At 38.5% G+C, this 52,533-nt stretch carries 37 protein-coding genes and 2 tRNA genes; 26 read left to right on the top strand and 13 right to left on the bottom strand.

Features of this window, described 5'->3' with window-relative positions:
* Both I6E24_RS02855 and I6E24_RS02850 read left to right on the top strand, forming a co-directional pair.
* A partial coding sequence (locus I6E24_RS02855; protein WP_235326061.1) for an IS110 family RNA-guided transposase occupies window positions 1-685 on the top strand: 685 nt, incomplete at its 5' end.
* 402 nt (window positions 686-1,087) lie between these two features.
* Window positions 1,088-3,100 (top strand): RagB/SusD family nutrient uptake outer membrane protein, encoded by a 2,013-nt coding sequence (locus I6E24_RS02850; RefSeq protein ID WP_235326059.1) that lies wholly within the window; start codon window positions 1,088-1,090, stop codon window positions 3,098-3,100.
* A 253-nt stretch (window positions 3,101-3,353) separates the two neighbouring features.
* On the opposite strand, the gene I6E24_RS02845 is transcribed toward I6E24_RS02850, so the two are convergent.
* A complete protein-coding gene (locus I6E24_RS02845; protein WP_235326058.1) occupies window positions 3,354-4,541 on the bottom strand; it encodes an ROK family protein in 1,188 nt (395 codons plus the stop codon).
* A gap of 277 nt (window positions 4,542-4,818) precedes the next feature.
* Here I6E24_RS02845 and I6E24_RS02840 point away from each other — a divergent pair, with 277 nt between their 5' ends.
* The 14 genes from I6E24_RS02840 (at window position 4,819) to I6E24_RS02775 (ending at window position 30,132) form a co-directional block, all read left to right on the top strand.
* A complete protein-coding gene (locus I6E24_RS02840; RefSeq protein ID WP_235326056.1) occupies window positions 4,819-5,736 on the top strand; it encodes a dihydrodipicolinate synthase family protein in 918 nt (305 codons plus the stop codon).
* Between the two features lie 11 nt (window positions 5,737-5,747).
* Window positions 5,748-6,926, top strand: a complete 1,179-nt coding sequence (locus I6E24_RS02835; RefSeq protein WP_235326055.1) for an AGE family epimerase/isomerase — start codon at window positions 5,748-5,750, stop codon at window positions 6,924-6,926.
* A 26-nt stretch (window positions 6,927-6,952) separates the two neighbouring features.
* The gene (locus I6E24_RS02830; RefSeq protein WP_235326053.1) at window positions 6,953-8,194 is read left to right on the top strand and encodes an MFS transporter; all 1,242 of its coding nucleotides are present in this window, start codon (window positions 6,953-6,955) and stop codon (window positions 8,192-8,194) included.
* A 38-nt stretch (window positions 8,195-8,232) separates the two neighbouring features.
* The gene (locus I6E24_RS02825; RefSeq protein WP_235326052.1) at window positions 8,233-8,679 is read left to right on the top strand and encodes a YhcH/YjgK/YiaL family protein; all 447 of its coding nucleotides are present in this window, start codon (window positions 8,233-8,235) and stop codon (window positions 8,677-8,679) included.
* 14 nt (window positions 8,680-8,693) lie between these two features.
* Window positions 8,694-10,319, top strand: coding sequence for a sialidase family protein (locus I6E24_RS02820; protein WP_235326050.1), 1,626 nt, complete (start codon window positions 8,694-8,696; stop codon window positions 10,317-10,319).
* A gap of 51 nt (window positions 10,320-10,370) precedes the next feature.
* Window positions 10,371-13,733 (top strand): SusC/RagA family TonB-linked outer membrane protein, encoded by a 3,363-nt coding sequence (locus tag I6E24_RS02815; RefSeq protein ID WP_235326049.1) that lies wholly within the window; start codon window positions 10,371-10,373, stop codon window positions 13,731-13,733.
* A gap of 18 nt (window positions 13,734-13,751) precedes the next feature.
* Complete coding sequence (locus tag I6E24_RS02810) at window positions 13,752-15,362, top strand: RagB/SusD family nutrient uptake outer membrane protein (protein ID WP_235326047.1); 1,611 nt, start codon at window positions 13,752-13,754, stop codon at window positions 15,360-15,362.
* Window positions 15,363-15,629: 267 nt separating this feature from the next.
* Complete coding sequence (locus tag I6E24_RS02805; protein ID WP_394800351.1) at window positions 15,630-17,645, top strand: family 20 glycosylhydrolase; 2,016 nt, start codon at window positions 15,630-15,632, stop codon at window positions 17,643-17,645.
* Between the two features lie 5 nt (window positions 17,646-17,650).
* Window positions 17,651-18,310, top strand: coding sequence for a GDSL-type esterase/lipase family protein (locus I6E24_RS02800; RefSeq protein ID WP_235326046.1), 660 nt, complete (start codon window positions 17,651-17,653; stop codon window positions 18,308-18,310).
* Between the two features lie 56 nt (window positions 18,311-18,366).
* Entirely contained in the window at window positions 18,367-21,390 is a 3,024-nt protein-coding gene (locus tag I6E24_RS02795) for a cyclically-permuted mutarotase family protein (protein WP_455577808.1), read from the top strand.
* Between the two features lie 46 nt (window positions 21,391-21,436).
* The gene (locus tag I6E24_RS02790; protein ID WP_235326043.1) at window positions 21,437-22,249 is read left to right on the top strand and encodes an MBL fold metallo-hydrolase; all 813 of its coding nucleotides are present in this window, start codon (window positions 21,437-21,439) and stop codon (window positions 22,247-22,249) included.
* Between the two features lie 285 nt (window positions 22,250-22,534).
* Window positions 22,535-24,502: a family 20 glycosylhydrolase gene (locus I6E24_RS02785; protein ID WP_235326042.1), complete on the top strand. Its 1,968-nt coding sequence runs from the start codon at window positions 22,535-22,537 to the stop codon at window positions 24,500-24,502.
* Between the two features lie 55 nt (window positions 24,503-24,557).
* Window positions 24,558-28,412 carry a TIM-barrel domain-containing protein gene (locus I6E24_RS02780; RefSeq protein ID WP_235326040.1) on the top strand — a complete coding sequence of 1,285 codons (3,855 nt, stop codon included), beginning with the start codon at window positions 24,558-24,560 and terminating at the stop codon, window positions 28,410-28,412.
* Window positions 28,413-28,482: 70 nt separating this feature from the next.
* On the top strand, window positions 28,483-30,132 hold the full coding sequence (locus tag I6E24_RS02775) for a dipeptidyl-peptidase 3 family protein (RefSeq protein ID WP_235326038.1): 1,650 nt from the start codon (window positions 28,483-28,485) through the stop codon (window positions 30,130-30,132).
* Between the two features lie 113 nt (window positions 30,133-30,245).
* On the opposite strand, the gene I6E24_RS02770 is transcribed toward I6E24_RS02775, so the two are convergent.
* A complete protein-coding gene (locus I6E24_RS02770) occupies window positions 30,246-31,424 on the bottom strand; it encodes a phosphoribosylaminoimidazolecarboxamide formyltransferase (protein WP_235326036.1) in 1,179 nt (392 codons plus the stop codon).
* Between the two features lie 153 nt (window positions 31,425-31,577).
* Between I6E24_RS02770 and I6E24_RS02765 the strand changes: the two genes are divergently transcribed.
* Window positions 31,578-32,129, top strand: a complete 552-nt coding sequence (locus I6E24_RS02765; protein WP_235326034.1) for a beta-class carbonic anhydrase — start codon at window positions 31,578-31,580, stop codon at window positions 32,127-32,129.
* A 20-nt stretch (window positions 32,130-32,149) separates the two neighbouring features.
* Here the strand turns inward: I6E24_RS02765 and I6E24_RS02760 are convergent, their stop codons facing one another.
* A complete protein-coding gene (locus I6E24_RS02760; RefSeq protein WP_235326064.1) occupies window positions 32,150-33,214 on the bottom strand; it encodes a M20 family metallo-hydrolase in 1,065 nt (354 codons plus the stop codon).
* Window positions 33,215-33,337: 123 nt separating this feature from the next.
* Here I6E24_RS02760 and I6E24_RS02755 point away from each other — a divergent pair, with 123 nt between their 5' ends.
* The 5 genes from I6E24_RS02755 (at window position 33,338) to I6E24_RS02735 (ending at window position 37,747) form a co-directional block, all read left to right on the top strand.
* The gene (locus I6E24_RS02755; protein ID WP_235326032.1) at window positions 33,338-35,143 is read left to right on the top strand and encodes an AMP-dependent synthetase/ligase; all 1,806 of its coding nucleotides are present in this window, start codon (window positions 33,338-33,340) and stop codon (window positions 35,141-35,143) included.
* 53 nt (window positions 35,144-35,196) lie between these two features.
* Window positions 35,197-36,312: a peptide chain release factor 2 gene (gene prfB, locus I6E24_RS02750; protein ID WP_235326030.1), complete on the top strand. Its 1,116-nt coding sequence runs from the start codon at window positions 35,197-35,199 to the stop codon at window positions 36,310-36,312.
* A gap of 84 nt (window positions 36,313-36,396) precedes the next feature.
* Window positions 36,397-36,537 carry a hypothetical protein gene (locus tag I6E24_RS02745; protein ID WP_235326028.1) on the top strand — a complete coding sequence of 47 codons (141 nt, stop codon included), beginning with the start codon at window positions 36,397-36,399 and terminating at the stop codon, window positions 36,535-36,537.
* Between the two features lie 89 nt (window positions 36,538-36,626).
* Entirely contained in the window at window positions 36,627-37,100 is a 474-nt protein-coding gene (locus tag I6E24_RS02740; protein ID WP_235326026.1) for a CYTH domain-containing protein, read from the top strand.
* A 143-nt stretch (window positions 37,101-37,243) separates the two neighbouring features.
* A complete protein-coding gene (locus I6E24_RS02735; RefSeq protein WP_235326024.1) occupies window positions 37,244-37,747 on the top strand; it encodes an RNA polymerase sigma factor in 504 nt (167 codons plus the stop codon).
* A gap of 172 nt (window positions 37,748-37,919) precedes the next feature.
* Here the strand turns inward: I6E24_RS02735 and rplS are convergent, their stop codons facing one another.
* On the bottom strand, window positions 37,920-38,273 hold the full coding sequence (rplS, locus tag I6E24_RS02730; protein WP_235326022.1) for a 50S ribosomal protein L19: 354 nt from the start codon (window positions 38,271-38,273) through the stop codon (window positions 37,920-37,922).
* A 361-nt stretch (window positions 38,274-38,634) separates the two neighbouring features.
* On the opposite strand from rplS, the gene I6E24_RS02725 reads away from it, so the two are divergent.
* Window positions 38,635-41,598 (top strand): glycoside hydrolase family 3 N-terminal domain-containing protein, encoded by a 2,964-nt coding sequence (locus tag I6E24_RS02725; RefSeq protein WP_235326021.1) that lies wholly within the window; start codon window positions 38,635-38,637, stop codon window positions 41,596-41,598.
* Between the two features lie 120 nt (window positions 41,599-41,718).
* Window positions 41,719-41,886 (top strand): DUF362 domain-containing protein, encoded by a 168-nt coding sequence (locus I6E24_RS02720; protein WP_154043305.1) that lies wholly within the window; start codon window positions 41,719-41,721, stop codon window positions 41,884-41,886.
* Between the two features lie 170 nt (window positions 41,887-42,056).
* On the opposite strand, the gene I6E24_RS02715 is transcribed toward I6E24_RS02720, so the two are convergent.
* The 5 genes from I6E24_RS02715 to I6E24_RS02695 all read right to left on the bottom strand — a co-directional run bounded on the left by I6E24_RS02715 (window position 42,057) and on the right by I6E24_RS02695 (window position 47,689).
* Window positions 42,057-43,250 (bottom strand): pyridoxal phosphate-dependent aminotransferase, encoded by a 1,194-nt coding sequence (locus I6E24_RS02715; protein ID WP_235326019.1) that lies wholly within the window; start codon window positions 43,248-43,250, stop codon window positions 42,057-42,059.
* Between the two features lie 114 nt (window positions 43,251-43,364).
* On the bottom strand, window positions 43,365-44,078 hold the full coding sequence (locus I6E24_RS02710) for a Bax inhibitor-1/YccA family protein (RefSeq protein ID WP_235326017.1): 714 nt from the start codon (window positions 44,076-44,078) through the stop codon (window positions 43,365-43,367).
* A 17-nt stretch (window positions 44,079-44,095) separates the two neighbouring features.
* On the bottom strand, window positions 44,096-45,310 hold the full coding sequence (locus I6E24_RS02705; protein WP_235326015.1) for a bifunctional 3,4-dihydroxy-2-butanone-4-phosphate synthase/GTP cyclohydrolase II: 1,215 nt from the start codon (window positions 45,308-45,310) through the stop codon (window positions 44,096-44,098).
* Window positions 45,311-45,322: 12 nt separating this feature from the next.
* On the bottom strand, window positions 45,323-47,221 hold the full coding sequence (locus I6E24_RS02700) for an LptF/LptG family permease (RefSeq protein WP_235326062.1): 1,899 nt from the start codon (window positions 47,219-47,221) through the stop codon (window positions 45,323-45,325).
* Window positions 47,222-47,305: 84 nt separating this feature from the next.
* Window positions 47,306-47,689: an START-like domain-containing protein gene (locus I6E24_RS02695; protein ID WP_235326013.1), complete on the bottom strand. Its 384-nt coding sequence runs from the start codon at window positions 47,687-47,689 to the stop codon at window positions 47,306-47,308.
* Window positions 47,690-47,953: 264 nt separating this feature from the next.
* On the opposite strand from I6E24_RS02695, the gene I6E24_RS02690 reads away from it, so the two are divergent.
* Together I6E24_RS02690 and I6E24_RS02685 are read left to right on the top strand one after the other, a co-directional pair.
* Window positions 47,954-48,027: transfer RNA gene (locus I6E24_RS02690), tRNA-Met, on the top strand.
* A gap of 57 nt (window positions 48,028-48,084) precedes the next feature.
* A tRNA-Met gene (locus I6E24_RS02685) sits at window positions 48,085-48,158 on the top strand.
* 189 nt (window positions 48,159-48,347) lie between these two features.
* On the opposite strand, the gene rpmA is transcribed toward I6E24_RS02685, so the two are convergent.
* From rpmA to I6E24_RS02665, 4 genes are all read right to left on the bottom strand, one after another.
* Window positions 48,348-48,611 (bottom strand): 50S ribosomal protein L27, encoded by a 264-nt coding sequence (gene rpmA / locus I6E24_RS02680; RefSeq protein ID WP_235326011.1) that lies wholly within the window; start codon window positions 48,609-48,611, stop codon window positions 48,348-48,350.
* 20 nt (window positions 48,612-48,631) lie between these two features.
* Complete coding sequence (gene rplU, locus I6E24_RS02675; protein WP_204443597.1) at window positions 48,632-48,949, bottom strand: 50S ribosomal protein L21; 318 nt, start codon at window positions 48,947-48,949, stop codon at window positions 48,632-48,634.
* Between the two features lie 329 nt (window positions 48,950-49,278).
* Window positions 49,279-51,414 (bottom strand): peptidylprolyl isomerase, encoded by a 2,136-nt coding sequence (locus I6E24_RS02670; RefSeq protein WP_235326009.1) that lies wholly within the window; start codon window positions 51,412-51,414, stop codon window positions 49,279-49,281.
* A 96-nt stretch (window positions 51,415-51,510) separates the two neighbouring features.
* On the bottom strand, window positions 51,511-52,533 hold a 1,023-nt coding region (locus I6E24_RS02665), incomplete at its 5' end, for a hemolysin family protein (RefSeq protein WP_235326007.1).

Genomic DNA, 52,533 nt, shown 5'->3' with positions numbered 1-52,533 from the left:
GGAACTTCGTTCTTTGATAAGGATGAGAAACCTGATAGTAAAAGACAGCACCCGTGCGAAGAACCGCATCAAGTCTCTTCTTCGTTTTCATGGCGTAGAGATACCGGAAGAGTTTACCCGCTGCTCCGTTGGCTGTTGGTCCAAACGCTTCCTTTCCTGGTTACAGGCTCTTGAATTGTCTACAGAATATGGCAAGAAGACACTTGAACTTCATCTTGAGCAGTTCATCCGTCTTCGTAAGATGCTTCTGCAGGAGACACGTGCCATCCGTGAGATTTCACGTAAAGCTCCTTTTGAGAAGCCGATACGCCTTCTGACTTCTGTTCCCGGAATAGGCGTTACCACAGCTGCCACCCTGATGGTTGAGCTTGATGATATAGTGCGTTTTAAGAATGCTGACCATCTGGCTTCTTTCATCGGTCTGGTACCAATGTGCCATTCGAGCGGTGAAAGTAACGGCACAGGGGATATAACTATACGCCGACATTTTATGCTTCGGTGTCTTTTGATTGAAGCTGCATGGATTGCAATCCGTAAGGATCCTGCAATGACTGTAGCCTATACGGAATACCGTAAACGTATGAATCCTCAGAAATCAATTGTAAAGATAGCCAGACGGCTTGTAAACAGAATATACTATGTACTCAAACATGAAAAGGAATATATACCGTGTGTTGTCAAATGATACAGAATCCTATAAGGTAAAACAGCTTTCTTTTGAGGGAAATACTATCATATTTATGCGGCTTTGAAGTCCGCTCAAAAAAGTTTGTAACCCTCATTAATGGTTTGACTGATAAAGGAACTTGCAGCCCCTTATGCGGTGTCTGCTGTGGAAAGTTTGTTTTACCATAGGATTATGGTTAGGTTTTCTTAGCCATATCAGACGATATCAGTAATACAAAAAGAGAGGCGTGTGACCGCCTCCCCAAGTAGCATTACTGCGTACCGTCAGGATGCTTATTGCTGGCAGGTTGCTCCTCAGCAGAGCCTACTTCCTCTTAACATCCTGATACAAAGGTATAAAACTAAAGTTAATTATTAATGAATTATCCAACTTTGTTTGGATTTTAAATGGAAGATAATTATGAAAAGATATATTCAACTTTTTACTTTAGGAGCATTCCTGGTAGGTGGCTTGACCAGTTGTAATGACTTTTTGGACAGAGAGCCGCTTGATAAGGTAACACCGGAGAATTTCTTCTCTTCTGAGGAGGAGCTGGCGGCTTATGCTATCAACAACTATAATTTTGAGACAGTTGACGGTTCTTATGGGCTTAATTTCTTTGGAAAAGATAATGATACTGATAATCAGGTAAGTGGAGGTAATAACAGTTTTTGGGTTCCTGGAAACAAAAAAGTTCCTTCTGATGAAGGATACTGGAGTTCAAGCTCCAGTAAGCAATGGTCCTGGAGAAACATTCGCTCATGTAATTATTTCTTTGAACAGGTTTTGCCAAGGTATGAAGCTGGTTCTATTCTTGGTAATCATGATAATGTGAAGCATTATATTGGCGAGATGTATGTTATTCGTGCATATAATTATTATAAAATGCTTTTACGTTATGGTGACTTGCCTATTGTAGAAGTTCCATTGCCGGATATTCAGGAAGATCTTGTAGCTGCAAGTGAACGTCAGCCTCGAAATAAAGTGGCACGTTTCATTATAGAGGATTTAAAAAGAGCTCAAGAACTTCTGTTGGACAAATCGCCTGATGGTAAGAAAAACAGAATCAGTAAAAATGTAGCTTATCTGCTCCATGCACGTGTGGCATTGTTTGAGGCTACATGGGAAAAATATCATCGCGGTACAGCTTTTGTTCCTGGTGGAACAGGTTGGCCTGGAAAAGATTCTCAGGGATATAATGCTGATACTGAAATCAATTACTTCTTGGATGAAGCGATGAGTGCTTCTAAAGTGGTAGGTGACCAGATGGTTGATGTGTTGGCCGAAAATACAGATACACCTGAAGGTATGAATGCTTCTTTGGAATCAATTAATCCATATTATACTATGTTCTGTGATGAAGATATGAGTGGTTATGACGAAGTCTTGTTGTGGAAACAGTTCAGTGTGGAGATGAATGTCACTAATAATCTTCAGATGGAATTGGAACGTAACGGTGCCGGTTCAGGATGGACAAGAGGTATGGTTAACTCATTCCTTATGAGAAACGGTTTGCCTATATATGCTTCTGGTTCAGGTTATGATCCTAATTGGGAAGTTGAAGGTGTGAACAAAACTTTGACGGACCGTGACTCTCGTATCGTTATTTTTACAAAAAAACCTGGTGATGTCAACTATTACAATGCTGATGGAACATCAGATGTAAGTAAGATAGATTTGATTTTTGGTGATAGCCAGACTGGAACAACTACTGGTTATATTATCAAGAAAGGTAAGCATTATTCGCCAGTTATGGCTAACGACCATAGTCAGGGAACTTCAGGTGGTATCGTTTTCCGTGGTGCTGAAGCTTTGTTAATATATATGGAAGCTTCTTATGAAAAGAATGGCAATATTGATGCTACTGCTGATAAATATTGGAGGGCTTTGCGTACACGTGCAAAAGTTGATCCTGACTATAACAAGACTATAGCCGCTACAGATATGATGAAAGAAGCGGAAGGCGACTTTGGTGCTTATTCACATGGTCAGTTAATTGACGCTACATTGTATAACATTCGCCGCGAACGTCGTAATGAGTTGTGCGCAGAAGCATTGAGATGGGAAGATTTGAAACGATGGAGAGCGCTTGACCAGTTGAAGGATACACCGTTCCGTCCACAGGGTATGCTTTATTGGGGTAGTGTATATGAAGAACAAACGAAAGACAAATGTATTGTCGATCCAGCTAAGGGAAATATGTCTCCTGAATCATCTGGACCATATATCTATCCTTATGAAAAAATAACTGTTAATAATGATATCTACAATCAGGGCGGATTCAAATTTACACCGGCTCACTATCTTGAACCAATTGGTGCAGCGGTATTCCGTCAGACAGCAGCTAATGCCGATGATTTTACTTCTTCTAATGTCTACCAGAACCCTGGTTGGTCTTATGAAGCAAATACTGGTGCAATGAATGTAGAATAATTCGTATTATAGTGAATAATCGCTAAGTGGTGCTTGGCACGATTGTTGGCAATATAATATTGGAACCTGCCTTTAGTAGTTTTGATTTTGTCATACTAATTTAAATTATGAAATATGGACAAAATAGAATGCTATGGGCAGGTTTTTTGTTGGCTTTTGTTTGCATTAGTTTAATTTGAGAATGAATAAATATATTTCATTGCAAATATGAAATCGTATCTTTCTCAAGTCTTCCAATTGCTAAACTAAAGAATTATATAACCATTTCTTTAAGAAAGTTTTCTCTAGCTATAAAACATGCACCTATTGATCCGCTGTTTTCATTTAATTTAGACAGAACCATATTTGTATTCCTGTTCACAATCTTTAGTGTATATTTCTTCACAGATGATCTTAGTGGAAGAAAGAAATAGTCGCCTGTCGCAGCCAGGCTTCCACCTATAATTATCAATTCAGGATTTAAAAGGTTTATAAGGTTTGCCACATGTTTTCCAAGTTCACTTCCTATGTTTTCCACTATATCAATGCACAGCAAGTCTTCTGAATTTGTGGCCTCTATTATATCCGATAATGTTATCTTGTCATTATTGTTGAATTTTTGGGATAAAATAGAGCTTTTGCCTTTCTTCAGACTCTCCATGAGCTTTCTGTATAAAGCCGATCCGGAGACTTCTGTTTCGAGGCATCCCTTTTTCCCGCAATGGCAAAGTATTTCATTGTCATACGCATAGAAATGTCCCAATTCACCTGCAAAGCCATCTTTTCCTCTGACTGTCTCTCCATTAACTAAAAGTGCAGATCCAAGTCCCCATCCTATGTTTATGAATACTATATTTTTTTCTTTATATTTTTCTAAAAACAGTTCTCCTAAAAACATGGCTCTTGTGTCGTTTTCTATTACTATTTTAAGATTAAGTTCATATTCCAGTACTTCAGTAATAGGGTCGTCAAGAAAGCTGAAATAAGTATGACTTATTCCTTCTTCAGAATGAATCCTTCCGGGGATGTTTATTCCGATATATTTGAGTAAGGTTTTATTTATTCCCCATTCTTTAATTATATCATTTATCAGATTGCATAAATTCTTCAGACCTCTGGATGAGTTTTCAAGAACATACTTACAGGTCTTGTTTTTTTTAATATTTCCACCAAAATCCATGATGCTGAAATTGATGTAATCTTTCTTTATATCCACACCCATAAATAAACCGATGTTATTATTCACTGTATATAATGATGGTGGTCTGCCTTCATTCCGTTCACCTTTACCTGCATTGATTATATAATTGTTTTCATACAGATAAGAAATTAATTTGTTGGTAGTAGGCATACTTAAATCCATTTCCTTGGATATTAAAGGTACAGTAAGCTCTCCTCTTTCAATAAAGAACTCAAGAAGTTCTTTTGGTGTGATTTTAAATTTATTTTTACTTCTATCCATAAGTTTTTCATATTGTCTGGTACAAATATATAAAATGTTTATTAAAACGTTTTATATAAGTAGTGAAAAAAGGATATATAATGATTTTTTTTGTCCTAGTTATATAAAACGTTTTATGAAACTTCATGGTATGAGTTGGGTTTTAATCATATAAATCTGTTTTACAACATAATAAAAGCTTTTTTTATGTTTTTTCTTAATAAAAACATAATGAAATTGTTGTCGCAATCTTTTTAAATTTAACTTTGCACTAGAAATATACTTAAATTTTTATACAATGGAAAAAATTATTGGCTTAATCGATGCTCCTTTTACTCCTTTTTATGAAAACGGAGAAGTTAATCTGGAACCTATAGCTGCATATGCAGCAATGCTTGCAAAGAATGGTCTTAAGGGTGTATTTATCAACGGCTCATCCGGCGAAGGATATATGCTTACAGAAGACGAACGTATGAAACTTGCTGAAGAATGGGTACGCGTAGCACCTGAAGGTTTCAAGGTTATTGTCCATGTAGGAAGCTGCTGTGTAAAGGCCAGCAAGATGCTAGCCGAACACGCACAGAAGATTGGTGCATGGGGTATTGGCGCAATGGCTCCTCCATTCCCAAAGGTAGGCCGCATAGAAGAACTCGTAAAATACTGTGAGGAAATTGCAGCCGGTGCTCCTGATCTACCTTTCTACTATTATCATATTCCGGCATTTAACGGTGCATTCCTTCCAATGGTTGAATTGCTGAAGGCTGTAGACGGACGAATTCCTAATTTTGCAGGAATCAAATATACTTTCGAAAGTATATATGAATACAATCAGTGCAGACTGTATAAAAACGGTAAATACGACATGCTTCACGGTCAGGATGAAACTATTCTTCCTTCACTGGCTATGGGTGGTGCGCAAGGAGGAATCGGTGGAACAACCAATTACAATGGCATCAACCTTGTTGGTATAATCGACGCATGGAAGGCTGGAGATATAGAAAAGGCTCGCGAACTGCAGAACTTCTCACAGGAAGTCATCAATGTTATCTGCCATTATAGAGGTAACATCGTAGGCGGCAAGAGAATAATGAAACTTATAGGTTTGGATTTGGGTAAGAACCGTACTCCTTTCCAGAATATGACAGATGAAGAAGAAGCTCGTATGAAGGCTGAGCTTGAGGCCATCAACTTCTTTGAGCGTTGCAATAAATTTTAAATCGTACAGCTATGCCTACAGATAAATATTTTGAATATTGGGCGGAACGTTATAAAGATGATCTTACCAATAATATACTTCCTTTCTGGTTCAAATATGGACTGGACAAAGAGAACGGCGGTATATACACATGTGTTGCCAGAAACGGACAACTGATTGATACCACTAAATCTGTCTGGTTCCAGGGACGCTTCGCTTTCGTATGCGCTTATGCATATAATAATGTAGAAAAACGTCAGGAATGGCTTGACGCCGCAAAATCTACAATAGATTTCATTGAGAAACACTGTTTTGATACCGACGGCAGAATGTATTTCGAAGTTGCTGCCAATGGCACACCTTTAAGAAAAAGAAGATATGTCTTTTCTGAAAGTTTCGCGGCAATAGCAATGGCTGAATATGCCCTGGCCACAGGTAGCGAGGAATATGCCCGCAAGGCATTGAAGCTGTTCAAGGATATGAGACGCTTCATCAAGACTCCGGGTATACTGGAACCAAAATATTTGCCGACAGTACAAGCCCAAGGACATTCCATTACTATGATAATGGTGAATGTGGCCACATGTATAAAAAAAGTGATTTCCGATCCGGAACTTGATACACAGCTTGAAGAGTCAATATTTGCGCTGAAAAATTATTTCATGCATCCCGAATTCAAGGCTCTTCTTGAGATGGTGGGACCGAAGGGTGAGTTCATTGATACTATAAACGGCAGAACAATCAACCCGGGACACTGTATCGAGACGGCATGGTTCCTGTTTGATGTCGCGGCATCGCGTGGCGGTGACAAAGAACTTGTTGACATGGCTCTTACTATCCTCGACTGGTCATGGGAATGGGGATGGGACAAGCAGTATGGAGGAATCATAAACTTCAAGGACTGCAGAAATCTGCCTCCTCAGGATTATTCTCAGGATATGAAGTTCTGGTGGCCTCAGACAGAAGCAATAATAGCCTGTCTGTATGCCTACAAGATAACCGGAGATGAAAAGTATCTGAAGCGTCATAAGATGGTCAGTGACTGGACATACGCCCATTTCCCTGATAATGAATTTGGCGAATGGTACGGTTATCTGCACCGCGACGGTACAGTAGCACAACCGGCAAAAGGAAATCTCTTCAAGGGACCTTTCCATATTCCGAGAATGATGATCAAGGGATTTATGTTATGCAATGAAATAGTAAAATAGTTTAATAAAATTTAGAATCTAATATCGTGAATAAAACATCAAAGATTTATCCATGGGTGGTTGTCGCTCTTCTGTGGGGAGTTGCCCTACTTAATTATATGGATCGCCAGATGTTGAGCACAATGAAGGAAAGTATGCAGATTGATATAGTAGAACTTCAATCTGCTACCAACTTCGGCTGGCTGATGGCTATATTCCTATATATTTATGGATTTATGAGCCCTGTATCCGGTATTATAGCGGACAGACTCAACAGAAAATGGCTTATTGTAGGCAGTTTATTTGTTTGGTCAGCGGTAACGTATCTGATGGGTGTAGCAACAACCTTCAATCAGGTGTTCTGGCTCAGAGCACTTATGGGAGTAAGCGAAGCACTATATATTCCTGCCGGACTTTCACTGATTGCTGATTATCACACAGGAAAATCCCGTTCCTTGGCTGTTGGTATTCACATGACCGGTCTTTACACCGGACAGGCAGTCGGCGGTTTTGGCGCGACAGTAGCTGCCGCATATTCATGGCACACAACCTTCCATTGGTTTGGTATAATCGGTATAGTGTATGCTCTGATACTGATGCTGTTTCTGAAAGACAAGAAATCGGATGAACTTCTGGATACGGTGTCTCAAGAAAATCCGGTGCCACAGAAAGAACCTGTACTTGTCAGTCTCAAATCTCTTTTCACGAATGTGGCTTTCTGGGTTATTCTGTTGTATTTTGCGGCTCCAAGTCTCCCGGGATGGGCTACCAAGAACTGGTTGCCTACTCTGTTTGCCGAAAATCTGGATATGCCTATGTCGCAGGCAGGACCTTTGTCTACGATAACGATAGCTGTATCATCGTTCCTTGGAGTGATACTTGGCGGAATACTGTCTGATAAATGGGTTCAGAAGAATATCCGCGGACGAGTATATACCGGAGCTATAGGATTGGGATGCACAATTCCTGCTCTTCTGCTTTTGGGATTTGGCGATAATATAGTGGCAATAGTAGGTGCCGGCCTGTTCTTTGGAGTAGGTTACGGAATGTTTGACGCCAATAACATGCCTATACTATGTCAGTTCGTATCCGTAAAACAGAGAGCTACAGCATACGGAATGATGAATATGGTAGGAGTGTTTGCAGGAGCTTTCATAACAAGCCTTCTCGGACAGTGGAGTGATGGAGGTAACTTAGGTATGGGATTTGCCATGCTTGCAGTAGTGGTATTGATAGCTCTTTGTGCCCAACTTTACTTCCTTAAACCAAAAGTAGACAATCTTCAATAGGTGCTGAAATATATCGTGTAATTTAAAATAAACTACTAATGATTGTTACAAACTTAAATAATACAGAAAGAATAGAGTCTCTTCATCCTCTATTCAAGAAATTGTTTGATTATGTAAAGACTCATGACATACTTAATACTCCATGTGGACGTATAGATATTGATGGTGATAACCTCTACATAAACAATGTAAACCCAGAATGTATTCCTGCAGAGAAACAGGTGCTTGAAGTTCACCGTGACTATATAGATGTCCAGATTCTTCTGCAAGGAAAGGAAACAATAGGATGGAAAGCCCTGGAAGATTCAAAGGAAGAAGTAAAACCATACGAAAAGGAGGGTGACTGTGCCTTGTATTCGGACACTCCTACCACATGGATACATCTTGTTCCCGGTCAGTTGGCTATATTTTTCCCCGAAGATGCTCATGCACCAGTAATAGGAGAAGGGAAAATCAGGAAGATGATTGCAAAAGTAAAACTATAACTAATATTCAATTTATGAAAAAACTGTTTTTATCACTTTTATGCCTTTTGTCGATAATGTCGGTTAAAGCAGCAGATACGATTCTTGTAAAATCGCCTCAGATACCGATTCTTATAGAAAGACATGACAATGTATTGTTCTACATGCGTCTGAACGCCAATGAAACTAAGGTTTTAGACAATGTGACAGTGAATTTCGGCAAAGATGTAAATCTGAATAATATCAAGTCGCTGAAACTTTACTATAGCGGAACAGAGGCGCTACAAGACAGAGGTAAAGGAAGATTTGCTCCTGTAGAGTATATATCGAGCCATAATCCGGGTAAGACCCTTTCTGCAAATCCTTCTTATTCGGTAATGAAATCCGAAGTTACAAAAATAAAGAATACTATAGTTCTTGAAGGCAAGCAGAAACTTTTCCCGGGAGTAAACTTCTTCTGGGTAAGTCTGGAAATGAAAGAAACAGCTCCGATATCTTCAGTGCTTACTGCTTCTGTATCATCTGTAAAGGCCGATGGAAAGAATCTGCCTGTGAAGACTGTATCCGAGGATAATATTATTCGCCGCATGGGTGTTGGTGTACGTCATGCAGGAGATGACGGTTCGGCAGCTTTCCGTATACCCGGACTTGTCACTTCCAACAAAGGAACACTTCTTGGAGTATACGACGTGAGATATAACAGCAGTGTCGACCTTCAGGAACATATCGATATAGGACTTAGCCGTAGTACGGACGGTGGTCAGACTTGGGAAAAGATGCGCATACCTATGGCTTTTGGCGAATACGATGGCTTGCCATCGGCACAGAACGGTGTTGGTGACCCTTCAATCCTTGTTGATACGAAAACAAATACCATCTGGATAGTAGCCGCATGGACTCACGGCATGGGTAATCAGAGAGCATGGTGGAGTTCTCATCAGGGAATGGACTTGAACAATACCGCCCAGCTCGTAATGGTGAAGAGTACTGACGACGGCAAGACATGGTCTGAGCCAATCAACATCACTGAGCAAGTAAAACTTCCTGAATGGTATTTCTTGCTTCAAGGCCCCGGAAGAGGTATTACCATGAGCGACGGTACGTTGGTATTCCCAATCCAGTTCATCGACAAGACACGTATTCCTAATGCAGGAATAATGTACAGTAAGGACGGTGGAAAAACATGGAAAATCCATAATCATGCCAGAACAAATACCACAGAGGCTCAAGTTGCAGAAGTTGAGCCAGGTGTTCTTATGCTTAACATGCGAGACAATCGTGGCGGAAGCCGTGCTGTTTACACAACTACAGACTTAGGTAAGACTTGGAAAGAGCATGAATCATCGCGTACGGCACTTCGCGAACCGGTATGTATGGCAAGTCTTATTAGTGTGAAGGCAGAGGACAATGTTCTTGGTAAGGACATACTCATCTTCTCCAATCCAAACTCTACAAGTCAGAGGAAAGACATCACTATTAAGATAAGTCTTGACGGTGGTTATACATGGTCAGAAGATCATCAGTTGCTTCTTGATGAAGGCTACAACTGGGGATATTCATGTCTGACAATGGTAGATAAAGAAACGATAGGTATTCTTTATGAAAGCAGTGTAGCCCACATGACATTCCAGAGTGTAAAACTGAAAGATATAATTAAATAAAATAACGATGAGAAATTATTATTATTCTTTTATTAACTTAATTTAATTACAATGAGAAAAACACTAAAATCAGTAAGTATGTTGCTGTGTATCAGTGGTTTACCACTGGGGGGGGTAAATGCTGTATCCTCACCTTTAGTTAATGAAATAAAGGAATTGCAGCAGGAAAATGTATGTAAAGGTGTAGTAAAAGATGCATTAGGTGAAACTGTAATCGGAGCATCGGTAGTTGTTAAGGGAACAACCAATGGTACTATAACAGGATTTGACGGTGACTTCTCCCTAAACAATGTGAACAAAGGAGATGTTATCGAAATCTCTTTTGTCGGTTATACAACTCAAACAATCAAATGGGACGGACAGGATTTGATTGTTACACTTAAAGAAGATACTCAAACACTTGAGGAAGTAGTTGTAACTGCATACGGTGGAAAAACTCTCCGTTCAAAGATGACAAACTCTATAGCTAAGGTTGATAAAGATGTTTTAGCAAAAGGTATCCACTCAAATCCGGCACAAGCTTTATCGGGTGCAGTTTCTGGTTTACAGGTGCGTCAGACTTCTGGTGACCCAGGTGCTACGCCAACTCTAATTTTACGTGGTGGTACTAGTCTTGACGGATCTGGATCTCCACTTGTAATCGTAGATGGAGCACAACGTTCTTTAAGTGACATTAACCCTGCCGACATTGAATCTATAGAAGTGATGAAGGATGCAGGAGCGACTGCTATATATGGTGCACGTGCAGCCAATGGTGTGGTTTTGGTAACTACAAAACGTGGTAAAGAAGGAGTCAGTAGTATAGGTGTAAAGGCAAGATTTGGTTTGAATTACTTTAACAATAACTATAATTTCCTTGGTGCTGAAGACTATATTTATTGGATGCGTACAGCTCATCAGAGAGCTTCACAGGTTTATAAGGATTCCAAAGATGTTTGGAGAGGATGGAATACTATGAACAGCTTGACATCAAATCAACCTTATGGAACAGGTAATATCTATTTTAATCCTGACGGTACTGTAGCAGATGGAAATAAGGTGGTTAATGCCAATTGGAGTGTCATGAAGTATACTGATGATTTAGCATTTCTATTGAATAAAGGTTGGCAAACAATGATAGATCCTGTTTATGGTGACAAGTTGATATTTAAGGAATTTATGTTAGAAGATGTCAATGTAAACTCACCGGCATTAAGCCAGGATTATACTATTGATTTTACAGGTGGTAATGACAAAGGTAAATATTATGCATCAGTAGGTTTCAATAACTCTGAAGGTAATGCTGTAAATAACTGGTATAAGCGTTTTACTTTTACGTTTAATGGTGATTATAAAATCAAGCCATGGCTTACTTCTAACTCTTCATTCAGTTATTCACACAATACTTGGTACGGTCTGGTTGGTGGTACTGATGTACAACACTACTTCAGCCGCGTTTTTTCCGTACCTCCAACGTTCCGTGGAAAAAATGAAGATGGTGAATGGTTGATAGGTGTGCGTGGTACGCAGGATGGTAATGTATTGGCATACATGGACGCACTTAAGAGAGACAATAATACTGACAAGTTTACAATAACACAGGCATTGACGGCTCATCTTTACAAAGGTTTGGATTTAAAGTTTAGTGGAACTTGGTACTACGAAGACGAAAAACTTGAACAGTTCAACCGTGACTATATGACTGGTGTAAATTCATGGAACAGAGAAAGGTATTCATACGACTATTATGACCGTGACTTGAATCAGACTTACAATGTGATTGCAACATATAATACCAATATAAAGAGACATAGTTTGAATGCAATGTTAGGTTTCGAATACTATATTGCACAGAGGAAAGGTTTTTCAGCATCAGGTAGATACGCTCCAACAGATGAGTTCCAGGATTTGCAATATACTGATCCAAAGCAAAGAAGTGTTGATTCATGGCATAGCGAAAATCGTATCATGTCATTCTTTGGAAAGGTTGATTATGACTTTGATAGCAAATATCTTATATCTGCTGTGCTAAGACGAGATGGTTATTCACGTCTTTCATCAGATCAAAGATGGGGTATTTTCCCTGGTATATCAGCTGGTTGGGTAATTGGAAAAGAAGAATTCATGGAAGATCTGAAAGATGTTATATCATTTGCAAAACTTCGTGCCAGTTATGGAGCCAATGGTAATGTGGATACAAATTTCATCGGAAACTATACAGTTCAGGGTAGTTATGGTTCACAAGGTAAGTATATGAATAATGGTGCAACACTTATGTCAGAATTACCAAATCCAAATCTGACTTGGGAAAAGTCATATACATTTGAGTTGGGTGCTGATTTAAGTTTCTTGGCAAATAGATATAATATGAATGTAACATATTATAACCGCCGTACAAAAGATAAACTAGCATACATTACTTTGCCTTCACATTCTGGAATCAGTTCATTCTTGAGCAATAATGGTGAAATCCAAAATCAGGGAGTTGAAATCGAAATCAATGCCAAACTGCTTGAAAGTGAAGACTGGAAGTGGAATCTAGGTTTCAATATATCTTACAACAAGAATAAGGTTATTTCCTTGCCTAATAATGGCCTTCAGAACAACATGCAGAATGCATTTGAGGTGTACACAGGAAATGGAACAGAGAAAATGTGGGTTGGTGGATACCAGGAAGGACAAGAACCTGGAGCTATTTATGGTTTCTTGGCTGAAGGTATATACAAAAGTTATGATGAAATACCAGGTGATTTGATTGACATATCTTCTGGTAATAACGGTTCTTCAAATAAGAAGCTTTATGGACCGGATGCTTGGGCAAAACTGTCTGATGCTGAAAAAGCAAACGGACTTCCTATCCAACCTGGTGATATAAAATGGAAGGATGTGAATGGTGATGGCGTTATAGATAATTTTGATAAAGTCAAGCTTGGAAGTGCTGTTCCTAACTGGACTGGTGGTTTCAATACGACTTTGTCATGGAAAGGTCTGTCACTAACCGCACGTTTCGACTATGCATTAGGACACAAAATTTGGGATTCAAAGACTCCTTGGATTATGGGTAACATGCAGGGTACTTATAATACCATTGATGCGGTATTTGATACTTGGACTCCAGAAAATCCAAATGCTAAATATCCAACTTATGTGTTTGCAGACCAGTTGGGTAAACGTAATTACGCTCGTGATAACAGCAGTATGTTTGTGAAGAATGCAAGCTATCTTGCTATCCGTGAAGTTTCATTGAACTACAGTCTTCCTCAGGCATGGGTTAAGAAACTTATGATGGAAAGACTTGACTTAAATATTACAACTCAGAATTTAGGTTATATTACAGCTGCTAAGTATGTAGCTTCTCCTGAATATGGTTCAAGTGGATGGGGAGGTTATCCATTGCCTACTAATCTAGTATTTGGTTTAAATGTAACATTCTAAAATTGATAAATTAAGATTATGAAAAAAATTTTATATAGCACTATTGGCGCGTTGATGTTTTCTTTGATTGGATGTGACACGCTGGACTTAGCACCGGAAGATTACTCTGGAGCAGGAAATTATTGGAAAAATGAAGGTCAAGTAGCAACATTCATGAATGGGTTGCATGTCCATTTAAGAGGTGATTATACTTCACAGATGGTTTTGGGAGAACTGAGAGGTGGAACTATGCGTAATGGTACTTCTTCAGTTGGTACATCTTTAGATTATGCAAGTTTGATAATCAATGACTTGCGTACTACAAATACAGGTGTGTCTAACTGGAACGGATATTATAGTCGTATATTGCAAGTCAATCATTTCATTGAAGAAGTAGAAAATGCCTGTACTTTTTTGAGTGAATCAGAACGTAACACTTATTTAGGTCAAGCATACGGTTTACGAGCATACTACTACTTCATGTTGTATAGGACGTATGGTGGTGTACCGTTGGAGAAGGAAATTAAAGTGGCGGACGGAAGTATTGACGCTCCGAGTCTTTATCTTGAACGTTCTTCTGCTGAAGATATTCTTAATTTCATAAAAGATGATATTAAAAAATCAGAGGAAGGATTCGGTACAACAGAGGAATTCAATAAATATTATTGGTCCAAATATGCAACATTGTTTTTAAAAGCACAAGTATATATGTGGTCTGCCAAGGTAACAACAAATGACGATACCAAAGCTCATACCGCAACAGGTGAATCGGATTTGTTGATTGCTGAAAAAGCTTTGAACGATATTATAGGAAGTAACAAGTTCGAATTGTTGCCTGATTATGCTGATATATTTGATGTGTCTAAAAAGGATTCAAATAAAGAATCAATATTATCATTATATTTTGAGCGTACAGAAGCTACCAATTGGGGAAGTCAATTCGTAAGTAATCCATCTCTTGTTGTTGGAGTTATGTATGATACAAACGGCGATATGATAATGGAAGATGTTCTTGAATTGGGTTCGCAAGGATTGTTGAGATATGAATGGAAAGAATCATTTGTAAAATCGTTTGATGCTAATGACAAACGCCGCTCAACTATGTTCCGTGAATTTTATTCTTCTAAAGATATAGAAGACGGTACATTGTCTGGATTTGGATCAGAAATGCTTAAGTATATAGGTCATACGGATGAAGGTTTGCGTTATTTTGACAGTGATGTTATTATGATGAGATATGCTGAAGTTCTCCTTATGATGGCTGAAGTTGCGAATGGATTAGGTAAACCTTGCGCTTCTTATATAAATGATGTCCGTGAACGTGCATGTGGAACTGGTAATTATGTTGAATATGTTGATGGAAGCTATGCTGAAAATGAATTAGCTATACTTAAAGAACGCGACAAAGAATTTTTTGCCGAAGGTAAGAGGTGGTTTGATGTTGTACGTATGCATGATGCAGAAAAAAAACCATTAGTATTCTCTGCTGATGCTGCTTATCCAAATGAACTTAGTGGACAGAAAGCTCCTATTTTGAATGCTGATACAGAACAGCACAAACTGTTATGGCCAATTAATATTGATTTGATAACTGCCGACCCATTGCTTAAGCAGACTTGGGGTTATAAAAAGGCTGAGGGCCTTGAGTAATGTTTGAGTCTTATGCAAGAAATATATAGTCTGAATTAACGGACTTCTTTTCATTATTACTTTTGCCTGGGTTTATATCCCGGGCAAAAGTATTTTTTATTTTCAATATGATTTTAAAAAAAATGCTTTATTGTTAGGCTCCACTGGCTTATACCTTTGCAGATATTTGAAAAATACTGATCTGTTTTTATACCATCTATTAGTATTCGAGAAATAACGAAAGTAACGTATTCATCCATATCTTTAATCTTTCCTTTAGTGTATATTATGAAAAAGTCAATGTGTCTTATCTTCTTTATTTTATTTTTTTTACATATACTCCCGACAAAGGCTTGTGAAGTAAATTTGTTACCTTATCCTCAACAAACAAATTTCGGAAATGAATGTTTCATTATTGATAAAGTAAATTTGAAAACGCCAATATTAAAAAACAAGCTAGAAATTTTTATCAGGGAATCAGGTGGAAGCTTATGTGATAAGACCGATAAAACGATTGAGGTTCGTTTAATAAACTCTATTGGTGAATTGAAAACAAATTTAGAGGAAGCATATAGACTTAAAGTATATAAGAATAACATAATAATAGAAGCCATAACTGAACGTGGAGTATATATGGCTTTACAAACGCTATATCAATTGCAGGTGAATAAAGATGATTATATTTATATAAGAGAATGTGAAATCACAGACTGGCCAGCCTTTCGCGTAAGAGGTTTTATGCATGATGTAGGCCGAACTTATATTTCGATGGATGAATTAAAAAAAGAAATTGATTTGCTCAGTAAGTTCAAAATAAATGTATTTCATTGGCATCTGACAGAGAATCAGGCATGGCGACTCGAAAGTAAACTATATCCAGAGCTTAATTCACCTGAAAATATGACACGTATGCCTGGAAAATTCTACACTTTGGATGAAGCTAAAGAACTTGTGGAATTTTGCAAGGAACGTTATGTTACCTTGATACCTGAAATAGATATGCCAGGACATAGTGAAGCATTTGTCAGGGCATTTAAAACAGATATGCAATCAGAGAAAGGAATAAAGATTCTGAAAAACCTCATGGATGAGGTTTGTGAAACTTTTGATGTTCCTTATATTCATATAGGTACAGACGAAGTGGAATTTACTAATCATGATTTTGTACCAGAAATGGTTTCTTATATCAGAAATAAAGGTAAGAAAGTTATATCATGGAATCCAGGCTGGAATTATAGGCCAGGCGAAATAGACATGACTCAATTATGGAGTTATAGAGGAAAAGCACAGAAAGGTATTCCTGCTATTGATTGTAAATTTCATTATATAAATCATTTCGATATTTATGCAGATTTAGTAGCTTTGTATAATAGTAGAATTTGTAATGTGGATAAAGGTGATGGTGATATTGCTGGTTCTATTATTGCTATTTGGAATGACAGATACATTGATAATGAAAAACAAATTTTAGCGGATAATAATTTTTATGCCAACATGCTTGCTTTTGCTGAAAGAAGCTGGAGGGGAGGAGGAAATTGTTATTTCGATGGTAAAGGTACTTTGCTGTGGCCTGAAAACACGGCTATTAATAAAGAATTCGAGGATTTTGAAAACAGAATGTTATGGCATAAATATAATACGCTTAAAGGAGAACCATTTCCTTACGTCAAACAGTCTAATGTAAAGTGGAAAATCACAGAGGCTTTTCCTAATGATGGGAACCTTGATATGTCTTTTCCTCCTGAACATGAGGAAAGTGATTTTTACAAATACAAAGGAAAAGAGTATAAGACCAGTTGTATTTACGGTGCGGGAGTATATTTACGTCATGTCTGGGGAAATCTTGTCCCTGGGTTTTACGACAAACCAAAAGAAAATCATACAGCGTATGCTTATACTTGGGTACATTCACCTATTGAACAGAAAGTAGGACTTAATATAGATTTTCAAAACTATAGTCGTTCGGAAAGTGACTTACCACCATTGCCTGGAACTTGGGATTATAAAGGCAGTAGGATTTGGTTAAATAAAGAAGAAATTCTTCCACCTCATTGGATAAACAATCATAAGGAAAGAAGTAATGAAATAGCGTTAGCAAATGAAAACAGTGCATCAAGACCTCCTATTAAAGTCACTCTCAATAAAGGATGGAACAAGATTTTTATAAAGCTTCCTGTAGGCCGTTTTCAATCGAAGGAGACAAGACTTGTAAAATGGATGTTTAATGTTGTATTTGTATCTATTGATGGCAAAGCGGAACTGAAAAATATTGTATATTCAACCGATAATCCTTATAAAAACTAATATATATGAGAAGAATAGTATTTTTTTTGATATTTTGTTTATATAACATTTATATATTTTCACAAGAAAGGAAATATTCCACTTACTATTACCAGAGAGCAACTTTGTTTGAGAAGCTCAGTGTTACGCCAGATGATATCTTGTTTGTAGGAAACAGCATTACAGATGGAGCGGAATGGTTTGAGCTGTTTAGAAATCCTAAAGTAAAGAACAGAGGTATAAGTGGAGACACAACTTATGGAGTGTATGACAGAATTTCCACATTACTTAAAGGGCATCCCAAGAAGATATTTTTGATGATTGGAATAAACAATGTACCACAAGGTGAAAGTGCTGATACAATAGCATATGGAATACATAAGATTGTAGAAAAGATTAAAACTGAATCTCCTGTCACTAAAATCTATCTGCAAAGCATATTGCCTGTAAATCCGGATTTGAATATGTTTCATGGTCATACTTCCAGATGGGAAATTATACCGGACATAAATAAGGCTATAAAGAATATCGCAGAAAGAGAAAACGCTGAATACATTGATCTGTACAGCCACTTCGTTAATGAAGAAGGTAAAATGGATTTGAAATATACCAACGACGGTCTGCATCTATTGGGCGACGGATATTTATTATGGAGAGATGTTGTTAAACCATATATAAACGAATAACTATGAGAAAGTTGGCGCTTATTTTATATTTATTTGTCTGTTTATCTATAAATGCCGTGGATTCAATAAAAGTTGCCTGTGTAGGAAACAGTATAACATATGGTATTGGAGTAAAAGACAGGGAAAAAGATTCGTATCCGGCATTATTACAGACAATGTTGGGAGACGAATATTTTGTAGGTAATTTTGGCAAACCTGGTGCAACTTTGTTGAACAAAGGCCACAGACCATATACCGAACAGAAAGAGTATGAAGATGCTCTTGCATTTAATGCTGATATTATAGTTATTCATCTTGGAGTAAATGATACCGATCCTAGAGATTGGCCCGATTTTAGGGATGATTTCATTAAAGATTATATCTCACTAATTGACTCATTTAAGAGTGTAAATTCTAATGCTAGAATAATTATAGCCGGTATAACACCAATATGGGACAGGCATCCAAGATTTCTTTCCGGTACTAAGGTATGGCAGGATGAGATAAGAGATAAAATAAGTGTCGTAGCTGACATCTGTGGTGTAGAATTTATTGATTTTTATTCTGTCCTGCATAATCATCCTTTCATGTTCCCGGATGCTATACATCCTAATGAGGAAGGTGCATCGATATTGGCAAAGACAGTTTATTCTGCAATTACTGGTAATTATGGTGGACTTAAGGTGCCGGAAATTTATAGTGATAATATGGTTCTACAAAGAGACGTTCCTTTAAAATTATCCGGTACATCGAATGCCAATGATCATATTATAGTTGAGATAAATGGTAATAAATATGAAACAGTAACAGACAATAGAGGTTGTTGGAATATTGTAATCGAACCGTTATCAGCAAAAAGAAATATAACGATGTCGGTATCAAATGGATATAAAAACCTTGTTTTCAAAAATGTTGCAGTAGGTGAAGTCTGGCTATGTTCGGGACAATCTAATATGGAGTTTATGTTGAAAAACTCAGTGGATGCCAAAGAAGAACTTAAAAATTCAGGAAACAGTAATATAAGACTATTTGATATGAAACCCAGATGGAAAACTGATGCTGTAGAGTGGCCGGAATCTGCATTGGATTCTGTAAACCATCTGGAGTATTATCGAAAAACTACATGGGAAGAATGTAATCCAGAAATAGTAAAAGATTTTTCAGCTGTAGCCTACTATTTTGGTAAAATGTTGCAAGACAGTCTTGATGTTCCAATTGGACTAATATGCAATGCTGTTGGGGGCTCTACTACAGAATCATGGATTGACAGAAACACGTTGGAAAGGAAATTTCCTTTTATACTGAGTGATTGGAGAAATAACGACTTTATCCAAAAGTGGGCAAGAGATAGGGCTTCACTTAATATAAAGAAATCAGGTTCTGTATTCCAGCGTCATCCGTATGAACCGTGTTATTTGTTTGAGGCTGGTATCATTCCCTTACAGCAATTCCCGATAAAAGGTGCAATATGGTATCAAGGTGAATCTAACGCACATAATGCTGAGGCTCATGAGAGTCTTTTTAAATTGCTGGTGAATAGTTGGAGAAATAATTGGAGTAATAATGATATGCCTTTCTATTATGTGCAGCTTTCCAGTCTCAACCGACCATCATGGCCGTGGTTCAGAGACAGCCAACGCAAATTAATGTACGAAATTCCCAATACGGGTATGGTTGTTTCATCAGATTACGGAGACTCTATTGATGTACATCCAAGAAATAAAAAGCCTATTGGAGAAAGACTCGCCCGATGGGCTTTAGCCGAAACCTACAAATACAATTTGTTACCATCAGGACCTTTGTTTAAAAAGGCTATTGTTACAGGTAATAATAGTGTAACTGTAAGTTTTGATTATTCCGAAGGGCTTTGTGCAGCAAGCAATAATGGGAAAGTAATAGGGTTTGAATTGGCCGAACACGATGGATTATATTATGCTGCTGAAACTGAAATACATAATGATAATGTAATCCTACGTTCTTCTAAAGTGAAAAATCCTAAATATGTAAGATATGGTTGGCAACCTTTTACCAAAGCCAATTTAGTTAATGTAGACGGTTTGCCTGCCTCTACATTTAAGGCTGAAACAGACAACCTGACTATCCCAAACCATCCTATTCCTCTCGGAGTGTCCGCACCTTTTGCCGGAATTATTAATGATTGGATGATTGTAGCCGGAGGATGTAATTTCCCTGATGTTCCGGCTGCAAAAGGTGGAAAGAAGGTGTATTACAGCGAGATTTATGCCATAAACATGAAGGAAAAGAGCAAAGGATGGAAGCTGCTCGGACAATTGCCCCAGAATATGGCATACGGAGCGACAGTATTAATAGGAGATGACATGTGTTTAATCGGTGGCGAAAACGAGAATGGGAAGTTGAACTCAGCTTATAAGGTTTCTTTGGACTGCGAAAACTGTAAGGTAGATATCGAGACTCTTCCTTCCATACCTGAATGTATGACCAATTTGTCCGGAACTGCCATCGGCAATGATATTTACATTACCGGAGGTATGACAGAGACGGACAGGAACAGCTTGTATCGCATGTCGGCTCTTTCACCTGATAAATGGGAAAAGCTTACGTCTTATCCCGGGAACAAGAGAATACAGAGTATACTCCTTTCCAACGGTAAAAACGAACTGTATCTTATAGGCGGATTCCAATCGCCATCGAAAAAGAAGGAGGCTGTACTTTCAGACGATATCCTGTGTTATAACGTAGATAAGCGTTCGTGGAAAAGACTAATTGATCTGCCGCTTGACGAGAATGGAGAGAAACGTTGTCTTGTTGGCGGAAGTGGTATTGTACATAATGATATGCTTATACTTACCGGTGGTGTGAACTATACGATTTTCAAAAATGCCATAAACGGCAAAGCTCCGGATGGCTATCTGGAGAAGCCTGTTGAATGGTATAAATTTAATGATGATGTACTGTTCTTTAATTTAAAAGATAGGACTTGGAATGTTGTTAAGGAGGTAGATGGTGTGGCTAAAGCTGGTGGCGTACTTCTGATGTATGAGGATTGTCTGTATATGATTTGTGGGGAAACAAAACCGGGAATCAGAACAAATAAGATTATTACTATTCCTTTATTTTAACTTTCTTGATAAATTTGTGCCTTGAACGTTGTTTTTATTTAAGAATATGAAATGCAAAATAACAACATTGGTCGAAAACTGTGTTTATGGTCGTAAGCTACAGGCTGAACATGGATTGTCATTATATGTGGAGGTCGGAAATCATGTAGTTCTTTTTGATACAGGAGCTTCAGATTTATTTGTGCGCAATGCCCGTTTGTTGCATTGCGATTTCCAGCAGGTGGATTATCTGATACTGTCGCATGGTCATAGTGATCACGCAGGTGGTCTTGAAGCATTCCTTGAGATAAATAGGAAAGCGAAAGTAATCTGTAAACGTGAGGCTCTGGATCCTAAGTTCAAAGGGAATAGAGAGAATGGTATCAGGCATGCCGCACGACTGGATATGTCGCGCTTTATGTTTGTGGACAAAACATCAGAGATACTTCCTGGTATATGGGTTTTCCCTGATTTACCTGTAATCAATGAAAACGATACTCATTTCGAACATTTCCTTGTGAGGCGTAACGGTGAGTTGGTTCCTGATCGTTTCGAAGATGAATTGGCTTTGATTCTGAAAGGTGAAGAAGGAATGACGGTGCTGAGTGCCTGTTCGCATCGTGGAATTACAAATATTCTGCGTAGTGTCTCTTCATTCTTTTATAATTGTCGTTTAAAAATGATTATTGGAGGTTTTCATATACATAATGCTTCACCGGATAAAGATAATGCTATAGTAGTAGGATTGAAAGATTCATTGCCGGATGAATTGGGAGTATGTCATTGCTCCGGTGTGGATAAGTATGCTTTTTTCTATTCTCTTTGGGGAGATATGGTATTCTATAATCATACAGGATGTGTGAAAGAAATAGAGTTATGAGTTTATTCTCATAGTATTAAATATACGTATGCAAATTTAATTCTGACAGTTATCTTATTATCTTTAAAATTATGAATAGATATATAGTAGAAGTTCATTGGTCAAATTATCTGTAACTTGCTTGTGTATGTTCGGAAATTTTGCGAATATTGCACTTTAATTGTACATGTTACTTATGTATATTATCAGTTTAGTACCTTAATCTGTTGAATATCAATCACGTACGATTTTTTTATACCTGAATCTTTTATTATTAATTCTGCTAATGTTTAAATATTATGAAATATGAGAATCACGAATCTTAAACCTGGAATTTTATTGTTAGTTGTTTGTCTATTGAACACACTTTGTGTCTTTTCACAGAATCAAAAGCCTTTCGTTATTCCTGAATTGAAGGAATGGAAGGGAAAACAGGGAGAATTTATTCCCGGTGCTGAAACTAAAATCGTCTGCGACAAAGAAGATCCGGAACTTATACGTATAGCTAATATCCTTTCTGCTGATTACAAGGAAATGTTCGGAATGGAAATACCTGTAGCATACGGAAAAGCTAAGAAGGGCGACTTTGTGTTGAAGTTGAAAAATAAGCCAGACCTCGGGAAAGAAGGTTATACTATCGATATTGCCGATAAGGTTACTATTTCTGCTACACATTATGCCGGAGTTTATTGGAGTACAAGAACTCTTCTGCAGATGTCCGAGCAGTCCGATTCACGTTCACTGCCCAAAGGCTACATCAAGGACTTCCCTGATTATGATATTAGAGGATTCATGATGGACTGCGGTAGAAAGTTCATTCCTATGGATTATCTCAGAGACTTTATGAAAGCAATGTCATATTATAAGATGAATACATTCCAGATTCATCTTAACGACAATGGTTTCAAACAATTCTTCGGACACGACTGGAATGAGACATACGCGGCTTTCCGTCTGGAATGTGACACTTATCCGGGTCTGACCTCACGCGACGGATATTATACAAAACAGGAGTTTATTGACTTTCAGAAAGAATCGGCTTCACTGTTTGTTGAAATTATTCCTGAAATAGATGCTCCGGCTCATACTTTGGCTTTCAGTCACTATAATAAGTCTCTCGGAAGCAAGGAATACGGAATGGATCATTTGGATTTGTTTAATCCCGAGACTTATAAGTTCATGGACGGACTGCTCAAAGAGTATCTGGAAGGAGAAAATCCTGTATTCGTAGGTCCTAAAGTGCATATAGGAACAGACGAATATTCAAACAAGGATCAGAAAGTGGTAGAAAAGTTCCGTGAATTTACAGACAGATATATTAAGTATGTAGAAAGCTTTGGAAAACAGGCTTGTGTTTGGGGAGCTCTTACTCATGCCAAAGGAGAAACACCTGTAAAATCGGACAATGTAATTATGAGTGCATGGTATAACGGATATGCTGACCCTAAAGAGATGGTTAAGCAGGGATATGAACTGATTAGTATCCCGGACGGGCTTCTTTATATAGTTCCTGCGGCAGGATACTACTACGATTATCTGAATACAAAGTATCTTTATGAAAACTGGACTCCGGCTCATGTAGGAAAAGCTGTGTTCGAAGAAAAAGATCCTGCCATACTTGGGGGTATGTATGCCGTTTGGAACGACCATGTTGGTAACGGTATTTCTGTGAAAGACATTCATCACCGTTCGTTCCCGGCCTTACAGACATTGAGTGTGAAAATGTGGACCGGTAAGAATGTCTCTGTTTCTTATGAAGATTTTGCAGCAAAACGAATGTTGCTAAGTGAAGCTCCAGGTGTAAACCAGCTTGGTAGAATCGGCAGGAATACGGGCATTGTATATCAGCTTGATGAGGTCAAGGCTGGAATGGAGTTGCCACACGAAGAAATAGGATATAATTATAGTGTGGAATTCGATATCCAGGCATCAGAGGAAGAGAATGGTACGGAGCTGTTCCGCTCGTCGAATGCTGTATTGTATCTTTCTGATCCGATAAGTGGACAGATAGGTTTCTCGCGTGACGGATATTTAAACTCGTTCGGATTTCAGCTTTATCCGGATGAAAAAGCTCATATCTGCATTGAAGGTGACAACAAATCAACTGTGCTTAAAGTAAATGGAAAAGAAGTTAAGAAACTTGACATAGAGAAACGTTATTTCAATGGTGGAAAAGATTCTATGAACTATGTTCGTACTTTAGTGTTTCCATTAAGGAAGGCAGGTGATTTCAAGAGTAAAATAAGTAATCTGAAAGTAATAGTTAATAAATAATTGGTTGGAATTAAACGGTTTATAAATATACATAATTCTTAAATATATACTTTGAATGAAATCTAATAAGACTTTATTGCTTGCTTTGTCTTTGCCTTTGGTAAGTACTGTTTCTTTAAATGGCAGTATTCTTAACGGTGGCTTGTCTGATAAGGCGGTTGTAAATACGGCGACAGATACATCTGAAAAAGCTATTTTAAATGCAATAATGATAAATCCGACTACTGCAGATATTCTGTTTTCGGATAATACACGTTTGAGTATCGATTTTTATGGAGAGAATATCTTCAGATTCTTTAAAGATAATTCCGGAGGTATAATCAGGAAACCTGAGGCCAAACCAGATGCAGATATTCTGGTGGATTCTCCCAGAGAGAAAGTGAGTGGGGTGACATTGACTGAAAATGATGAAGAAATTGCTGTCTCTACTTCCAAAGTGAGAGTCTCTTTCGATAAACGGACTTCTTTGTTCAAGCTGATACGCTTGAGCGATAACTATGTAGTGGCTGAGGCTGCTTCACCTCTTGAGTTTTCTTCAAGGAATGTGTCTATATTTCTCAAGGAACGTAAAGATGAATACTTCTATGGTGGTGGAGTGCAGAACGGACGTTTTTCTCATAAAGGTAAGATTATAGCTATTGAGAATACAAATAACTGGACCGATGGAGGGGTGGCTTCGCCTACACCTTTCTATTGGTCTACAGCTGGTTATGGTATGATGTGGCATACTTTTGCGATGGGTAAATATGATTTTGGTGCTTCAGAACCAGAAATTGTTCGTCTGAGCCATAATACCGACTATATTGATGTGTTCTTTATGGTAAATGATAGTCCTGTAGGATTGCTTAATGATTTTTATCAGTTGACAGGTAATCCTGTTCTTATCCCGAAATTCGGTTTCTATGAGGGGCATCTCAATGCCTATAACCGTGACTACTGGAAAGAAGACGAAAACGGCATATTGTTCGAGGACGGAAAGAAATATAAGGAAAGCCAGAAAGACAATGGAGGTATAAAAGAGTCTCTTAATGGAGAAAATAATAACTACCAGTTCTCGGCACGTGCTGTTATAGACCGATATGAAGCATACGACATGCCATTGGGCTGGTTGTTGCCAAACGATGGTTATGGAGCCGGATATGGACAGACTGAAACTCTTGACGGAAACATTCAGAACCTGAAGTCGCTTACAGACTATGCCAATAAGAAGGGAATTGAGATAGGGCTTTGGACTCAGTCGGACTTGCATCCAAAGGAAGGTGTAAGTGCATTGCTCCAGCGTGATATAATAAAAGAAGTGAGGGATGCAGGAGTGCGTGTACTGAAGACTGATGTGGCATGGGTAGGCGCCGGCTACTCTTTCGGACTGAATGGTGTCGCGGATGTAGGACATATCATGCCTTATTACGGTAATAATGCACGTCCTTTCATTATTTCACTTGATGGTTGGGCAGGCACTCAAAGATATGCAGGAATATGGAGTGGTGACCAGACCGGTGGCAACTGGGAATATATCCGTTTTCATATACCCACATATATAGGCAGCGGACTTTCCGGACAGCCTAATATCAGCTCTGATATGGATGGAATTTTCGGAGGTAAGAATATACCTGTAAATGTACGTGACTTCCAGTGGAAGACATTTACACCTATGCAACTGAATATGGACGGTTGGGGAGCAAATCCGAAATATCCTCATATCCTGGGCGAACCTGCTGTTTCTATCAACCGCTGGTATCTTAAGATGAAATCCGTACTGATGCCGTATGCATATAGTATAGCAAAAGAAGCTGTCGACGGAAAACCTATGATTCGTGCCATGTTCCTGGATTATCCAAACGAATATACTTTAGGAACGGCTACTAGATACCAGTTCCTTTACGGACCGTTTATTCTCGTGGCTCCTATATATCAGGCAACAAATGCTGATGATAAGGGAAATGATATAAGAGATGGAATATATCTGCCGGAAGGTGAATGGATTGACTATTTTACCGGGGATGTATATACCGGAAACAGGATAATCAATAACTATGATGCTCCGTTGTGGAAATTGCCTTTCTTTGTAAAAAGAGGTGCTATTATTCCATTGTGTAACCCCAATAATAATGTTGGCCAGATAGATCGTACACAACGCATATATGAGGTGTATCCATACGGAAATACTGAGTTTACAGAGTATGATGATGATGGAGTTACAGAAGAGTATAAATCAGGCAGAGGGGCTACAACCCTTATATCGCAGAAACTGGATGGAGACAAGGCTGTTATTTCCATTGCTGCCACTGAAGGCGGATTCGAGGGTATGGTCAAGGAAAAGACTACTGTTGTGAGAGTGAATCTTACCGGCAAACCTAAAAAGATTACGGCCACTTTGGGAGGGAAACGTGTAAAACTTGCTGAGGCTTCGTCAATTGAAGAATTGCATGGAGGCGAGAACATGTTCTATTATGAAGAAAAACCTGAACTTAACAGGTTTTCCACAGAAGGAACGGAGATGGCTGAACTTAGTGTGGTAAAGAATCCTCTTCTTCATGTGCGTATAGCCAGGACGGATATAACAGAAACCGACATCAAACTTGAAATCAAAGGATATGAATATCTTGTGGAAGACAAGTTGCTTTCTTCGTCCGGTGAACTTATAGCTCCTGAAGCCGGAATAGCAGAAGAGAATATAACAGCATATACATTGACTCCGTCGTGGAAAAAGGTGGATAATGCGGATTATTATGAAGTGGAACACAACGGAATGATTTATTCTACAATAAAGGGTTCCGAACTGCTGTTTGGTGATTTGAAGCCTGAAACTTCCTATGCAATGAAAGTACGCGCCGTAAATAAGGATGGTGTGTCCGAATGGTCAGAAATTACTGCACAAACCAAGTCCGATCCTTTGGAATTTGCTATACGTGGAATCAAAGGTGAAACTACGTGTGAGAGTCAGGGTGGAGAAAAACCGGATAAACTTTTTAACTTTGATGAATCTGATATGTGGCACACCAAGTGGGGACAGACGGCCGTTCCGTTTGATCTTATAATGGATTTGAGATGCATAGGTCAGATAGAGAAGTTCATGTATTTGCCTCGTACAGGCGGTGGAAACGGTACACTGCAGAAAGGTACTGTATATTACAGTATGAACAAGAAAACATGGACTGAGGCCGGAAAGTTCGAATGGGAAGGCGATGATACAAAAATATTCGAGTTCAAGGATAAACCAACGGTACGATATATTAAAATTTCAGTTTCACAGGCGAGTGGTAATTTCGGCTCGGGACGTGAAATATATGTGTTCCGTGTACCTGGTTCGGAAAGTTATATCCCGGGCGATATAAATCATGATAATATCGTGGATGAAAATGATTTGACATCTTATATGAATTATACCGGTTTGAGAAAAGGTGACAGTGATTACGAGGGTTACATCAGCAAGGGTGATTTGAATATGAACGGATTGATTGATGCTTATGATATCTCGAATGTGGCGATAGTGTTGGAAGATGGAATAAACGATAATAGCATACAGTCTGTTGAAGGAACTGTAAGCGTTAAGATTGGCAAGACTGTTTATAATGCAGGCGAGACTATCGAAATAAAGGTTAGTGGTAAGGGATTGCGTTCAGTAAATGCATTGAGCTTTGCTTTGCCTTATGTTGAAAGTGATATGGAATATATCGGTACAGATGCTTACGGAATGAAAGATATGAAAAATCTTACATACGACCGTCTGCACACAAACGGCGAGAAATCTCTATATCCTACGTTTGTCAATTTAGGGGAAAAGGAATGTCTGGAGGGTGATACCGAACTTATGACTATAAGATTCAGAGCTAAGCGTAAGTTTACTCTTGACATTAGAGTCTCAGATGGAATACTTGTCGACAAACATCTTAATACAGCTGATTTCTGATTTTAATGATTACTGATAAAAATCTTTTTTACTATCTTCGCCTGATAAAAAAACAATAAATTAATATACAATGAGAAAGAGACTTTTTAATTTTTCAGCATCAGTGCTTGGAATAGCTGCAATGGCTTCCACTATGTCGTGCAGCGAACAGAAACAACCTGAATCTCCAATGAAGGTAAAAGTGGAGGAGTATGCTTCTGTAGAGTTGAAATCTGATCTGGTAAACGGACTTGGTGAAAACGAAAAGGAACTGGTGAAGATATTTTTTCAGGTAGGAAAAATTACAGACAATCTTTTCTGGAAGCAAACATTTGGCGACAAATCGCAACTTGATACAATTACCGATAGTTATGCCAAGGAATTTGCCATGATTCATTACGGTGTATGGGATCGTCTTGATGATAACAGACCTTTCATCGCCGGATATGGCGATAAGCTTGATGTATGCAATTACTATCCACACGATATAACTGCAGAAGAGTTTGATGCTTTCGAAGATGAGAATAAGGAATCATGGTACACTGTGATACGCAGGAATGAGGACGGCTCGCTGAAGAGTGTATGGTATCATGATGAGTATGCCGAAGAGATTGGTCAGATTTGTACTTTGCTGGAAAAGGCTGTGACTATAGCTGAAGATCCGGGATTGAAAACCTATCTGGAAAAACGTATTGAAGCTTTCAAGACTGATGATTATCTTGCAAGTGACCTTGCATGGATGGATATGAAGGAAAGCAAGATAGATTTCGTGACAGGACCTATAGAAAGCTATGATGACAAGTTCCGTGAAACCAAAACTTCTTACGAATCGTTTATCCTTCTGAAAGATGAGGCTAGAAGCAAAGATCTTGCAAAATTCGTTTCAATGCTTCCTGCACTTCAGAAAGAATTGCCTTGTGCTCCTGAATACAAGACTTTTGTTCCGGGAACTTCATCAGATCTTAATGTATATGATGCTGTCTATTATGCGGGTGACTGCAATGCAGGAAGTAAGACTATCGCAATCAACCTTCCTAATGATGACAGGGTACATGCTTTGAAAGGTACTCGTCGTCTTCAGTTGAGAAATGCGATGAAAGCTAAGTTTGACAAGATCCTTATGCCTATCGGAGAACTTATCATGACACCTGAACAGCAGAAATATCTTAACTTTGACGCTTTCTTCTGGAATGTTACTTTCCACGAAGTAGCTCATGGATTGGGAGTAAAGCAGACTATCAACGGAAAGGGTAGTGTGGATGCCGTGATGGGTACTGAAAAAACATCTTGGGAGGAAGCAAAGGCTGATATTCTTGGTCTGTTCATGGTTACAAAACTTGTGGAAATGGGAGAGATAACCAATATTACAGCCGAAGATGCAATAGCTACATATATTGCCGGCATCTTGCGTTCTGTAAGATTTGGGGCTGCGTCATCTCATGGTAAAGCTAACATGATGTGTTTCAATTATATGGAAAAAGCTGGAGCTTTTTCGCGTGATGCCAAAGGACAATATGTGATAGACTTCTCGAAAGCAAAGGATGCCATGAATTCATGGGCTGCTCTTATTCTCAAGACTCAGGGAGACGGTGATATTGAGTTTGCCGCTAAGTTTAGAACTGAGAACGGCGGAATAACTCCTGCGCTTCAGGCTGATCTTGACAAGATAAACGGTGCTGGAATTCCTCGTGATATAAGATTTATTCAGGGAGAGGACGTTCTTTTTGGAAAAGTTGATTGATGCATTTTCAGTGAACAAGGCATAAAAAATGATATTATATAATAGAAAACTCCTGACAGTTAATCTTTTAAAGGATTCTGTCAGGAGTTTTGTCCTATGTATGGTGCATTTTATTAATGGTGGAACAGACGAATGCCTGTGAATGCCATTGCAATGCCGTATTTGTCGCAAGTTTCGATAACATGGTCATCGCGTACAGAGCCGCCTGCCTGTGCTATGAATTCCACACCACTCTTGTGGGCACGTTCGATATTGTCGCCGAATGGGAAGAATGCGTCTGAGCCAAGAGCTACACCTTTCAGTGTGTCAAGCCATGCACGTTTTTCTTCGCGTGTCAACACTTCAGGTTTTTCTGTGAAGAACTGCTGCCATACTCCGTCTGCCAGAACATCGTCGTGATCTTCGCTGATGTAGATGTCGATAGTGTTGTCGCGGTCTGCACGGCGGATCTTTTCAACCCATGGCAAATTCAATACCTTCGGATGCTGACGCAGATACCATATGTCGGCCTTGTTTCCTGCAAGGCGGGTACAGTGGATACGGCTCTGCTGTCCGGCACCGATACCGATTGCCTGACCGTCCTTGACGTAGCATACAGAGTTTGACTGAGTATATTTCAGAGTGATAAGCGCAATCATTAGGTCACGCTTTGCTGCATCTGTAAAGTTCTTGTTCTGAGTAGGGATGTTCTGGAACAAATCGTCGCCGTTCAACTTGATTTCGTTTCTTCCCTGTTCGAAAGTTACACCGAACACTTCTTTTGTTTCGATTGGAGCAGGAACGTAGTCTGGGTCAATCTTGATTACGTTGTAAGTACCTTTACGTTTTGCTTTCAGTATTTCCAGGGCTGCGTCTGTATATCCCGGAGCGATAACACCGTCGGATACTTCGCGGTTGATGAAGCGTGCTGTTTCTTCGTCGCAGATATCGCTAAGTGCGATAAAGTCGCCGTAAGAAGACATACGGTCTGCGCCGCGGGCACGTACGTAAGCATTAGCAAGCGGAGAAAGAGGAAGGCCATCGACGAAATAAATTTTCTTCATTGTTTCGTCCAGTTCAAGACCTATAGCAGCACCTGCAGGGCTGACATGCTTGAATGATGTAGCGGCAGGCATTCCTGTAGCTTCTTTAAGTTCTTTTACTAGCTGCCATCCGTTTAGTGCATCAAGGAAGTTGATGTAACCGGGGCGTCCGTTCAGGACCTCAATAGGCAGTTCCCCTTCTTTCATGAAAATACGTGCAGGCTTCTGGTTAGGATTGCATCCGTATTTCAGTTCAAGTTCTTTAGCCATAATTTTTTCTTGTTTATGAATTCTGTTACAAAAATACTGTTTTGTCTGCTGTTTTCCTATATGGTTTTGATTTTTTTGTAATCTAAGTGTATGAAGTGTAAAAAATTAAGTGTTATCTTTACATTGTATAATAATTAATATAGGTAATTGATTATGATAGACGAATTGCTTGAATACAACAAATCTTTTGTTGAAACAAAAGGATATGAGAAATTTCTTACTACCAAGTATCCTGACAAGAAGATTGCCATTGTGACATGTATGGATACGCGCCTTATAGAGCTGCTTCCTGCTGCATTGGGGCTGAAAAACGGTGATGTGAAGATTATAAAGAATGCCGGTGGAACTATTACTCACCCGTTCGGTAGTGCCATGAGAAGTCTGTTGGTGGCAATCTACGAACTTGGAGTAGAAGAAATTATGATAATTGGGCATACCGACTGCGGTGTACAGCACATGGACAGCGATGTTATGCTTTCCCACATGCGTTCGCGTGGTGTGTCGCAGGATCATATTGAGATGATGGAATACTGTGATGTCGACCTGCGCTCCTGGCTGAGTGGATTTGATGATACTGAGGACGCTGTACGTAAAAGTGTACACATCGTACGTCATCATCCGCTGATGCCGGCAGAGGGTATCAGGGTGAGAGGATTTATCATGAATTCTGTAACAGGAGAGCTTGTGGAAATTGAAGCTGACTGATATAAAAAAAGGGCTGGAGCTTAAAGCTCCAACCCGTCTAATAGTTTTATGTAGAGGTCTATTGCCTCTTCTATCTCATTTATCATTATATATTCATCGGCCGTGTGCGAGCGGGATGATTTGCCCGGACCTATCTTCACCGATGTGAATGGCATGAGCGCCTGATCAGAAAGTGTAGGCGAGCCGAATGGCGTTTTACCCAATGCTATCGCCCGTTTCACTATAGGGTGGTCAGGAGATATGCTTGAAGAGTTTAGCCTGAATGATCTGGCCTTTATCTCGCTTCCTATATTTTTCTTTATTTCCTCAAAAAGGGCTTCGTTTGAATAGCATTCATTACTGCGGATATCTACTACAATGCTGCATGTGTCCGGGATAACATTATGTTGTGTTCCGGCATTGATTTGTGTTACTGTCATTTTTACTGGTCCGAGGAGAGGGGACTCCTTTTCAAATCTATGTGTACGGAACCATTCTATATCAGGCAGTATCTTGTAGATGGCATTGTCTCCTTCTTCACGTGCTGCGTGTCCCGAACGCCCTTGGGCGGTTACATCAAGCACCATCAGTCCTTTTTCCGCTATTGCTGGATTCATTTCTGTAGGTTCGCCCACAATGCCAAGCGTTATTGGAGGTAGCTGTGGAAGTACGCTTTCTATACCGTTTTTTCCTGAGACTTCTTCTTCGCACGAAGCAAGGAATATGAGGTTGTACTTCTGTTCAGTGGCACTGAGATGTTTATAAACCTGAAACAATGAAACTAATGAGGCTCCTGCATCATTGCTGCCAAGTCCGAACAGCTTTCCGTTATCTATTTTGGGGGTAAAAGGCTGTTTCCTCCATCCGTTTACCGGTTTGACAGTGTCAATATGGGAGTTTAAAAGAATTGTTGGTCTTGAAGTATCGAACATAGGACTTATGCACCATACGTTGTTTCCCATACGTCCTGTCATTATTCCGGACTCTTCGATATACGTTTGCAGGAAGTCGGCTGCTGCATCTTCTTCCCTGCTAATGGATGGTATCCCTATCAGAGCCTGAAGCAGTGTTACAGCTTCCGATGTGTAATAACTTGTATCTGTCATCATATAATTCTGATATTTTATGGCAAAGATATGTTTTATTTTAATATATCGTAACAGGAATGTGGTAAAATGGAAAAAAAATAATTAACTTTGCGTATTAATAATTCTAAATAAGTATATAAAATGGGCAAATCATTTTTGTCGGACCTTGTTTTCCGCCAAGCAAAAAAATATGGTGAACGGGTTGCTATAAAGTACCGTGATTATTCTTTATCTACATGGATTTCAGTGTCATGGAATAAGTTTGCAGAAAAAGTGAAATGTGCTTCGCGGGCTATGGTGGCACTTGGGGTTAAGGAACAGGAAAATGTGGGAGTATTCTCGCAGAATATGCCAGAGTGTTTTTATGTGGATTTTGGTGCTTATGCCACTAGAGTGGTAACTATACCGCTTTATGCTACAAGTTCTGAGGCACAGGTGCATTATATTGTTCAGGATGCATCTATCAGGTATTTGTTCGTTGGCGAACAATACCAGTATGAGGTTGCACGACGTGTGCAGGGACTGTGTAAATCGCTGAAACAGATAGTGATTTTCGATTCTAATGTCAAGAAACTTCCCGGAGATACAAATTCTATTTATTTTGATGAGTTCCTTAAAATGGGTGAGGACGAATCATTGCAGGCAGAAGTGGAAAAACGTACGGAAGCATCATCTCCTGAAGACCTGGCAAATATTTTATACACTTCAGGTACTACAGGAGAGTCGAAAGGGGTAATGCTTCATCATTCATGTTTCGAATATGGAATAAAGGCGCATTATGGACGTTTGAAGACTCTGTCTGATAAAGATGTGATAATGAATTTTCTACCGTTTACTCATATTTTTGAACGTGCGTGGTCGTACTTATGTATCGACAGAGGATGTACTTTATGCGTGAATTTGAGACCGGCGGATATTCAGAAGACCATAAAGGAAATACGTCCTACCGCGATGTGCAGTGTACCCCGTTTCTGGGAAAAGGTTTATGCCGGAGTTATGGATAAGATAAACGAAACTACCGGAATAAAGAAAAAACTTATGCTTGATGCACTAAAGGTGGGAAAAGAATATAACATAGACTGCCTGATGAACGGTAAGGAGCCTTCAGGTATTCTTAAAATGAAGTATAAATTCTATGAGAAAACTATCTACAGTCTGCTGAAGAAGACTATCGGTATAGAAAATGGAAACTTCTTTCCTACAGCAGGAGCTGCAATCCCACCTAAAGTTGAAGAATTTGTGCGTTCTGTGGGTATAAATATGATTGCCGGCTATGGACTGACTGAGACTACGGCTACTGTTACCTGTCAATGGATTGATGATTATAAAATAGGTTCCGTTGGTAGAGTACTTCCTGGTGTGCAAATCAAGATCGGTGAGAATAATGAAGTTCTGGTAAAAGCTGAAACCGTAACTAAAGGATATTACAACAAGGAAGCGATGACTAAAGAATCGTTTACCCCAGACGGATGGTTCCGTACGGGAGATGCGGGATATATCGAGGACGGACGTCTGTATCTGACAGACCGTATAAAAGACCTTTTCAAGACTTCGAACGGTAAATACATCGCTCCTCAGGCTATTGAAACAAAACTGGTAGTAGATAAATATATTGACCAGATTTCAATTATTGCAGACCAGAGAAAATATGTTTCTGCTTTGATTGTTCCTGAATATTCGCAGGTCAAGGCATACGCTGAAAGCAAAGGAATTAAATATTCTGATATGAAGGATTTGCTTGAGAAACCGGAAATCCAGGAACTGTTCCGCATGCGTATAGATACGCTTCAACAGGAATTTGCCCATTATGAACAGATAAAGAAATTTACTTTGCTGCCTGAACCTTTCAGTATGGAGAAAGGCGAACTGACTAACACACTGAAAATAAAGAGGCCTGTACTGATGAAGAACTATGCGGAGCAGATAGAGAAGATGTATGAGGAGTAACTTGGTCATTTTGTGATTTTTGACTAACTTTGTAGCCGCAAAAAAGGAATAAGATGATTACAATAGAACAACTTAAGGATTTAAAGGAACGTACAGAGGCGCTCTACCGCTATCTGGATATAGAAAACAAGTTGGTACAGGTAGAGGAAGAACAGCTCCGCACTCAGGCACCGGGATTCTGGGACGACGCAAAGAAGGCTGAAGCACAAATGAAAAAGGTAAAAGGACTTCAGGCTTGGATTGATGGATATAAGGAGGTTAAAACTCTTGTTGACGAACTGGAACTGTCATTCGATTTCTTCAAGGATGAATTGGTGACAGAACAGGAAGTTGATGAAGCTTATAACAAGGCTCAGACGGCTGTTGAGGAACTTGAATTGAAGAACATGCTTCGTTCTGAAGCTGACCAAATGGATTGCGTACTGAAAATAAATTCAGGTGCAGGAGGTACTGAAAGCCAGGACTGGTCGTCAATGCTTATGCGTATGTATATGCGTTGGGCTGAAAGTAATGGTTATAAACTTTCTGTAGCAAACCTTCAGGAAGGTGATGAGGCCGGTATCAAAACAGTGACTATGAATATCGAAGGTCCGTATGCATACGGCTACCTGAAAGGAGAAAACGGTGTTCATCGTTTGGTGAGAGTTTCTCCATATAATGCTCAGGGTAAGCGTATGACTTCATTTGCTTCTGTTTTCGTTACACCTTTGGTTGACGATTCTATAGAAGTTACTATTGAACCGGCCCGTATGTCATGGGATACATTCCGAAGTGGCGGTGCAGGAGGTCAGAACGTCAATAAGGTTGAATCCGGAGTTCGTTTGCGCTATCAGTATAAAGATCCTTATACTGGTGAAGAGGAAGAAATCCTTATTGAGAACACCGAAACACGCGACCAGCCTAAAAACAAGGAAAATGCGATGCGTCAGTTGCGCTCTATACTTTATGATAAGGAGTTGCAGCACCGTATGGAAGAACAGGCTAAGGTTGAAGCCGGAAAGAAGAAAATCGAGTGGGGCTCACAGATACGAAGCTATGTGTTCGATGACCGTCGCGTGAAAGACCATCGTACAAACTATCAGACATCAGACGTGAATGGTGTGATGGATGGTAAGATAGATGGATTCATCAAGGCTTACCTGATGGAGTTCTCAGACAGTGAGGCTTGATTTCTGATAAAATTTTCTGTTCTGTTTTTGGTTTTTGTCAATTAAATAGTAATTTTGGGGTAATTAACAATAAAAATATTTGCTATGAGCCAGAAACATAACATTAAGAGACAGAATTACGAGAAACGTCAAGAAGAAAAGGCTGACAAAGTGTTCAAAATAGTATGTATTTCTATTTTCATATTGGGAATACTATTAGCTGTAGCATATAGTGTAGCTGCTTGATTTTTCTAAAGTATAAATAAAGGCTGCTGAATATTGAACATTATTCGGCAGCCTTTGTTCTATTTAATAAATAAAATATTCTAAATGATATGTCGCAGGAGATTGAACGTAAATTTTTGGTGAAGGATTCGTCATATAAGGATATGGCATTCTCATCTTCCAGAATAATCCAGGGATATATATGCAGTGACAGAGGCAGAACGGTTAGAGTGAGAATTAGAAATGAGAAAGGTTTCCTCACTATAAAAGGTGCTTCGACAGATAATGGTCTGAGTAGATATGAATGGGAACATGAAATTCCTGTTGAAGAAGCGCGTGAACTTATGAAGCTTTGCCAGCCCGGGATGATAGATAAGACGAGGTATCTTGTAAAATCCGGTAAACATACAGTTGAGGTTGATGAGTTTTATGGAGAGAATGAAGGTCTTGTAGTGGCTGAAGTTGAACTTGACAGTGTAGATGAAGAGTATGAAGTACCTCCGTTTTTAGGTGAAGAAGTTACTGGGCAGGTGAAGTATTATAACTCTTTTCTCATGAAATGTCCGTTCAAGGAGTGGAAATAATACCGAAAAACTATCACTTTATGGGGTAAAAACTGTTTTCACCCCTTTGAATGTCTGATTTAAGGGGATGACGGTGGCTTGTTATATATAACTTTGTAATGTGAAAATCAAACAGTTATAGAAAATAATAAACCAACAAGAATATGAAAACAGCTACTTTCGCACAAAATTTGCTAAATGTGCAGTCTGACCTTTTGAACTTTGCTTATAAGCTTACATCCGATTATGAAGATGCAAACGACCTGCTTCAGGAAACATCTTTAAAGGCATTGGATAATGAGGATAAGTATACAGAAGAGACGAACTTTAAAGGATGGGTTTATACGATAATGCGTAATATCTTTATAAATAATTATAGAAAGACGTTACGTGACCAGACTTATGTTGACCAGACAGAAAATTCATATTTTATAAATAAAGGATTCGATTTGGAAAGTGATTCCACTGAAGGAGCATACGATCTTAAGGAAATGAGACGTATAGTGAATTCATTGCCTAGTGAATACAGGGTTCCTTTCTCTATGTTTGTTGCAGGATTCAAATATCGCGAGATAGCCGAAAAATTGAACTTGCCTTTGGGTACTGTGAAAAGCAGAATATTTTTTACCAGACAAAAACTACAGGAAGAATTGAAGGATTTCAGATAAGGGTATTACATCGCAAAAACTAAATAATTCATGATAATTTTATATGATAGGGTGGTTTCCTTTTAGGAAGCTACCCTAAATTTTTTTCCAAACAAACGGATTTTCCTTACATAAAAAAAGGTCTGCAAATTCTGCAGACCTTTTTTTATGTAAGGAAAAATAGTTTTCAAGATTATGCGTTAACGCGTTTTTCCTGAATTCTAGCCTTCTTACCAGTAAGAGCACGTAAGTAGTACAATTTAGCACGACGTACTTTACCGACTTTGTTGACAGTGATGCTGTCGATAGCTGGAGATTCCAATGGGAAGATACGTTCTACACCTACTGTACCAGACATTTTACGTACAGTGAAACGTTTCTTTTCACCATGACCAGAAATTTTGATAACAACACCGCGATACAACTGAACGCGTTCCTTGCTACCTTCAACGATACGGTATGCTACTGTTACTGTATCACCAGCTTTGAATGAAGGATGCTGTTTGCCAGTAGCAAATGCTTCTTCTGCAATTTTAATTAAATCCATTGTTTTTTATAAATTAAATTGTTTATCGTTACAACGCAACATATCAAGTAACACTTCATGACAGCGATTGCGCGAAAGCGGTGCAAAGGTAGTGATTTTAGTTGACACTGCCAATTCTTCTGCTTCTTTTTTTGTTCTGGAACTTAAAATAAAATTTGCCCACATTTTGATTCAAACATGCCCGTGTTTTAGTTCTAATTTGCCCATGTTTTTTTCTGGATTTTTACTGTCCTGAAATATGTATGGATTTTTTTACTGACACTAATTTCACAAACTTTTTCCATACTTTGTTCCTTTATTTGTATGATTTATGTTTTTTGTTTAAATTCGCAATAATATAAGTATTTAAAATTGAAAAGATATGAAGAAAATCTTAATGGTGTGTATGATGTTGGCTATATCTTTCGGATTGAAGGCACAGACCGATTTCATACATAAAAATATAAGTGATGAGGCTTCTTGCCGTATATGGGTGAACAATAAGCTTGAGGCTATGACCTTGAAGCAGAAAATAGGGCAGTTGTTTATACATACTGTTGCACCATATACAACTCAGCAGAATAAACAGAATATAGCAGATGCTGTGAAAGAATATGGGGTGGGAGGTTTGCTCTTTTCTGGTGGAGAAGTACAGAAACAGATAGAACTTACTAATTATGCCCAAAGCATGGCTGATATTCCTTTATTAATCACTTTCGACGGTGAATGGGGATTGGCTATGCGCCTGAAGGGTACTCCTTCTTTCCCGAGAAACAGAGTGTTGGGATGTATTCAGAATGATACACTGATTTATGACTACGGAAAAGAAGTGGCACGACAATTAAGGGAAATAGGAGTTCATGTAAATTTTGCGCCCGTTGCAGATATAGACAATAATCCAAAAAATCCTGTAATAAATACCCGTTCTTTTGGCAGTGACAGAGATTTGGTGGCTAGAAAAGTATTAGCCTATTCCAAGGGATTGGAAGATGGAGGTGTTCTGGCTGTGTGTAAACATTTCCCGGGACATGGTGATACTGAGGTGGATTCGCATAAGGCATTGCCGGTATTGCCATTCAGTAGAGAAAGGCTGGACAGTATAGAATTGTATCCATTCCGTAAGGCTATTGAGGCAGGAGTGGGTGGAATTATGGTAGGTCATCTTAATATACCAGTTTTAGATAATAAAGCAGCTTCTGTATCACATAACATAGTTACGGAACTTCTGAAAAATGAATTGGGATTCAAGGGAATGGTCTTTACGGATGCGCTTGAGATGAAAGGTATTTCAAACACACCTTATGTCTCGGCTCAAGCTTTGGCGGCAGGAAATGATATGGTGCTGGCACCAAGAAATCTTAAACGTGAACTTGACGGTGTACTTAAAGCTGTTAAAGAAGGGAAAATAACTGAACAGCAGATTGATGAAAAATGTCGTAAGGTTTTGACATATAAATATGCTTTTGGATTGAATAAGCGTCCGTCTGTTGATACAGAAAATGTTATGTCACGCATAAAAAGAGCATATACCGATAACTTGATGAACAATGTGAAGAAATCAGCTGTAACGGTTATTAAAGATTCGGACGAAATGCTTCCTCTTGATTTGTCTCTATCCGGAACTGTAGTTCTTAATGTGTCATCTACTTTGTCCGAAACATATCCATTCTTTAATAAGATAAACAAAACTTATCCTGTCACCTGGTTGCATGCCAATCTGGACTCTCTGCAATATCTGAAGAAGAGAATAACTCCGGCCCAGAGAGTTATTGTCGCTGTCTACTCTTCTGATATTAATAAGTATAGGAAGATGCTTATGGATTTGGCAAAGGGAAAACCTACTATACTGGTGTGTTTCAATTCGCATAAAGCTCTTCAGAGTATGCAGGATGTAGTGGCACAGTCGTCGGCTGCGATATTGGCTCATTCTGACGATAAGGCTGTTCAGGAGTTTGTGGCAGATGCATTATTAGGTAATCAAAAGGTTGACGGAAGACTTTCTGTGGATTTCAATGACGAATATAAGGCTGGAGTAGGGGTTGTGGTAGATCCTGACAGACCAAGACGGTATAAGCCGGAAGAGTTCGGAATGAATTCTAAAGTGTTGTCAAGGATTGATAGTATTGCAGAATATGGTATAGAACAAGGTGCTTATCCGGGATGTCATGTGCTGGTATGGAAAAACGGTTATCAGGTTTATAACAAATGTTTTGGTACGCACACATACGAATCCCAGAGAAAGGTCAGGGAAAACGACTTGTATGATTTGGCTTCATTGACCAAGACTACAGCTACATTGCTGGCCGTGATGAAACTTTACGATGAAGGAAAGATTAATCTGACAGATAAGATATCGGATTATGTCCCAATGCTTAAGTCGACTGATAAGAAAAACATTACCATACAGCAATTATTGTATCATGAGTCTGGGCTGCCTGCCTATCTGCCATTTTATATGAAAGCGATAGACTCAAAAAGCTGCAAGGGTGGTATGTATAAAAAATACAGAGATGCAAATCATAAAGTGAAGGTAGGTAATGCACTGTATCTATGTACTGATTATGATTTTCTCCCTGAATGGGTTGCTGAGAAAGACACAGCCGGATATACTCTTAAAATCTCGGACAATATTTATGTGAAACCTGAGTTCAGGAATGTGGTGTTACAGGAAATAGCAGATGCTAATTTAAAAGGTCATTCATACAGATATAGTTGTTTGAATTTCATGCTTCTGAAAGAGGCCGTGGAGAAAATATCAGGAATGTCTATGGATAAGTATCTGGAAGATAATTTCTATAAACCAATGGGGCTTGTCCATACATTGTATAATCCTTTGAACAGATATGATAAGGATGAAATAGTTCCTACTGTTAAAGAGGATTTCTTGAGGAGAGGACCTGTACATGGATATGTACATGATGAGGCGGCTGCAATGTTGGGTGGTGTGTCCGGCAATGCAGGATTATTTTCTACTGCTAGGGAAGTGGCTACAATTTATCAGATGCTGCTAGATAAAGGTGTGATGGGAGACCGCAGATACCTTTCGCGTGCTACATGTGAACTGTTTCTGACTATGAAATCAAAAAACAGCAGACGAGGATTGGGGTTTGACAAACCTGACCCTGAGAATCCGGATGATGGATATTGTGCACCGGAAACTCCGGCATCTGTATTTGGGCACACCGGATTTACCGGTACTTGTGCTTGGGCTGATCCTGACAATGACTTGGTCTATGTTTTTCTTTGTAACAGGATATATCCTAATCCGTGCGACAGGAAAAATCTTATGAAACTGAAAATTCGTCCTGCTATACAACAGACAATATATCAGGCCCTAATGAAATGATTTTATTTAGACAACGTACAAATTATCTACTTTCTGCAATGTGGATGTTACAATTATGAGTAAAAATACTAACTTTGCATCAACAATTAGTACTAATAATAACTTAATTTTTTTACAACAATGGCTTACGTAATTAGTGACGATTGTATCGCTTGCGGTACTTGTATCGATGAATGCCCAGTAGGTGCAATTTCTGAAGGTGACAAATATTCTATCAATCCAGATGCTTGTACAGAATGTGGTACTTGCGCTGATGTTTGTCCTTCTGAAGCTATTCATCAGGGATAATATCCAGTCGTCAATTTATGACAACGAATTTAGGCTGTTCCAATTGGGACAGCCTTTTTTTATTTCATTACACAAGACATACAGCATTTACTTGCTGAAAAAAGTAGAGGCTGTCCCAAAATGTATTTGAGACAGCCTCTGTTTATTATAGATCTGATATAGATATCAATTTATTTCAGACGAGCCAATGTTTCTTTGATTCTACGCATTGATTCTACAATGTTTTCGTCAGAAGTAGCGTAGCTCATACGGATACATTCAGGAGCACCGAATGATGTACCGCCAACGCATGCAACATGACCTACTTCAAGAAGGTACATAGCTAAATCGTCAGAATTGTTTATCACTCTGTCTCCGTCTTTCTTACCGAAGAAAGAATCACATTTAGGGAAAAGATAGAATGCTCCTTGTGGAGTGTTAACTTCAAAACCCGGGATTTCTTTAGCCAACTTGACGATAAGGTCACGGCGACGTTCGAAAGCCTTACGCATTTCTTCTACAGGTTCCTGAGTTCCTGTGTAGGCAGCTTCAGCAGCCTTCTGAGATACTGAACATGGACCTGAAGTATATTGTCCCTGAAGTTTGTTTACACCTTTTACAATCCATTCCGGTCCGGCAATGAAACCGATACGCCATCCTGTCATTGCATAAGCTTTTGATACACCGTTTACTATAACTACGCGGTCTTTAATCTCTGCAAACTGAGCAATGCTTTCATGCTTTCCTATATAGTTGATATGTTCGTAGATTTCGTCTGCAATAACAATTACACGTTCGTGTTTTGCAAGTACTGCAGCCAATCCGGCCAACTCTTCTTTTGTATAAACAGAACCGGTTGGGTTAGAAGGAGAACATAAGATAAGTGCACGAGTGTTAGGAGTAATTGTAGCTTCAAGCTGTTCTGGAGTAATCTTGAAGTCCTGCTCTATACCTGCACTTACAATAACTGGAGTTCCTTCTGCCAATTTTACCATTTCAGGATAGCTAACCCAATATGGCGCAGGAACGATAACTTCGTCGCCTTTGTTGATAAGAGCCATGATAGTGTTACAAACAGACTGTTTTGCACCATTTGCACAACTGATCTGTGCTGCTGTATATTCAAGTCCGTTTTCTTTCTTCAATTTCTCTACTATAGCGTTACGCAAAGCCGGATATCCCGGAACTGGTGAATAACGTGAGAAATTGTCATCAATAGCCTGTTTTGCTGCTTCCTTGATGTGATCCGGTGTATTGAAATCTGGTTCACCTACACTAAGATTGATTACGTCAATACCTTGAGCTTTTAATTCGCTGCTCTTTTGCGACATAGCCAATGTAGCCGATGGCGACAGGCTGTTCAAACGATCTGAAAGTTGGTTCATTGTATAGTCCTTGTTTAAATGTTGATTTATTTTGCAAAATAAGTTATTTCTAATGACATACGCAATAGAAATAACTTTGAAAATGAAAAAATGCCGCATATAGCGGCATTTTATTTACTTTCTGTCTCCTAATATTCTAAGAAGATAAATAAACAGATTTATGAAGTCCAAGTATAGCGTAAGTGCGCCTAATAGTGCAATTTTCTGTGTGGACTCATTTACTTCTATATCATCACCACTGAGCAGATGCTTGATCTTCTGGGCATCGTATGCCGTAAGACCTACAAATAGCAGTACTCCCACGTATGAGATTATCATATCCATCATGGAATTGTGTAAAAACATATTAACCACCGATGCTATGATAATACCTATCACTCCCATAATACAGAGGTTGCCTATACGTGTAAGGTCTTTTTTAGTTACATAACCAAATATTGCCATTGCTCCGAATGTTCCTGCTGTTACAAAGAATGTAGTTGCTATGGAACTCATTGTGTATACCAAAAACAGGATAGACAATGTCATTCCGTTAAGAATGGAATAGGCAATGAACAACAGAGTAGCCGTAGTAAAGCTGATTTTGTTTATTCTGGCAGTCATATACATTACCAATACAACTTCGGCAATAAGCATTCCCCAAAACATCATAGAGTTTTGTGTCATGAGGTTAAGGACTGTCATTGATTTGGCCATATACATGGCTGTCAGACCTGTTATGGCAAGTGCCAGGGTCATCCATGTATAAACACTGCGCATTAGAGCATTCTGTGCAACCTTCGATTTGTATGAATCTTGTATCAGATTCTTGCTTTCGAGTATGTTCATAGTTATTTGATATTAATTTATTTGTTAAAATGAAGAGTATGTCCCATACGTTCTTTCTTGGTATGCAGATATCTTTCATTGAATTCGTTTGGAGTTACTTCGATTGGTACATTCTCCACGATTTCAAGTCCATATGCCTCCAGACCAACTCTCTTTACAGGATTGTTTGTAAGCAGACGCATTTTAGTTATACCTACTTCTCTTAAAATCTGTGCACCCACTCCGTAGTCTCGTTCATCGGCCTGATGTCCCAGGCAGATATTTGCATCTACCGTGTCCATACCTTCTTCCTGAAGCTTGTATGCTTTCATCTTTTCCATCAGCCCAATACCTCTTCCTTCCTGGTTAAGATAAATTACGGCACCTTTGCCTTCCTTGTCGATAAGTTCCATTGCCTTATGGAGCTGTTCGCCACAGTCGCATCTCATTGAACCGAAGATGTCGCCTGTAGCGCATGATGAGTGTACTCTTACCAATACAGGTTCGTCCGGTGTGAAATTACCTTTTATCAGGGCTACATGCTCCAGACCGTTACTTTTCTGGCGGAAAGGAATGAGTCTGAAATGTCCGTGTTCGGTAGGCATATCTACTTCCACCCCTTTTTCTACAAGTGACTCTTGTTTCAGACGGTAGGCAATGAGATCTGCTATCGAAATCAGTTTAAAACCGAATTCGTCTGCCAGTTTTCTGAGTTCCGGCAGGCGTGACATTGTTCCGTCTTCATTCATAATTTCCATAAGTGCTGCTGCCGGATACAGTCCTGCAAGGCGCGCCAGGTCGATAGAAGCTTCTGTGTGTCCTGCTCTACGAAGAACTCCTTTGTCCTGTGCGTACAGCGGGTTAATGTGACCAGGGCGTCCGAATGTCTCTGGTTTTGAATTCGGATCCGCAAGAGCACGTATTGTTGCGGCTCTGTCTGCTGCTGAAACTCCAGTACTGCATCCCTCGAGTTTATCAATTGTTACAGTGAAAGGAGTTCCTAATATAGATGTGTTGTTTGATACTTGTCTAGGCAAGTCCAACTCATCACATCTTGATATTGTTATAGGAGCACAAAGTACACCTCTGGCATGTTTCAGCATGAAGTTTACTTTTTCAGGTGTGATAAGTTCGGCTGCAACTATCATATCGCCTTCATTTTCGCGGTCTTCATCGTCTACTACTATGACGATTTCACCCTTACGAAAATCTTCTATTGCTTCTTCGATTGTGTTCAGTTTGATTTTATCCATAATGTATATATGCTATTGTAATATGTTATTTTTTATTCTTTCCTGAATGTCTCTGCTTGTTTTTACTATTACTTTCAAGTCCTTGTCCAGTGTTACTCTATGTCTCCATATATTAAACCATATAATAATTCCGGCGGGGAATATTATACCTAGTATTATATTAAGCCATATTTTGTCGGAAACACTTTTATGTGCCTTTATAAATAAGAACGGGTAGTTGTTCAATTTGTTCAATATCACCGGATCTTTTGAATTTGAAAGTTCTTCTACTACGCTTTCAATCTGTATGCTTATGTCTTTGATATGGTCATCATGTGTGTGGTTTGTAAATATCTTATAATAGTTTGGAGGTCCCAATAGCTTATGTGTACTTGCGTAGCTCTCACACTCGTTGCATATCGATTCTAAATCTTCGTATACTTTCTTATATTCTGGGCTGTAAATTATTACTTCCTTTCTGAATATATGTCTTGATTGTCTCAGACCGAATATTTTTCTAAAGAATGCCTTATAGACATCAATGTTGAATACTACAGAATCTTTGTTTGACTTGTATGTCAGGAACACTCCCATAGGGGCCAGTACTAGACTACTCATCCAAGTTCCCAGTATGATGTTCATTTCTCCACTTTTGGCCACACGTGTAGCTCCGGAATCAATGATGTAATACAGTATGAAAATTAGTACTGATATGACTACAGGCATTCCTAATCCTCCTTTTCTAATGATTGCTCCTAAAGGTGCACCAATAAAAAAGAAGAATACACATGCAAACGAAAGCGTTATTTTCTTGTGCCAGTCTGATTTGTGCGAACGAATGCTTTTGTCATTGTCTTGTGTGACAAATGATTTCATACTCCAATCTGAGCTTAATGATGACATCCTTCTTTCTGTTGCTGATAAAGTCTTTAATTTCTCATCAGAACTGAGGGAACGGTAAATACTGTCGGTATTGATTGATAACAGATTCTGTTCTATAATTTTTGTTGAGTCCGCTTTGCTTAATTCTGTAGTCTTATAAGTTGATGACATTATTTCATCATGCATCGCTCTTCCTACACTGTCTGTATATGCAGTCAGTGAATCTATTGTAGCTGTGATTTCTTTCATGTTTTTAATGTCCGAACGTCTGTTCAGAAAACTTCCATCTACCATGTTGAATTCAGCATCGAAGTCGATAAGTGTATGTTTTTCGCTGAAAGTTTCTCTTCTGTATGGTACATTTTTTGAATCGATGTTCTGCGACTTTAAGTTTTCGAACAATTCACCGTTGTACAGGTGTAGGTACAGGTGCTTTTTGTCGGCGGTGAGTTCCAGTTTGCCTTCTTCTGCCCAAATAATACGTGCATTCTCGAAACCATCTGAAAAATTGTATATCAACACATCTTTCAAAATACCGGTTTCTCTGTCTTTCTTGTTAACGTAAATATTGTAGCCTTCTATATCTGAATAGAAAACTCTTTCGGGTATATCAACTTCCGGCGACTTTTGTTTCATAGAAACCAATAAAGTCCACAATTGTTTTTGAGCTTTGGGGCCTATTACATTTTGGAAGTAAAACGATGTAAGTCCTAAGATTATGCACAACAAAGCAATTGGACGCATTATTCTTAGAAGTGGAATACCTGCAGCTTTCATTGACAGCAATTCGTATCTTTCTCCGAAATTACCAAATGTCATAAGTGCTGCTAGAAGTATTGCAAGTGGCAATGATAATGGTATAAGTGTAAGTGCAGAAAGAATGAAGAACTGAGCCAGTATGTCAAGCTCAAGTCCTTTTCCCACCAGTTCGTCAACATATTTCCACAAGAATTGCATCATGAAGATGAACAGGCATATAAAGAATGTTCCAGCAAAGAGTAAAGTAAAACTCTTTAGAACGAATATATCTAATTTTTTTATACGTAATATTCCCATCATTTTATATTATGATGCAAAAATAGCATAAAATATGGATAGGGGGGTAATGTTTTGTATATTTTTAATTATTACAGTCTATACTCCAAAAACCCTTTTCAGTACGTCGATTTGTGAATTCCATAGATTAATAGTGTCTTCTTCATCTTCAGGGTCGGCAAAATCTGTTACCTCAAGTATATGGTCGGAAGTGAGCTCGTTGAATAATATTTTGAATTCGAAAAAAGATTTAGGTTCTTCATCGTCCTTCCAATGAAATCTGATGAAATACTCAGATCTGGTGTTTGTGATATCAGCGTCTCTACTCTCTGTTTTTCCCCATTTGAATGTATATGTTTTTCCGTTTCTTGTAACTTTGTCGGCAAACCATCTTTCCAGACCTGCTGGAGTACTAATTGCATTCCATATTATGATTCTTGAAGTAGGATTCAGCGGATATTCTATTTTTAATTTTTTTTTCATGTGTTATTGGTGTATTATTTCTGTGTTTTTTTAATTGTTGGCAAATTAAAGTAAATTTTCCGACTAATGGCGCAATTTTTTCTATATTATAAAACATAGTATTGGAATGCTTTGTTGTTTAAATCTTCATGCCCTGTTGTTTTGCTTGAAATGTATAGTCATTTTATACTGAAATAAATTTTATCTTTTTGAGTAAAAAAACATGGAAAAGCTTGTTTATTAAAAAAAAAGATGATACCTTTGCACCCGCAATCGAGAAACAATGGCGGGATAGCTCAGCTGGTTAGAGCGCATGATTCATAATCATGAGGTCACCGGTTCAATCCCGGTTCCCGCTACTATTTAACGATTAGGCCGTTGGGTGGCTTCCACGCCTGGCGGTTTTTATAAACAATGGCGGGATAGCTCAGCTGGTTAGAGCGCATGATTCATAATCATGAGGTCACCGGTTCAATCCCGGTTCCCGCTACACGACATAATGGAATTAATATAAGACATTTAGGAAATATTTTCTTAAGTGTCTTTTTTTTATGCACTAAATAATGGAAGATTGAGCCGGCTTCCTATTGTTTTGTAGTAGTCAAGTATATTTGTGTTAGGGGTATAAAAAAAGGTACATCTTATGATGTACCTTTTAATTTCTTTAGTTAGTTTTGGATTATGCTTCAGCGCAAGGAATTACAGAAACATAGCTTCTGTTTTCACGACCTTTTTTGAAACATACTGTACCATCTACCAATGCGTAAAGAGTGTGGTCACTACCCATACCTACATTGTTACCTGGATTGTGAACTGTTCCTCTTTGACGAACAATGATATTACCAGCCTTACAAGCTGAACCACCGAATATCTTTACGCCTAATCTCTTGCTTTCTGATTCACGACCGTTCTTAGAACTACCTACACCTTTTTTATGTGCCATTTTCTTCTACGTTTTAATGATTAAGCAATAACTTGTTTGATTGTCAATTCTGTAAACTGCTGACGGTGACCGTTCAGTTTTCTGTAACCTTTTCTTCTCTTCTTGTGGAATACCAATACTTTGTCACCCTTTACAAGGTTTGACTTAACTTCGCAAACCACTTTTGCACCTTCTACAGTAGGAGCACCTACAGTTACAGTACCATTGTTGTCAACCAACAAAACTTTGTCAAATTCAACAGTTGCGCCGTTTTCAGCGTTCTGAATGTGGTGTACAAACAGTTTCTTGCCTTCTTCAGCTTTGAACTGCTGACCGTTAATTTCTACGATTACGTACATTTTATTATAATTATTAAACGGGTTTCTTCCGTAAGGTGGATTGATTCTGGCAACCACTTGTTTACCTCCACGGACTAAAATCGGCTGCAAAGATACTCTAAATACTTTATATAATCAATAGTTTTAGATCATTTTTTTGTATAAAATCCTCTTTTTCAATAATAATCATTCTAATACTGATGTTATTTTGTTTGTCTTATATTGATAGTTTATAGATTCTTGTTTATATATACATCTTAGAGTATAGTATTGGATTTTATAATAAGAAAATAATCGGATATATTCCATCGCGAAACATATCCGATTATTTTCTTAAATGATTTATTTTATTAGAAATACAGGTAACGATTATCTGTTACTTCAGCTTTCTGATAGAGATCATTGATGAACTGTGTTGCAAATCTTGCATACATGTTTGTCAGTGTTGCTTCTTCTGATTTAACATCCAGTTTTTCAGTGCCGTTATCCTTGCTCAAAACCTGTACTATATAAACACCTGCATTACCCTTAACAGGAGCACTTGTTGCGTTTACAGCTGTTTTTGACGCTACTGCACCAATTACAGGTTCGCTACCTCTAGTAAGTGATATGTATGCTGGAGCTGAGAATGTAACGTGCTTAACTGTGTCGCTTACCGCATTCTTAATAGCTTTAGCCTGATCGATAGATGTGCAAGCCTTCATGTCTGCCATAATCATTTCAGCCTTTTTGTCGCGGCGAATCTCGCTGCGAAGCATGTCTGCTACTGAGTTGATGTTACGATATCCTACAGGATTGATTTTGTCAAGAGCAACAACCATGATATGATCATTGTTTCCACATTCATAAAGTGGAGATACTTCTCCTTCTTTAGCGCTGAATATCCAACGGATAACTTCTTTAGTTGAAGGAACACCGCCTACATAATGTTCAGCAGAAGAGAAGTCTGTACGAGGCATTACTGTATAACCGTATTCTTCAGCATTTTTTTCAAGTTCTTCGATAGTGTTGCTTTGTGCTACAAACTGGCTGAACTTGTTGTATACATCGTTATATGTATCGTTGCTGAATTCAACATTACGTTTGATGACTGCCACTTTATATTTTTCCTGAATACTTTTTTTGTTCATTACTTCCAGGATAATATTTGCCTGACCAATGTTTAATTTAGCAAGCTCTTTTACTGGCTGGTTGATAAGAGTCTTGATGAAAGTCTCGTTTTCAGTATTTAGCTGTCCGCCTTCCCAAGATCTGGCGCTTACCCATGTGGCTTCGCCTGTCTGTCCGTAGACTTTTGCAATTTCTTCAAAGTTTGCTCCACCTTTCAGTGCATCGTAGATACTGTCAGTAAGAGTTTTTGTCTTTTCTTGAGTATTTGCATAAACTTGTATCTGACGGAACTGTATAGAGTCAGGAGCATTTACTTTTTCAATAATCTTGAAAGCATTGTATGAATCGTCAGTCTGACTGTAATATGGACCGAATACTTCGTTCATACCAATTGAGTCAAGACGTGCTACAACGTCAGATGGTAAAACTGATTTGTTGACAGGAATATCAGAGTATGATACAGCTGAACCTGTTGTACGTACAAATGTACCGTAGTCTGAAGTGGTATTGTTTAATTGTTCGCTATATTCTGTTACTTCGTCCAATACTGCTTTTCTGTCTGCATCTGAAGGTTGTACCTGTACGTCTACAAAACGTATGTTACGAGTTTCAGCCAGCTGCTTGAACTGTTCTTTTCTTTCGTTGTAAAGTTTCTTTATTTCGTCATCTGAAACTTTTACCAAAGAATCGTTTACTGCAGAATATGGAACAGCTGCCATAAGTAAATCGCTCTGTTCTGTGCGAGATTTGAAAGCATCTTCTGCAGAAGCAGGATTTGAAATCAGAGACTTAGCAATAAGGTTCTGATATTTTTCGGCCAAAGCAGACTGTCTTAATGTCTTTTCAACAAAGTTCCAGAAATTACCCATTGTCTGATAGTATTCTACATACTGCGCTGGCATTTGGCTTGTGCTTAGATTAGCATAATCAACAAGGAATTTCTTCAACATATCCTTATCGAAAGCACCAGTTTGTGGATTGCGGAACGGAGTATTCATCAGCATTGGATGAGTCCCTTCGTCAATGATAGACTGAATTTCAGCATCTGTAACCGTGAGACCCAGTTTTTCTGCCTGTTCTGCAATTAGTTTGTTGTTTACGTATGATTGCCATACCTGGTCTTTTACACTTGCCAGCTGAGTCTCATTTAGAGAAGCTAATCCGTTTGTCAATTTAATGACTTCAGTGTATTCATCAACCAGCTTTTGATAATCTTGTGCGGAGATTTTTTCTCCATTAATTTCTCCAATGTCTTGCCTTCCTTGATGTGGCTGGAAAATTTTCCAGGCGTCGCCTGCGATAAAGGCGAAGAGGGCAATACCGATAACAATGACCAACAATGGTCCTTTGCTTCTAATTGTTTGTAAAGTTGCCATTTAAATTTATTATTTTTTGTTTATTGTTTTTCTGTAATTAGCGCACGAAGATACGAAAAATGTTTTTGAGTTGCTATTTTCTGTAGAAAAAAATGCTTATTTCTGTATTTTCAGTTTTACAAGCTCTATTTTTGTACTTGTAGCTTTTATTATATTGAATTGAAATCTGTCAATTAATATGTTTTCGTGAGGTTTTGGGATCCTTTGGAACTCATTGATAATTAATCCTCCCAGAGTTTGATATTCATCGCTTTCCGGTAGATTCAGATTGAACTTTTCATTTATTTCTTCTATTTCCAGACGACCGGAGAGAATGTATTCATTTTCATTTATTTTTTTTGCTATAGTATTCTTGTTGTCGTGTTCGTCTTCAATGTCTCCTAACAGTTCTTCTACTAAATCTTCTAATGCTATTATTCCTGATGTTCCACCAAATTCATCCACTATTACAGCCAAAGTTTTTTTCTGTTGCATTAGTAGCTGCATAAGTTTGTTCGCACTCATGCTTTCTGGTACAACTGGTATTGATTTGATATTGTTTTCCCAATCAGTATGTGTGTTGAACATCTCGGATGAGTGTATGTATCCTATAATATTATCAATATTGTCTCTGTATATTATGAGTTTACTCAATCCGCTATCTATGAAGATTTTCATGATTTCTTCTTTCGAAGTACCTGTTTCTGCTGCAATAATTTCTGTTCTTGGTATCATGCAGTCTTTTACCTTTATATTTGAGAAATCCAGTACATTGCGGAATATTTGTATTTCCGGCTCTATTTCATTCTCTTTTATTGTATCGTCAATACTGCTTTCAATGAGATAATCCAGGTCTACTTTTGAAAATGCTTTTTCGCTGTCTTCTTTTTTTATCTTTTTTCCTGCCAGTCTTAGTATTGTAGTGGAAACAAGTGCAGAGAATTTACTTATTGGGTATAGAATAAGGTAGCATAGGAATGTTGGTACGCAGAATATTTTTAAAGTTAGATTTGGGTTTATTTTAAACAGAGTTTTTGGAAGGAATTCACCTGTTATTAATATTACTAATGTTGATATAATGGTCTGTGTCACAACAAGCAATACTTCATTTGTTATTATTCCTATAAGTAAATGTTGTTC

The organism is Bacteroides caecigallinarum (assembly GCF_021530995.1).
Lineage (GTDB): Bacteria > Bacteroidota > Bacteroidia > Bacteroidales > Bacteroidaceae > Phocaeicola > Phocaeicola faecigallinarum.
Note: the sequence above shows the minus strand (reverse complement) of the source record. Positions and strands in the feature narration are given on the sequence as shown.

Excerpts from the sequence above, each read along its gene's own strand:
- I6E24_RS02850 (WP_235326059.1), top strand. The coding sequence starts at position 1,088 with ATGAAAAGATATATTCAACTTTTTACTTTAGGAGCATTCCTGGTAGGT.
- I6E24_RS02845 (WP_235326058.1), bottom strand. The coding sequence starts at position 4,541 with ATGGATAGAAGTAAAAATAAATTTAAAATCACACCAAAAGAACTTCTT.
- I6E24_RS02840 (WP_235326056.1), top strand. The coding sequence starts at position 4,819 with ATGGAAAAAATTATTGGCTTAATCGATGCTCCTTTTACTCCTTTTTAT.
- I6E24_RS02835 (WP_235326055.1), top strand. The coding sequence starts at position 5,748 with ATGCCTACAGATAAATATTTTGAATATTGGGCGGAACGTTATAAAGAT.
- I6E24_RS02825 (WP_235326052.1), top strand. The coding sequence starts at position 8,233 with ATGATTGTTACAAACTTAAATAATACAGAAAGAATAGAGTCTCTTCAT.
- I6E24_RS02820 (WP_235326050.1), top strand. The coding sequence starts at position 8,694 with ATGAAAAAACTGTTTTTATCACTTTTATGCCTTTTGTCGATAATGTCG.
- I6E24_RS02815 (WP_235326049.1), top strand. The coding sequence starts at position 10,371 with ATGAGAAAAACACTAAAATCAGTAAGTATGTTGCTGTGTATCAGTGGT.
- I6E24_RS02810 (WP_235326047.1), top strand. The coding sequence starts at position 13,752 with ATGAAAAAAATTTTATATAGCACTATTGGCGCGTTGATGTTTTCTTTG.
- I6E24_RS02805 (WP_394800351.1), top strand. The coding sequence starts at position 15,630 with ATGAAAAAGTCAATGTGTCTTATCTTCTTTATTTTATTTTTTTTACAT.
- I6E24_RS02800 (WP_235326046.1), top strand. The coding sequence starts at position 17,651 with ATGAGAAGAATAGTATTTTTTTTGATATTTTGTTTATATAACATTTAT.
- I6E24_RS02790 (WP_235326043.1), top strand. The coding sequence starts at position 21,437 with ATGAAATGCAAAATAACAACATTGGTCGAAAACTGTGTTTATGGTCGT.
- I6E24_RS02785 (WP_235326042.1), top strand. The coding sequence starts at position 22,535 with ATGAGAATCACGAATCTTAAACCTGGAATTTTATTGTTAGTTGTTTGT.
- I6E24_RS02780 (WP_235326040.1), top strand. The coding sequence starts at position 24,558 with ATGAAATCTAATAAGACTTTATTGCTTGCTTTGTCTTTGCCTTTGGTA.
- I6E24_RS02775 (WP_235326038.1), top strand. The coding sequence starts at position 28,483 with ATGAGAAAGAGACTTTTTAATTTTTCAGCATCAGTGCTTGGAATAGCT.
- I6E24_RS02770 (WP_235326036.1), bottom strand. The coding sequence starts at position 31,424 with ATGGCTAAAGAACTTGAACTGAAATACGGATGCAATCCTAACCAGAAG.
- I6E24_RS02765 (WP_235326034.1), top strand. The coding sequence starts at position 31,578 with ATGATAGACGAATTGCTTGAATACAACAAATCTTTTGTTGAAACAAAA.
- I6E24_RS02760 (WP_235326064.1), bottom strand. The coding sequence starts at position 33,214 with ATGACAGATACAAGTTATTACACATCGGAAGCTGTAACACTGCTTCAG.
- I6E24_RS02755 (WP_235326032.1), top strand. The coding sequence starts at position 33,338 with ATGGGCAAATCATTTTTGTCGGACCTTGTTTTCCGCCAAGCAAAAAAA.
- prfB (WP_235326030.1), top strand. The coding sequence starts at position 35,197 with ATGATTACAATAGAACAACTTAAGGATTTAAAGGAACGTACAGAGGCG.
- I6E24_RS02745 (WP_235326028.1), top strand. The coding sequence starts at position 36,397 with ATGAGCCAGAAACATAACATTAAGAGACAGAATTACGAGAAACGTCAA.
- I6E24_RS02740 (WP_235326026.1), top strand. The coding sequence starts at position 36,627 with ATGTCGCAGGAGATTGAACGTAAATTTTTGGTGAAGGATTCGTCATAT.
- I6E24_RS02735 (WP_235326024.1), top strand. The coding sequence starts at position 37,244 with ATGAAAACAGCTACTTTCGCACAAAATTTGCTAAATGTGCAGTCTGAC.
- rplS (WP_235326022.1), bottom strand. The coding sequence starts at position 38,273 with ATGGATTTAATTAAAATTGCAGAAGAAGCATTTGCTACTGGCAAACAG.
- I6E24_RS02725 (WP_235326021.1), top strand. The coding sequence starts at position 38,635 with ATGAAGAAAATCTTAATGGTGTGTATGATGTTGGCTATATCTTTCGGA.
- I6E24_RS02720 (WP_154043305.1), top strand. The coding sequence starts at position 41,719 with ATGGCTTACGTAATTAGTGACGATTGTATCGCTTGCGGTACTTGTATC.
- I6E24_RS02715 (WP_235326019.1), bottom strand. The coding sequence starts at position 43,250 with ATGAACCAACTTTCAGATCGTTTGAACAGCCTGTCGCCATCGGCTACA.
- I6E24_RS02710 (WP_235326017.1), bottom strand. The coding sequence starts at position 44,078 with ATGAACATACTCGAAAGCAAGAATCTGATACAAGATTCATACAAATCG.
- I6E24_RS02705 (WP_235326015.1), bottom strand. The coding sequence starts at position 45,310 with ATGGATAAAATCAAACTGAACACAATCGAAGAAGCAATAGAAGATTTT.
- I6E24_RS02695 (WP_235326013.1), bottom strand. The coding sequence starts at position 47,689 with ATGAAAAAAAAATTAAAAATAGAATATCCGCTGAATCCTACTTCAAGA.
- rpmA (WP_235326011.1), bottom strand. The coding sequence starts at position 48,611 with ATGGCACATAAAAAAGGTGTAGGTAGTTCTAAGAACGGTCGTGAATCA.
- rplU (WP_204443597.1), bottom strand. The coding sequence starts at position 48,949 with ATGTACGTAATCGTAGAAATTAACGGTCAGCAGTTCAAAGCTGAAGAA.
- I6E24_RS02670 (WP_235326009.1), bottom strand. The coding sequence starts at position 51,414 with ATGGCAACTTTACAAACAATTAGAAGCAAAGGACCATTGTTGGTCATT.